Annotated in this window: 50 protein-coding genes and 1 tRNA gene (1 of these 51 running past the window's edge); 25 read left to right on the top strand and 26 right to left on the bottom strand. The window is 67.8% G+C overall.

The features are described 5' to 3' along the window. Both J0J10_RS19715 and J0J10_RS19710 read left to right on the top strand, forming a co-directional pair. Positions 1-313 carry the 3' portion of an ABC transporter ATP-binding protein gene (locus J0J10_RS19715; protein ID WP_291648480.1) on the top strand. The gene continues 434 nt to the left of window position 1, outside the view, so only the last 313 of its 747 coding nucleotides appear in the window; its start codon lies beyond the left edge, outside the window; its stop codon occupies positions 311-313. Positions 314-606: 293 nt separating this feature from the next. Next, positions 607-864 (top strand): hypothetical protein, encoded by a 258-nt coding sequence (locus J0J10_RS19710; RefSeq protein WP_465247229.1) that lies wholly within the window; start codon positions 607-609, stop codon positions 862-864. Positions 865-939: 75 nt separating this feature from the next. Here the strand turns inward: J0J10_RS19710 and maiA are convergent, their stop codons facing one another. The 15 genes from maiA to J0J10_RS19635 all read right to left on the bottom strand — a co-directional run bounded on the left by maiA (position 940) and on the right by J0J10_RS19635 (position 17251). Continuing rightward, complete coding sequence (gene maiA, locus J0J10_RS19705) at positions 940-1572, bottom strand: maleylacetoacetate isomerase (protein ID WP_291648476.1); 633 nt, start codon at positions 1570-1572, stop codon at positions 940-942. A 123-nt stretch (positions 1573-1695) separates the two neighbouring features. Beyond that, positions 1696-2301: an acyloxyacyl hydrolase gene (locus tag J0J10_RS19700; protein ID WP_291638574.1), complete on the bottom strand. Its 606-nt coding sequence runs from the start codon at positions 2299-2301 to the stop codon at positions 1696-1698. 94 nt (positions 2302-2395) lie between these two features. Further along, on the bottom strand, positions 2396-2584 hold the full coding sequence (locus J0J10_RS19695; protein WP_291638592.1) for a twin transmembrane helix small protein: 189 nt from the start codon (positions 2582-2584) through the stop codon (positions 2396-2398). A gap of 64 nt (positions 2585-2648) precedes the next feature. Then, a complete protein-coding gene (locus tag J0J10_RS19690; RefSeq protein WP_365877858.1) occupies positions 2649-3521 on the bottom strand; it encodes an ABC transporter permease in 873 nt (290 codons plus the stop codon). A gap of 7 nt (positions 3522-3528) precedes the next feature. Then, positions 3529-4575 (bottom strand): ABC transporter substrate-binding protein, encoded by a 1047-nt coding sequence (locus J0J10_RS19685; protein WP_291648474.1) that lies wholly within the window; start codon positions 4573-4575, stop codon positions 3529-3531. An 87-nt stretch (positions 4576-4662) separates the two neighbouring features. Next, positions 4663-5718, bottom strand: a complete 1056-nt coding sequence (locus tag J0J10_RS19680) for an ABC transporter ATP-binding protein (RefSeq protein WP_291648472.1) — start codon at positions 5716-5718, stop codon at positions 4663-4665. After that, a complete protein-coding gene (locus J0J10_RS19675) occupies positions 5718-6533 on the bottom strand; it encodes an ABC transporter permease (protein WP_291648470.1) in 816 nt (271 codons plus the stop codon). The genes J0J10_RS19680 and J0J10_RS19675 overlap by 1 nt, the downstream gene beginning before the upstream one ends. 33 nt (positions 6534-6566) lie before the next feature. After that, the gene (locus tag J0J10_RS19670; protein ID WP_291648467.1) at positions 6567-7802 is read right to left on the bottom strand and encodes a metal-dependent hydrolase family protein; all 1236 of its coding nucleotides are present in this window, start codon (positions 7800-7802) and stop codon (positions 6567-6569) included. 102 nt (positions 7803-7904) lie between these two features. Beyond that, positions 7905-9188, bottom strand: coding sequence for a glycosyltransferase family protein (locus tag J0J10_RS19665; RefSeq protein ID WP_291648465.1), 1284 nt, complete (start codon positions 9186-9188; stop codon positions 7905-7907). Between the two features lie 91 nt (positions 9189-9279). Further along, positions 9280-10059, bottom strand: a complete 780-nt coding sequence (locus J0J10_RS19660) for a polysaccharide deacetylase family protein (RefSeq protein WP_291648463.1) — start codon at positions 10057-10059, stop codon at positions 9280-9282. Next, positions 10056-11204 (bottom strand): glycosyltransferase family 4 protein, encoded by a 1149-nt coding sequence (locus J0J10_RS19655; RefSeq protein WP_291648461.1) that lies wholly within the window; start codon positions 11202-11204, stop codon positions 10056-10058. Before J0J10_RS19655 ends, J0J10_RS19660 begins: the two co-directional genes overlap by 4 nt. 27 nt (positions 11205-11231) lie before the next feature. After that, positions 11232-12323: an ABC transporter permease gene (locus J0J10_RS19650; RefSeq protein WP_291638590.1), complete on the bottom strand. Its 1092-nt coding sequence runs from the start codon at positions 12321-12323 to the stop codon at positions 11232-11234. Positions 12324-12421: 98 nt separating this feature from the next. After that, the gene (locus tag J0J10_RS19645) at positions 12422-13420 is read right to left on the bottom strand and encodes an ABC transporter permease (RefSeq protein ID WP_291638589.1); all 999 of its coding nucleotides are present in this window, start codon (positions 13418-13420) and stop codon (positions 12422-12424) included. 7 nt (positions 13421-13427) lie between these two features. Beyond that, a complete protein-coding gene (locus J0J10_RS19640; protein ID WP_291648459.1) occupies positions 13428-15365 on the bottom strand; it encodes an ABC transporter substrate-binding protein in 1938 nt (645 codons plus the stop codon). Next, a complete protein-coding gene (locus J0J10_RS19635; protein WP_291648457.1) occupies positions 15365-17251 on the bottom strand; it encodes an ABC transporter ATP-binding protein in 1887 nt (628 codons plus the stop codon). Before J0J10_RS19635 ends, J0J10_RS19640 begins: the two co-directional genes overlap by 1 nt. A gap of 338 nt (positions 17252-17589) precedes the next feature. On the opposite strand from J0J10_RS19635, the gene J0J10_RS19630 reads away from it, so the two are divergent. Genes J0J10_RS19630 through J0J10_RS19620 form a run of 3 tightly spaced genes read left to right on the top strand, consistent with a single transcriptional unit; the run spans position 17590 to position 22557 of the window. Then, positions 17590-20322: an ABC transporter transmembrane domain-containing protein gene (locus J0J10_RS19630; protein ID WP_291648454.1), complete on the top strand. Its 2733-nt coding sequence runs from the start codon at positions 17590-17592 to the stop codon at positions 20320-20322. Beyond that, on the top strand, positions 20319-20768 hold the full coding sequence (locus J0J10_RS19625; protein ID WP_291648434.1) for a Crp/Fnr family transcriptional regulator: 450 nt from the start codon (positions 20319-20321) through the stop codon (positions 20766-20768). Before J0J10_RS19630 ends, J0J10_RS19625 begins: the two co-directional genes overlap by 4 nt. Positions 20769-20784: 16 nt before the next feature. Continuing rightward, positions 20785-22557 (top strand): adenylate/guanylate cyclase domain-containing protein, encoded by a 1773-nt coding sequence (locus J0J10_RS19620; protein WP_291648432.1) that lies wholly within the window; start codon positions 20785-20787, stop codon positions 22555-22557. Positions 22558-22576: 19 nt separating this feature from the next. Here J0J10_RS19620 and J0J10_RS19615 read toward each other — a convergent pair whose 3' ends face one another. Then, positions 22577-23188, bottom strand: coding sequence for a hypothetical protein (locus J0J10_RS19615; protein WP_291648429.1), 612 nt, complete (start codon positions 23186-23188; stop codon positions 22577-22579). Positions 23189-23219: 31 nt separating this feature from the next. Here J0J10_RS19615 and J0J10_RS19610 point away from each other — a divergent pair, with 31 nt between their 5' ends. The 7 genes from J0J10_RS19610 (at position 23220) to J0J10_RS19580 (ending at position 30900) form a co-directional block, all read left to right on the top strand. Next, positions 23220-23885: a class I SAM-dependent methyltransferase gene (locus tag J0J10_RS19610; RefSeq protein ID WP_291648427.1), complete on the top strand. Its 666-nt coding sequence runs from the start codon at positions 23220-23222 to the stop codon at positions 23883-23885. Beyond that, a complete protein-coding gene (locus tag J0J10_RS19605; protein WP_291648425.1) occupies positions 23882-25144 on the top strand; it encodes a glycosyltransferase in 1263 nt (420 codons plus the stop codon). Before J0J10_RS19610 ends, J0J10_RS19605 begins: the two co-directional genes overlap by 4 nt. After that, on the top strand, positions 25141-26277 hold the full coding sequence (locus J0J10_RS19600) for a glycosyltransferase family protein (protein WP_291648423.1): 1137 nt from the start codon (positions 25141-25143) through the stop codon (positions 26275-26277). Before J0J10_RS19605 ends, J0J10_RS19600 begins: the two co-directional genes overlap by 4 nt. A gap of 284 nt (positions 26278-26561) precedes the next feature. Then, positions 26562-27551: a cobaltochelatase subunit CobS gene (cobS, locus tag J0J10_RS19595; RefSeq protein ID WP_291638557.1), complete on the top strand. Its 990-nt coding sequence runs from the start codon at positions 26562-26564 to the stop codon at positions 27549-27551. A 67-nt stretch (positions 27552-27618) separates the two neighbouring features. Then, positions 27619-27969 (top strand): GFA family protein, encoded by a 351-nt coding sequence (locus J0J10_RS19590; protein WP_291648421.1) that lies wholly within the window; start codon positions 27619-27621, stop codon positions 27967-27969. A 25-nt stretch (positions 27970-27994) separates the two neighbouring features. Then, positions 27995-29893, top strand: a complete 1899-nt coding sequence (cobT, locus tag J0J10_RS19585) for a cobaltochelatase subunit CobT (RefSeq protein ID WP_291648419.1) — start codon at positions 27995-27997, stop codon at positions 29891-29893. After that, the gene (locus tag J0J10_RS19580; RefSeq protein ID WP_291648417.1) at positions 29890-30900 is read left to right on the top strand and encodes an esterase-like activity of phytase family protein; all 1011 of its coding nucleotides are present in this window, start codon (positions 29890-29892) and stop codon (positions 30898-30900) included. The genes cobT and J0J10_RS19580 overlap by 4 nt, the downstream gene beginning before the upstream one ends. Positions 30901-31081: 181 nt before the next feature. Here J0J10_RS19580 and rpmB read toward each other — a convergent pair whose 3' ends face one another. Beyond that, positions 31082-31369: a 50S ribosomal protein L28 gene (gene rpmB, locus J0J10_RS19575; RefSeq protein ID WP_291648415.1), complete on the bottom strand. Its 288-nt coding sequence runs from the start codon at positions 31367-31369 to the stop codon at positions 31082-31084. 257 nt (positions 31370-31626) lie between these two features. On the opposite strand from rpmB, the gene J0J10_RS19570 reads away from it, so the two are divergent. From J0J10_RS19570 to J0J10_RS19545, 6 genes are all read left to right on the top strand, one after another. Continuing rightward, positions 31627-32454: a DUF3108 domain-containing protein gene (locus J0J10_RS19570; protein WP_291642367.1), complete on the top strand. Its 828-nt coding sequence runs from the start codon at positions 31627-31629 to the stop codon at positions 32452-32454. A 128-nt stretch (positions 32455-32582) separates the two neighbouring features. Then, positions 32583-33473, top strand: coding sequence for an alpha/beta fold hydrolase (locus J0J10_RS19565; protein ID WP_291648413.1), 891 nt, complete (start codon positions 32583-32585; stop codon positions 33471-33473). Positions 33474-33791: 318 nt separating this feature from the next. Then, positions 33792-37136 carry a helicase-related protein gene (locus J0J10_RS19560; protein WP_291648586.1) on the top strand — a complete coding sequence of 1115 codons (3345 nt, stop codon included), beginning with the start codon at positions 33792-33794 and terminating at the stop codon, positions 37134-37136. A 22-nt stretch (positions 37137-37158) separates the two neighbouring features. After that, a complete protein-coding gene (locus tag J0J10_RS19555) occupies positions 37159-37470 on the top strand; it encodes an RNA-binding S4 domain-containing protein (RefSeq protein ID WP_291648411.1) in 312 nt (103 codons plus the stop codon). 160 nt (positions 37471-37630) lie between these two features. Then, positions 37631-37969 (top strand): ferredoxin FdxA, encoded by a 339-nt coding sequence (gene fdxA, locus J0J10_RS19550; RefSeq protein WP_291642373.1) that lies wholly within the window; start codon positions 37631-37633, stop codon positions 37967-37969. A 391-nt stretch (positions 37970-38360) separates the two neighbouring features. After that, positions 38361-38948: a CarD family transcriptional regulator gene (locus J0J10_RS19545; protein ID WP_291642375.1), complete on the top strand. Its 588-nt coding sequence runs from the start codon at positions 38361-38363 to the stop codon at positions 38946-38948. A 90-nt stretch (positions 38949-39038) separates the two neighbouring features. Here the strand turns inward: J0J10_RS19545 and J0J10_RS19540 are convergent, their stop codons facing one another. The 3 genes from J0J10_RS19540 to J0J10_RS19530 all read right to left on the bottom strand — a co-directional run bounded on the left by J0J10_RS19540 (position 39039) and on the right by J0J10_RS19530 (position 42352). Then, on the bottom strand, positions 39039-39908 hold the full coding sequence (locus tag J0J10_RS19540; protein WP_291648408.1) for a dienelactone hydrolase family protein: 870 nt from the start codon (positions 39906-39908) through the stop codon (positions 39039-39041). Between the two features lie 142 nt (positions 39909-40050). After that, complete coding sequence (locus J0J10_RS19535; RefSeq protein ID WP_291648406.1) at positions 40051-41517, bottom strand: M48 family metalloprotease; 1467 nt, start codon at positions 41515-41517, stop codon at positions 40051-40053. A 13-nt stretch (positions 41518-41530) separates the two neighbouring features. After that, positions 41531-42352, bottom strand: coding sequence for a hypothetical protein (locus tag J0J10_RS19530; protein WP_291648404.1), 822 nt, complete (start codon positions 42350-42352; stop codon positions 41531-41533). Between the two features lie 28 nt (positions 42353-42380). Here J0J10_RS19530 and J0J10_RS19525 point away from each other — a divergent pair. Continuing rightward, positions 42381-42457, top strand: a tRNA-Arg gene (locus J0J10_RS19525). Between the two features lie 295 nt (positions 42458-42752). Continuing rightward, positions 42753-42998: a hypothetical protein gene (locus J0J10_RS19520; RefSeq protein WP_291648402.1), complete on the top strand. Its 246-nt coding sequence runs from the start codon at positions 42753-42755 to the stop codon at positions 42996-42998. Positions 42999-43152: 154 nt separating this feature from the next. Here J0J10_RS19520 and J0J10_RS19515 read toward each other — a convergent pair whose 3' ends face one another. The 4 genes from J0J10_RS19515 to J0J10_RS19500 form a co-directional block, all read right to left on the bottom strand. After that, positions 43153-43935 (bottom strand): helix-turn-helix domain-containing protein, encoded by a 783-nt coding sequence (locus J0J10_RS19515; RefSeq protein WP_291642385.1) that lies wholly within the window; start codon positions 43933-43935, stop codon positions 43153-43155. Positions 43936-44024: 89 nt separating this feature from the next. Then, positions 44025-46721, bottom strand: coding sequence for a 2-oxoglutarate dehydrogenase E1 component (locus J0J10_RS19510; RefSeq protein WP_291648401.1), 2697 nt, complete (start codon positions 46719-46721; stop codon positions 44025-44027). 54 nt (positions 46722-46775) lie between these two features. Further along, positions 46776-47714, bottom strand: a complete 939-nt coding sequence (locus J0J10_RS19505; protein WP_291648584.1) for an NAD(P)-dependent oxidoreductase — start codon at positions 47712-47714, stop codon at positions 46776-46778. Continuing rightward, the gene (locus tag J0J10_RS19500; protein WP_291648399.1) at positions 47711-49138 is read right to left on the bottom strand and encodes an aldehyde dehydrogenase family protein; all 1428 of its coding nucleotides are present in this window, start codon (positions 49136-49138) and stop codon (positions 47711-47713) included. The genes J0J10_RS19505 and J0J10_RS19500 overlap by 4 nt, the downstream gene beginning before the upstream one ends. 161 nt (positions 49139-49299) lie before the next feature. Here J0J10_RS19500 and J0J10_RS19495 point away from each other — a divergent pair, with 161 nt between their 5' ends. Further along, positions 49300-50388 carry a TRAP transporter substrate-binding protein gene (locus J0J10_RS19495; protein WP_291642215.1) on the top strand — a complete coding sequence of 363 codons (1089 nt, stop codon included), beginning with the start codon at positions 49300-49302 and terminating at the stop codon, positions 50386-50388. Between the two features lie 106 nt (positions 50389-50494). On the opposite strand, the gene J0J10_RS19490 is transcribed toward J0J10_RS19495, so the two are convergent. Together J0J10_RS19490 and J0J10_RS19485 are read right to left on the bottom strand one after the other, a co-directional pair. Further along, on the bottom strand, positions 50495-52156 hold the full coding sequence (locus J0J10_RS19490) for an acyl-CoA dehydrogenase family protein (RefSeq protein WP_291648398.1): 1662 nt from the start codon (positions 52154-52156) through the stop codon (positions 50495-50497). 14 nt (positions 52157-52170) lie between these two features. Further along, positions 52171-53388: a CoA transferase gene (locus J0J10_RS19485; protein WP_291648396.1), complete on the bottom strand. Its 1218-nt coding sequence runs from the start codon at positions 53386-53388 to the stop codon at positions 52171-52173. A gap of 236 nt (positions 53389-53624) precedes the next feature. Here J0J10_RS19485 and J0J10_RS19480 point away from each other — a divergent pair, with 236 nt between their 5' ends. The 4 genes from J0J10_RS19480 to J0J10_RS19465 all read left to right on the top strand — a co-directional run. Then, entirely contained in the window at positions 53625-54611 is a 987-nt protein-coding gene (locus tag J0J10_RS19480; protein WP_291642205.1) for a LysR family transcriptional regulator, read from the top strand. A 180-nt stretch (positions 54612-54791) separates the two neighbouring features. Further along, positions 54792-55538, top strand: coding sequence for a glucose 1-dehydrogenase (locus J0J10_RS19475; RefSeq protein WP_291648393.1), 747 nt, complete (start codon positions 54792-54794; stop codon positions 55536-55538). A gap of 101 nt (positions 55539-55639) precedes the next feature. Further along, positions 55640-57142, top strand: coding sequence for an FAD-binding oxidoreductase (locus J0J10_RS19470; protein WP_291648391.1), 1503 nt, complete (start codon positions 55640-55642; stop codon positions 57140-57142). Then, a partial coding sequence (locus J0J10_RS19465; protein ID WP_291648388.1) for a TRAP transporter small permease subunit occupies positions 57139-57671 on the top strand: 533 nt, incomplete at its 3' end. The genes J0J10_RS19470 and J0J10_RS19465, both read left to right, overlap by 4 nt.

Below are 57671 nucleotides of genomic sequence, written 5' to 3'. Positions count from 1 at the left end.
CGAGCCGACGCTGCTGCTGCTCGACGAGCCGATCAGTGCGCTCGACATCCGTCACCAGCTGGAGGTCATGGAGACGATGCTCCGCGTGACGCGCGAACGCGACCTCACCACGCTGGTGGTCCTGCACGACCTCAATATCGCCGCTCGTTTCGCCGACAGCGTCGTTGCGATGCGGGGCGGCCGCGCCGTCTGCCACGGGCGGCCGGAGCGGGTGATCGAGCCGGCCATGGTCGCGAAAGTCTTCGACGTGCAAGCGGGCATGTCGATCGGAGCTGACGGCCGGCGCATCGTGACGCCGCTCAAGGCTCTCTAGGCGTGCCGATCGTCGGGGAACTGCCATCGTCCGCCAGGGCGCCAAGCGGTGTCCCGAGATCCATCATGGATTCGATGCCCTTTAGTGGCTTCCGGGGCTGCGCGGCTTCGTCCCTTGTTCAGGGATGACGGCGTGATTCCGCGCGAAATCCACATGTTTCAGGCGCGGGGTCGGTGCGAGAAGAAACCGTTGTATTGGCGAAAATGTCGGTGCAACTGGGAGGTGCGCGTCGTGGCCGATCTGATATCGTCGTGTTCGGGTCTCATTCCTGCGCATTTTGCCGAGGCGGAGAACTGACCATGCGAACGAAATGGTATGTCGCCGTGATTCTCGCCGCTGCGCTCGGTGGCTGCGTCACGCCGGCGGAGCAGCGCGCCGCCGATGAGGGACGCTGCCGGTCCTATGGTTTCCGCCAGGGCTCGGACCCGTTCGCCAATTGTCTGATGGCGCTTGATCTCGATCGTTCGGCGGCGCAGCGGGCCCGGCTCGAAACCAGCTTCTACGGGCCGGGCTTCTACGGGCCGGGCTGGTATCCATATCGGCGCTGGTGACAGCGCTGCGCGATCCTCGGGCTCCGTGAGACCGTCGCTTCTACCGTGCTGATTCGCCCTGCCCGCCGTTGCGCTTCATTCGGCGTCGGCCTGCCTTTCGGGAACCGCGTCGCGGAAGGCGGGCAAGGCGAGCGCCGCGGCTTCCGCTGCGAGCAGGCGCGGGAATTGCGCGACGTCGACCTTGAAGCGGCGCGCATTGCCGAGCTGCGGCACCAGACAGAGATCGGCGAGGCCCGGTGCGGCGCCGAAGCAGAAGGGGCCCGCCGTCCTGGACGCCAGGCGCTCGCAGACCGAAAGCCCGTCGATATTCACCGCCGCGGCCCAGGCCAGCACCTCGTCGCCGGCATGGCCCAGCTCGCGCAGCCGGTTGAGCACCTTGAGATTCTGCACCGGGTGGGTATCGCAGGCGATGACCTGGGCGAAGGCACGCACCCGTGCCCGTTCCTGCGCCGTCGCCGGCAGCAGCTGCGGCTCCGGGTAGGTCTCGTCGAGCCATTCGATGATGGCGAGCGACTGGGTCAGGACCGTGCCGTCGTCGAGCTCGAGCGCCGGCACCAGCCCCTGGGGATTGAGCGCGAGATAGGCGGGGGCGTGCTGCTCGCCATGGCGCAGATGATGCGAACGATGCTCGACGGCGATGCCCTTGAGGTTCAGGGCGATGCGCACCCGCCAAGCCGCCGAGCTGCGGAAATAGCCGTGCAGTATCATGCTCGCCTCGTCCCTCGCCGCCGGTCGCCCCGGCATCCTGTTGTCGGGCATTCCGGGGCGGATTGACAGGCGGGCTCGCCGAAATTTCTCAGCCGGCGACCGGGCGCGGGCTCGTGAAGGCGATCAGAAGGTGTAGCCGAGCCTGGCACCGAAATTGGACGGGCCGCGCGGGCTGCCGGTGCCGGCGGCGAGATTGTCGGAGCAGTTCGATGTGCTGAAATGCTCCATCGTCGCAATCAGGCTCCAGCGGTCGTTGAGGCGGTAGCCGAGCGAGGCGGCGCCGCGTGCTCCGGTATTGCAGCCGAGGTTCAGCCGGTTCTCGGGGACGACGGCGCCGGTCTTGCCGTTGTTCAGCGCGGCGCCGAGGCTGGCTTCGACGAAGAAGGCCTGCGAGATGTCGATCGTCCAGGTGGCGCCGGCATAGGCGTATTGCGTGCCGTTGAGATTGAGGCTCGAGCCGAGATGGAAGCGCGGGACGAAGGCGTTGGCGATGCGATCGCTCAGCGTTGCGATGCGCGGGGTCAGAAACTCGCCGCCGAAATTCAGCAGGCCGCTTTCGCGCCCGCCGGGATTGGCGGCGCCGGCGCCGAAGCGCGCTTCCCAGGAGGCGGCGGGCGATTGGCCGGCCGGCGCATAGCCCAAGGCGCGGGAGACGTTGCTTTCGCTCTGCGCCAGGGCTGGCGCGGCCAGGAGGGAGAAGGCAACGGCTATCGACGCGACGCGAACCATGGCGGGCAGATGTTCTCTTAATCAGATGGTAAGCTAGTGAAGCACAGAGAGTGGTGGCCGCAATGTGACGGCGCGGCGCTGTCCACCGGATGCGTCAGCCGCTGCGCCACCATGCCACGCCCAGGATCACCAGAATAGCGATGAACTGCAGCACGACGCGCAGGCGCATCAATTTCTGCGAGGTGCCGGCGCTGCCGCCGCGCAGCATGTTGATCAGGCCAAGCAGCAGCACGACCGCAACGGCGCCGACCGCGACCGGAGTGAGGATGGACGAGAAGCTCATCGTCAGGGTGTAGTCCTGTCGGCTCGCCTTGGCCAGCGTCGCCACGGCGGCGAAGCGCCACAGTTCAGCGATAGCGGCGCTGCACGATCAGATTGGCGGCGAGGGTGAGCAGCAAGGTGGCCGTCATCAGGATGAAGGAGATGGCACCGCCAAAGGGCCAGTTGTTCTGCTGGGCGAACTGGCCATAGACCAGCGGCCCCATCATCTGGAATTTCGGACCGCCGAGCAGAACCGGCGTCGCATAGGCGTTCATCGCCAGGATGAAGGTCAGGATCGTGCCGGCGAGAATGCCGGGCAGAGCGAGCGGCCAGAGCACGCGCCGGAACATCGCCACCGGGCCGGCGCCGAGGCTGAAGGCGGCTTCCTCGACATTGCGGTCGATGCCCTCGATCACGCTCTGCAAGGTCAGCACCATGAAGGGCAGGTTGACCGCGACGATGCCGATCAGCACGGCATTCTCGGTGAACATGATCTCAATCGGCTGGTCGATCAGGCCGAGGCCGAGCAGCGAGGCGTTGAAGGCGCCCTTGTTGCCGAAGGCGGTCATCCAGCCGGCGGCGCGCACGGCATTGCCGACGAAGAGCGGCAGCACCACCAGCATGACCATGAGGTTCTTGAAGCGGCTCTGGGTGCGGGCCAGCACATAGGCCAGCGGAAAGCCCATGATCAGGCAGGCGAGGGTGCAGATCACCGCGACGCGGACGGTGCGCAGCAGCACGTTGAGATAATAGGCGTCGGTGAAGAACTTGACATAGTTCTCGAGCGTCAGCCCGTCGACCATGAACTGGCCGGGAACGAACTGGTTCAGCGAATAGCGGAACAGGATCGCGACCGGGCCGATCAGCCCGATCGCGACCAGGATCGTCGCCGGCAGGACGAGCATGCCGGCGAGGCTGGTGCGGGCGCCCGCGACGGGTTCGGGGGCGGTCATGCTCATTGCGGCCTCACGCCTTGAAGACCTTGTCCCACCACTCCTTCATCGCCGCGTCGTTCTTGGCGAGGTAGCCGTAGTCGAGATCCTTGAGGCGCTTCTCCTCCTCGGACGTGAAGCCGATGCGCTTCTGCAGGTCGGGGGCGATGGAGAGGCCGGTGACGGTGCCGTTATAGCCCATGTCGACGGCGAAGGCCTCCTGCGCGCTCTTCTCCAGCATGGCGTTCATGTAGAGATAGGCGTTCTCCTTGTTGGGCGCGTTCTTGGGGATCGAGAAGCCGGAGATGTAGAGCGGGATGCCCTCGCTCGGCGCGGCGGATTCGACGGGGATGCCGGCGTTCTGCCACTGCACGGCGCGCGCCTTCCACATCACGCCGATGCCGATCTCCTCGGTCTTCATCGCCTGGGCGAAGGCCTCGTTGGTCGGGTAGATGCGGGCGCCGGCCTTCTTGGCCTCGAGCAGAACCTTCTTGGCGCCTTCGAAGTCGATCATGCTGGCGCCGCCGGTCGCGGCCATGGAGGCCGCCATGATCACATAGAGATACTGGATGTCGATGATGCCGATCTTGTTGCCGTGCCTGGGGTCGAAGGCGTCCTTGAAGCTGGTCGGGGCGGGGCTGATCAGCTTGGGATTGTAGACCACCACCTTGCCGGAATAGATCTGCCCGATGCCGTAAGGGTATTTCATCGTCGGCATCAGGTTCTTGGCATTGGGGATCTTGGCATAGTCGAGCTGCTCGACGACGCCGGCCTCGTTCATCTCGAACATGTTGGCGGAGGAGAGGCCCTGAATGTCGGTGGTGCCGCGCGGCAGGCGCCGTTCGGCCACCATCTTGGCGCGCCGCGGCGAATCCGCGGCCTGGTCCTGCAGGATCTCGATGCCCTTCGGCTTGAGCAGCGGCTCCTCGATGTTCTTGGTCAGCAGGCGGGCATAGTCGCCGCCCCAGGTGCCGACCACGACCTTGCCGCCGGATTGCGCCAAGGCAGGGCTGCCGAGGGCGGAGGCGGCGGTGCCGGCGGCCAGGCCCTTCAGGACGTCGCGTCTGTCGATCGACTTCATGACTGTTCTCCCCTGTTGGACGCCTGCTCGGAAGCGCTGAGACATGGTCTGATCCGGAGAGCGGTCGCCGCCTTCCGGAGCCAGGTTTCAGCTCTCGCGCGGATAGACGAGCCCGGCGTCTTCGGCCCAGCCTATCGTGATCCTGTCTCCCGGTTTCGGCTCGACCGTGCCCTGCCGGTTCGGCAATTGCAGCAGCATGCGGTCATGCTCGGTCAGCCGGACATCGATGTCGAGCAGGGCACCGAGATAGGAAACATGCTCGACCCGGGCCTGGAATCGGTTGGTGCAGCTTTCCGCCTGCGCACCGATGGCGAGCCGTTCGGGTCGCAGCGCCAATGTCGCCGGGCCGAGCGCCGGGGCGCTGCAGTCGATCTCGAGTCCGCCCTGGCTGCGGAAGCGGCCGGGCGCCGCGATCTCGCCGTCGAGGAAGGCGCTGCGTCCGATGAAGCCGGCGACGAAGCGATCGGCCGGCTTCTCGTAGAGCTCGCGCTGGGTGCCGATCTGGCGCACCTTGCCCTTCTCCATCACCACCAGCCGGTCGGCCATGGTGAGAGCCTCTTCCTGATCATGGGTGACCATGATCGTGGTCAGGCCGAGCTTGCGCTGGAGGTCGCGGATCTCGACGCGGACCTCCTGGCGCAGCTTGGCGTCGAGATTGGAGAGCGGCTCGTCGAGCAGCAGCACGTCGGGCTGCATGGCCAGCGCCCGGGCGAGCGCGACGCGCTGCTGCTGGCCGCCGGAGAGCTGGCGCGGATAGCGCTGGTCGAAACCGCTGAGCTGGACGAGGCGCAGGGCCTCGGCGACGCGCGGGGCGCGCTCAGCCGGCGCCATCCTGCGCATCTCGAGGCCGAAGGCGACGTTGTCGGCGACGCTCATATGCGGGAACAGGGCGTAGCTCTGGAAGACCAGCCCGCAATTGCGCTTCCAGGGCGGGAGATTGGTGACGTCACGCTCGCCGATGGTGATCCGCCCGGCGGTCGGCTGGATGAAGCCGGCGACCATGCGCAGGGTCGTGGTCTTGCCGCAGCCGGAAGGGCCCAGCAGCACCAGGAACTCGCCATCGGCGATGTCGATGCTGAAATCGTCGACGGCGTGGAACTCGCCATAGGTCTTGCGCAGATGCTCGATCGACAGACGCGCCATCAGACGACCCGGCTCAGCTTGACGTAACGGTCGGTGACGATCATCGCCGCTCCGATCAGGACGATCTGGATGACGGAGGCGGCGGCGACCGCCGGATCGATCTTCCATTCGAGATATTGCAGGATCGCGATCGGCAGGGTGATCCTCCCCGGTCCGACCAGGAAGAGGCTCATCTCCAGATTGCCGAAGGAGGTGACGAAGCTGAACAGGCCGGCGGCGACGAGGCCGGGCCGAATGCTCGGCAAGGTGATGCGCCAGAAGGTCGTCCAGGGATTGGCGCCGAGATTCTGCGCGGCCTCCTCGATGGTGCGGTCGAAGCCGACCAGGCTCGCGGTGACGAGCTTCACCACCCAGGGGATGACGATGAGGGTGTGGGCGGCGACGAGGCCGCCAGCCGAGCCCAGCACCGGCAGGCCGGTGGCGATCTCGGTCTCGATCTGGAAGACATAGGTCGCGGTGCCGAGCACGATGCCGGGCATCACCAGCGGCAGCAGCAGGAAGGTGTTGAGGGCCGGCCCGAGCACGATGCGATGCCGGACCAGAGCGAGGCTGGCGGGCACGCCGAGCATGAGGCCGATCAGGGTCGAGAGCACGCCGACCTGCAGGCTGAGCAGGAAGCCGTCGACGAAGGCCTTGTTGCCGGCGGCCGCCGAGAACCAGCGCAGCGAATAGCCTTCCGGCGGGAAAGAGGGGATTTCCTGGCGGAAGAAGGCGAGCCAGGTGACGAAGATCAGCGGCAGGAGGATGAAACCGAGCGAGAGCATGGCCGCGCCGTTGAGCGCGATGCGGCCGAGGCTCAGGCGGGCGGCAGTCAAGCGGGCTTCCCTATCATCGGCCGGCCGTTTCCCTCACTGCAGCGTGTTCTTGTGGAAGGCGCCGCCCTTCATGATCACCGGCAGCTTCGCACCCTGATCCTGGAACAGGCCGAAATCCTTCAGCGGGTCGCCGTCGACCAGGATGATGTCGGCGAAGGCGCCCGCACGCAACGTGCCGAGCTTGCCTTCCATGCGCAGCAATTGCGCGCCGACCGTCGTCGCCGAGCGGATGATCTCGATCGGCGACAGCACCTCCCGGCGCAGCAGGAACTCGCGCGACTGGTCGACCTGGAGCTGGCCGAGCAGATCCGAGCCATAGGCGACGGGAACGCCGGCGCGCTTGCAAATCTCGAGCGATTTCAGGCCGCCCTCGATGACGAGATCGTTCTTGGCCAGCATGTCGCCGGTCATGCCGAATTCGGCGGCGCGCTCCTTCATCGCGTAATAGGCGACGAGATTGGCGGTGAGGAACATGTTGTTCTCAGCCATCAGTTCGGCCGAAGCCTCGTCGATCAGATTGCCGTGCTCGATGGCACGCACGCCGCATTGCGCGGCGCGGGTGATCGCTTCGGGCGTATAGGCGTGGGCGCAGACATAGCGCCCGAAGGCCTTGGCCTCGGTGACCGCGGCCGTGACCTCCTCGACGGTGAACTGCATGGAATCGAGCGGGTCGTAAGGGCTGGCGACGCCGCCCGACATCATGATCTTGATGTGGTCGGCGCCGAGCCGCATCTGCTCGCGCGTCGACTTGATTACCGACGAGACGCCATCGGAAATGTTCATCGTATAGGCCATGGCGTTGCAGCAATGGCAGCGGGCGCCGAAATCGGTGCGTCGGCGCGGATCGCTATGGCCGCCGGTCGGGCCGATCGCGGCGCCGGCGATGAACAGGCGGGGACCCGGGATGTCGCCCTTCTCGACCGCCTCCTTGATGCCCCAGTCGGCGCCGCCGGTGTCGCGCACCGAGGTGAAGCCGCGGTCGATCATGCCGCGCATCAGGCGGGCGGCGCGGGCGGTCGCGAGCGTCAGCGGCACGCTCTCCAGGATGCGGATATAGACCTCGGAGAGCATGACATGGACATGGCTGTCGATCAGCCCGGGCATCAGGGTGCGCCCGCCGCAGTCGATCACCTGCGCCTCGGCGGCCTTGATCGGCTTGTCGGAGACCTCGCGGATCAGCTCGCCCTCGACCAGGATCTCATGGCCGCCTTGCAATTCCCCGAGCGCGGGCTCTAGCATCGCGAAGTTGCGGAACAGGATCTGCGTCATGGCGGGCGGCCTCCGAGCGATCAGTCCTGATATATTATGGGCGGAAATTCACTTGTCCATCACGCCATGCGCGAGAACCGCAAGCTCTGCCTCCCGGCGGGCTCAGCCGGCCGCCATCGCGTTCTGGGCTAGGGTGCGCCCGCGGACCGGGCTCGCAAGATTGTCGGCCAGCGCCCGGCTGATGGCCGGCAGCCCGTCGAGCAGGTTCGGCAGGAAGGCCTGAGACGGTGGCTGGCGCGTCGGCAGCGCGCACAGGGCGCGCGCCATCTGCAGCGGGTCGCGCTGGCTTTCGCCGTTCTGGACGGGGTCGTGCAGCACGTCGATCAGGCGCAGGCTGTCGGCGCGCTCGGCCCTTATCGCCTGCTCCAGCCGTGGCTTGACGCGCGGCACGATCAGCGCCGGCTTGTCGAAGGAGAGGATCTCACAGAAGGTGTTGTAGCCGCCCATGGCGACGACGCAGTGGGCCCGGTTCATCAGCAGTTCGAGCCGGGGCTCGAAGCCGATGCTTTCCAGCTTCGGCAGACGGGCGATGCGGTCGGTGAATTCCTTGCGCTTCTCGCGCGACATGAAGGGGCCGAAGACGATGAGGGCCGGCAGCTCGATCGTCTGGTCGCTCTCATAGGCGGAGATCACCCAGTCGATCACGCCGGCGCCGTCGCCGCCGCCGCCCGGCGTCACCAGGATGAACGGGCCCTTGGTGATGCGCGGATGCCGGTAAGGCGGCATCGGCGAGGGTACGGCGCGCTTGAGATAGCCGGTATAACGAATCTTGTCGGCGAAGAGTTGCTGGTTGGGCAGGCCGATGAGCGGGTTGTAGATGCCTTCGAGCCCGTAGACGAAGATGTCGTCATAGACATTGGCGAGCGCATCGAGCGCCCCGCTCTGGCGCCATTCGTCATGCACGATGGCCGGTTCGTCGAGCACGTCGCGCAGGCCGAGAACGATGCGGGCGCCGCGCCGCCGCAAGATCTCCAACGAAGGCAGCAGTTCGCCGCGCAGCCCGAGTGGCTCCTTGTCGACGATCACCACATCCGGATCGAAGGAGAGTGCGACCTGCTTGATGATCTCGGCGCGCAGCCGAAGCGTGTCGCCGAGATCGAGATTGAGGTGATGCGGCGAATAGCGGCCATCGCCGTGCTTCTCGACGCCGGGGATGCGGACATAGTCGACGCCGTCGCCGAACTGGAAGCTCGAGATCACCGACGAGCCCGAGACGATGATCACTGATATATGAGGATAGCTCGCGACCAGCGAGTTGGCGATCGCCCGGCAGCGGCGGATATGGCCCAGCCCGAAGGTGTCGTGGCTGTAGATCAGGACCCGCGGTGCGTGCGGACTGCCGGGCGCGCGGCGCGCCCCGCTTTCATCGATGAGGCTGAGGGACATGCCGCGTCGCGTCCTCTGCTGGAAGGTCAGACGGCCTCCTGGGGACGGAGAACGCACCGATACTGGCTGAAACCATAGCGCCGCCCGCCGCTCACTCCAAGTCCGCCGGCCGCGCAAAAAGCGTCGCAGGGCATACAAACTCGACGGCGGGATGGCTAGCGATTCTCCCGAGCAGGGTGTCGAGAAAGGCCCAGCAGGTCGCGTCATGGTCGCGGTGGTGGAGCAGCAGGCCGAACGTCGTCCGGGTTTTCGCCTGGTTGCGGCGCTGAATGAGCAAAGCGAGCATTTCCGCCAGCAGCTCCTCGGGATTGCGGCCGATCCGGCCGCCATGCCAGTCGATCAGGTCGAGATCGCTGTTGACCAGCACCGGACCGCTCGGCGTGCCGAGGCTGAACTTGCGGAAGCAGGACAGGCCGGCCAGCCCGATTTCGGGCAGAGCCCGGGCAATGGCGGGGTCGATGCGGTTCCAGGGCGGCACGAAGACCGGGAGCGCGCGGGGGCCGAACAGCTCATGCAGGCGCTGCCAGCCCTGCGCGATGTCGGCGAGCACGACCTCTGCCGGTCGGTGGTCGCCGACCTCGGACTTCTTTTGCGATGCCGGTGCGTGGTTCTCGTGGCGGATGCCGTGCTGGCAGGGGAAAAGCAGCGGCGCGCCTTCGAGGCGCCGCGCCAGCGCCTGCTCGGCGAGGAGCGGGATGGTTGCGAGCAGCACCGGCACGGCATGGCGCTCGGTCAAATCGATCAGGCGCTCGAACTGGTCGCTCGGGGCGACGGCATCGTCGTCGCGCAGCCACAGCGCGATGCGTCGGCCGGCGAGAGCCCAGCGATCGAGTTCGGCGATGAGGTCATGCCAGTCGGCCGGCGCGTTCATCGGCGTGCTCCGCCATGGCGGGTGCGGTGGCGCTGCAGCGCGTTTTCCAGGGCCGTGCCGAGTATGGCGCAGGCCGCCTCGCCATTGCGCTCCTCGCAGGCGAATATCTGGGCGGCGGCGCCGAGGCGCTCGCGCAAACCGGGCTGGTCGATCAGGGTCGCGATGGTGCTCGCCAGGGCGTCCTCGTCATGATCCGCGACGAGAAGGCCGGTCCGGCCGGGCTCGACAACCGCCGGGACGCCGCCGCTGTGAAGCGCCGCGACCGGCAGGCCGGCGGCCTGCGCCTCCAGATAGACCAGGCCATAGGCCTCGTTGAGGCCGGGCCAGACGAAGAGATCATGGGCGGCGAGCTCGGCCCGGGTCTCGGCATTGCCGATTCGTCCGAGCCAGCGCAGCCGCTCCGACGGAAGGTCAGCGAAGGCGGCCTCGATGGCGGCGCGCTGGGGCCCGTCGCCGACCAGAGTCAGCGTCCAGGGCCGATCGGCGATCTGGGCGAGGGTCCGGGCCAGGGCGAAATAGCTGTTCTCCTTGGTGCCCTTGCGCATCATGGCGACGACGATGAGGCGAACCGGTTCGCCCGCAGGCCGCGCGGCGCCGGTTCGAGCCGGCCTCTCGCCATCGGCGAGCAGGAAGGGCGGCAGGTCGATCAGCGGGACGTCCACCGGGAGCAGCTTGGCGAGGCCTTCGCGGTCGCGCGGGGTCATGCAGAAATGCAGGTCGGCCTGCCGGATGGCGGCGCGCGCCAAGCCCGCTGCCGGCGTCCATCCGGCTGCAAAGCGCTTGGGCGCGTCGCTGGCCTCGGCCAGGAGATAGGGCAGGGCGAAGCGTTCGACGAGGACGGGGCCGATCAGGTCCGGGGCGCGGTAATGGCAATGATAGGTGAAGAACAGGTCGGGCCGGACGGCGGGCTCCTGCCAAGCGCGGGCAAGCTGTTCGATCACCTCCTGCGCCGCCGCCTGGTTGGCGACGAGCTCGGCCTCGCTCGGCTCACGCATGAAGCTGCGCTCGGCCGGCACGATCGCGACGCGATGGCCGAGGCGCTCCAGCAGCGTGACGAGCTGCCGGGCCATGCGCCGGTCGCCGGAGACGGCGCCGTCGCCATAACGGTTGAGCGGCGTGTGGAAGGCGATCTTCAAGGCAGGCATAAAGGGCAGTCCGGCCGAGGCACGCGCTCAGCGATAGGGATCGGCTGCGTCGCGCAGGCCGTCACCGAGGAAATTGAAGGCGAGGATGATCAGGATGACCGGGACGCACGGATAAAGCAGCCAGGGATAGAGCGCCACCACGTTGATGTTCTGCGCTTCGTTGAGCAGCACGCCCCAGCTGGTGATCGGCGGCCTGAGGCCGAGGCCGAGGAAGGAGAGGGCGGTCTCGCCGAGGATGGTCTTTGGCACGGTGATCGTCGCGGCGGCGATCAGATGGCTCATGAAGCCAGGCACGAGATGCAGGCCGATGATGCGGGCGGGCTTTGCTCCCATCAGCTGGGCGGCGACGACATAATCCTCCTCGCGCAATGAGAGCAGCTTCGAGCGAACGGCCCGCGCCAGCCCGGTCCAGTCCATCAGGCCGAGGATCACGGTGATGCCGAAATAGACCAGGAGCGGGCTCCAGGAGGCCGGCATGATCGCGCTCAGGGCGAGCCAGAGCGGGATATGCGGCAGCGACTGCACGATCTCGATCAGCCGCTGGACGAAGAGATCGACCTTGCCGCCGTAATAGCCGGCGATGCCGCCGATGATCACGCCCAGCACGAAGGAGACCATGACGCCGAGCAGGCCGATGGTCAGCGAGATGCGCCCGCCATAGAGGATGCGCGAGAACATGTCGCGGCCGAGCCGGTCGGTGCCGAGCAGGAAGAGCGTGCCGCCCTCCGGCGGACAGAACAGCCGCAGATTGCCGGGGAAAAGGCCCCAGAAATAATAGTCCTCGCCGCGACAGAAGAAGCGGATCTGCTGCGGGCGCGAGGTGTCGACGTCGTATTCGCGCTTCAGATTCTCCATGTTGAGGCGCTGGGTATAGGGGTAGACGAAGGGGCCGAGGAAGCTGCCTTCGTGGAAGAGGTGCACGCGCTGCGGCGGGGCGCGGATGAAGTCGGTGTCGCGGGTCGTATAGTGATAGGGTGCGAGGAACTCGCAGATCGCCACCGAGAAATACATCACCAGGATGACGACGCCGGAGATCACCGCGAGCTTGTGCCGGCGGAATTTCCACCACATCAGCTGGAGCTGCGAGGCGAGATAGACGCGCTCCTGCTCCGGCGACATCTTCTCGACGGCATAGGGCTCGAACGGCGCCGTCGACCAGCGATGCGGCAAGGGGGCAGGGCCGGCGGCGGGCTCGTTGGCGGGGGGCGGCGAGGTCGTCACTTGGTCGCCGTTCCCTGCAGGCGGATGCGCGGGTCGAGGATCGCGAGCGCAATATCCGAGATGAGCACGCCGATCACCGTCAGGAAAGACAGGAACATCAGGAAGGAGCCGGCGAGATACATGTCCTGGCTCTGCAGGGCGCGGATCAGCAGCGGGCCGGTGGTCTGCAGCGAGAGCACGATGGCAACGATCTCGGCGCCGGAGACGATCGAGGGCAGGATGTCGCCGATATCCGAGATGAAGAAGTTCAGCGACATGCGTAAGGGGTATTTGCGCAGTGCCTTGCCGGGCGGCAGGCCCTTGGCGCGGGCGGTGACGTAATACTGCTTCTGGAGTTCGTCGAGCAGGTTGGCGCGCACCGAGCGGATCATCCCGGCGGTGCCGCCGGCGCCGATGATGATCACCGGTATCCAGAGATGCTCGAGCACCGATTTGAACTTCGCCCAGCTCATCGGCTGGTTGAGATATTGCGGGTCGACGAGCCCGCCGATCGAGGTGCCGAACCAGACATTGGCGAAATAGAGAAAGATCAGCGCCAGCAGGAAATGCGGCACGGCGAGGCCGATCAGGCCGATGAAGGAGAGCCCGTAATCGCCCCAGCTGTACTGATGCGTCGCCGAATAGATGCCGATCGGGAAGGCGACGATCCAGGTGAAGATGATGGTGAAGAAGGAGACCACCATGGTCAGGAAGAGCCGGTCGCCGACGATGTCGCGGACCGGCAGCTGGTATTCGAAGGAATAGCCCATGTCGCCGCGCAGGAGGCCGGTGACCCACCAGAAATAGCGCTCCAGTGGCGGCTTGTCGAAACCGTATTCCTTCTTCAGGAACTCGACGCGGCTCATGTCCGCCTTCTCGCCCTGGGCCTGCATCTCGGCGACCATGGTCTCGAAATAGTCGCCTTCCGGCAGGTTGATGACCGTGAAGATCAGGGCGCTGGTGATCAGCAGCGTCGGGATCATCACCAGGATACGCTTGAAGATGTAGCTCAGCAGCACGGCGTCACGGCTCCCGCTTTGCCGCCGGCGCGTCGGCGAACCAGAAGGTGTCCGGCAGATAGCGGCCGAAGAAGGCGCCGGGCTCGAAGCTGTAGAGCCCTTTCTCGGGGACGTTGCGCAGGTCCCTGGAAACCACGACCGGCTGAAGCGTGGCGTTGATCACGCCGATCGAGAAGAGCTGCTCGGCATTGATCCGCAGCATCTTCTGCCAGATCAGCCGGCGCTCCTCATGGGTCGTCGAGCGGCGCCAGGCGATGTAGAGCTCGCTCAGCTCCCGGGCCTCCGGCAGATCGGGCGCCTCGCCCTCGCGCCCGCCGGATTCGAAGAACTGGCCCCAGCGCGGCCAGTTGAACTGGCTGGACGAGGTCGGCGCCAGCGCGTCGGGCTCCATCTCGGCGGCGACCAGCGCATTGTCCATGCCGGTCCAGACCGACATCACCGTCTGGCCGGCGAGGATGCGGCGGCGGAAGACGTCGAGCTGCGAGGAGCGCGGGTGCATCTTCAGGCCGATGGCGCGGAAATCCTCCTTCAGCAGATCGAGGATGTCGGTCTCCTCGGTCGAGGCGCCGGCGGTCTCGATGGTGAATTCCAGGCGCCTGCCGTCGGGAAACAGCCTGATGCCTTCCGAATCGCGCTTGTCGAGCCCGATCTCGTCGAGCAGGCGGTTCGCCTCCGCCCGGTCCTGCTTCATCCACATATGGGCGAGCGAGCGGTCGTGGAGCGGGCTTTCGGGCAGGGCGGTGTTGCCACTTTCCTTGGCCAGGCCGAAGAAGATGACCCGGTTGACGTCCTTGCGGTTGATCGAGAGCGAGAGCGCCCGGCGCCAGCGCTGGTCGCGGTTGAGCGTGCGCCAGGCCGGATCGACGGCATTGAGATTGGGCATCAGCGCGAAATAAGCGCCTTCCGCGCGCTTCCAGAGCCGGACGTCGAAATTCATCCGCTTCGAGGCTTCCTTGAGGAAGGTGTAGTTGTCGAAGCGCAGATAGCGGGCCTGCAAATCGGCCTCGCCGGCCGCAGTCTTGGCCGGGATCAGCGATGCTGTGCCGATATTGATCTTGACCTCGTCGACATAGGGCAATTGCCGGCCATTCTCGTCGACGCGATGGAAATAGGGGTTGCGGACGAAGATGAACTGCTCGGCCGGGATCGGCGTGGTGTTGCGCCAGGCATCGAGCGTCGGCAGGTCGGGGTTCTCCGGGCGGTACTGGCGCGAGAAGCGCTCGTGCAGCGCGCCCCAGTCCTTGACGCGGATCTCCCGGACCTTTTTCGCCAGCGCCTCCTTGTCGGCATAACGCTCATGGAATTGCCGCAGATAATGGGCGGGCATGGCGATATAGAGCGGCTGGGCACCGGCCAGCGCCGGCAGGAAGACCGGGTTCGGCCTGGCCCAGGAATAGCGCAGCGTGCGCTGGTCGAGGATTTCGAGTGTTGCCTTCTCGTCGGCGATGACCAGGGCCTGAGGCGGCCCGCCCGGCGAGAGCCGCCTGTTGTTGGCGACATCCTCCCACCAGTAGCGAAAATCCTCGGCGGTGAAGGGATGTCCGTCGGACCAGCGGTGCCCGGCCCGCAGCCGCAGGGTGAAGATGCGCCCCTGCTCGACCTCGACGGATTCCAGCAGGTCCGGCACAAGGTCGAGCTTGTCGTCATAGCCGACGAGACGGGCATAGCCGTAGATCGTCATCATGCGGATGTCGCGCTGGTCGCCCATCAGCATGCGTACCGTGCCGCCATGCCGGCCGGGCTCGCGCCCCATCGCGCCGACATCGATGACGCGTGGATTTTGGGGCAGGCGCTGGGCGAGCGGCGGCAGCTGCCCGGCCGCGACCTGGGCGGCGAGGGCAGGGCTGTCGATATAGTCCCGGGCCCGGGCGGCGCCTGCGAAGGGAACCGTCTGTGCGGCCAGCGCGGCGAGCATCGCCAAGGTTTCGCGCCGCGTCGTCATCAGGCAAGCTCCCTGACGTCTGCGCCCTGGCGGGCGAGCACGAGATGGCCGGCGCCGAGATCGAGATGGGCGAGCCGCTCGCCATCGCCCTCCGGCTTGAAGCAGGCCGGCCAGTGCCGCATGTCGGAGGCGCCGCTGGGCGCCGCCAGCTTGAAGTCGAGCTTGCGGTCGAGATCGGCGAAGGGGACCGATTTCAGCAGCGCCTTGGTGTAGGGGTGGACCGGCGCGCTGAACAGGGTGTGGCGCGGCGCGAGCTCGACGATGCGGCCATTGGCCATCACCGCGATCCGATCGGCCATGTAGTTCACCACGGCGAGATTGTGCGAGATGAACAGGAAGGTCAGCCCGCGCTCGGCCTGGAGATCCTTGAGCAGGTTGAGGACCTGGGCCTGGACCGATACGTCGAGCGCCGACACCGGCTCGTCGCAGATGATCAGGTCAGGATCGAGCGCAAGCGCGCGGGCGATGCCGATGCGCTGGCGCTGGCCGCCGGAGAAGGAATGCGGATAGCGGTTGAGGAAGCGCGGATCGAGCCCGACATCCTCCATCAGCGCCCTGACGCGAGCCTTCTGCTCGGCGCCGTCACCGCGCTCATGGATGGAGAGCGGCTCGCGCAGGATGTTCATCACCGTCATGCGCGGCGAGAGTGACGAGACCGGATCCTGGAAGATCATCTGGACGCGGGTGCGGAAGCGGCGCAGTTCCTCGCCCTTCAGCCCGAGGACATCAGTGCGCCGCTGGCCGTCGTCGAACCAGACCTCGCCGGAATCGGCGGTGACCGCCCGCATGATCAGCTTGCTGACCGTGGTCTTGCCACAGCCGCTCTCGCCGACCAGGCCGAGGCACTCGCCGCGCCTGATGTCGAAGCCGACATCGTCGACCGCCAGCACGGTCGCTTTCGTGGACTTGCCGAAGAAGCGGCTGGAACCGGTGGTGTAGGTCTTGCGCAGATGGCGTACTGCGAGCAATGGCGCGTCCGGGCTGCCGGCAGGGCGCGGGGCCGGCTGCGCCTTGGTGGTGGCCGGCGGGCGCGGACGCGCCTCGCGCAGCGCCACCAGCCTTTCGCCCTCCTGCATGTCGAAATGCGGCGAGGCGTTGAGCAGAGCCTTGAGATAGGGATGCTGCGGGCGGCGGAAGATATCCTCGGCGGTGCCGCTTTCCATGATCTCGCCATGGTAGATCACCACGACCTCGTCGGCCATGTTGGCGACGACGCCGAGATCATGGGTGATGAGCAGGATCGCCATGCCCATCTCGGCCTGGAGCTCGCGCATCAGGTCGAGGACCTGGGCCTGGATGGTGACGTCGAGCGCGGTGGTCGGCTCGTCGGCGATCAGCAGAGCCGGCTTGCAGATCAGCGCCATGGCGAGCATGGCGCGCTGGCGCAGGCCGCCGGAGAGCTCGAACGGGTAGAAGCCATAGGCTCGCACCGGGTCCTTGAAGCCGACGCGCTTCAGCATCGCGGCGATCAGCTCCCTGGCCTGCGGCTTCGGCATCGGCCGGTGCAGGAGCAGCGCCTCTTCGATCTGGTTGCCGATGGTATGGACCGGCGAGAGCGAGGACATCGGCTCCTGGAAGATCATGCCGATGCGCCCGCCGCGCAGCGCTCTGATCTCCTTGCCCTCCGCCGGCAGCGCGGCGATGTCGATCGCCATCGCCTGATCCTGTGGATCGCGGAACAGGATCTGCCCGCCGGTGACGGCGCCGGCCCGCGGCAGCAAGCCCATGATCGCCTGCGAGATCACCGATTTGCCCGAGCCGGATTCCCCGACGAGCGCCACGGTTTTGCCGGCGGGGATCCGGAAAGAAACGCCCTTCACGACATCGCGAGCGAGGCCGTGGACGGTGAAGCCGATACGCAGGTCCCTGATCTCAAGAATATCCATGAGCGGCGAACGCCGTAGCCTCTGTTCGGTTGCCGCCGGCAGGCGCGGCCCGCCGGCATTCTGGTACCATCTCCGGCGCCGATCCCCGATCCGTCAATCCCGCGCAGATTGTCCTGCCTCGATGACGTCCGCGCAACATGTCGGCGGCCGGAACGGGCGCAATTCCCGTCCCGGTCGGCGGGTTCGGCTTCCCCCCTGCGACGGAACTTGAAATAGTGGTTCTTGTCGAGTCCCCGCGCCTGCCTGCCGCGCATTGCACGAGGACGAGAACTGACCACATATGAGCCCTGCGCCGGGCCGGCTTACCGGCGCTTGCGGCCTGAGGACGGGATTACCCCTTGGAGAGAAGCCTCTTCCGGTATGTCTGGCAGAAGAGCCGCGCCGAGCAGATCGTCGTTCTGCTGATCATCCTCGTCTCGATCCCGTTCAACTGGGCCTCGTTCGACGTGCCCAAGCGCATCGTCAACGATGCGATCCAGGGGGGCGCCTTCAGAAACGGCAGGACCTCGGTGACGGTCTTCGACTGGACCCTGCATCTGCCCGATCTCCTCGGCGGCGGCAGCCTGCCGATCTTCGAGGGCTTCCAGGTCGGGCAGCTCGGCCTGCTGCTGTCGCTGAGCTTCTATTTCCTCGGCCTCGTGCTGATCAATGGCGGCTTCAAATACGCCATCAATGTGCGCAAGGGCATTCTCGGCGAGCGCATGTTGCGGCGCATGCGCTACGATCTTTTCGCTCAGCTGATGCGTTTCCGTCCGGAGGATATCCGCGCGGTCAAGCCGGCCGAGGTGGCGAGCATGATCAAGGACGAGGTCGAGCCGATCGGCAGCTTCGTCGGCGACGCCTTCATCCAGCCGGCCTTCCTGCTCAGCCAGGCGCTGACGGCGCTGGTCTTCATCATGATGCAGAGCGTCTGGCTCGGCTCGATCGCGCTTTTGATCGTGCTGATGCAGGCCGTGATCATCCCGATCCTGCGCCGTGAGCAATTGCGCCTCGGTCGCGAGCGCCAGATCGCCTCGCGCCAGCTCGCCGGCAGGATCGGCGAGATTGTCGATGCCGGCCCGACCATCCAGGGCCATGGCGCGACCTCCTATATCCAGTCCGACATTGCCGGCCGGCTCGGCACGCTGTTCGATATCCGCTTCGCGCTCTACAAGCGCAAATTCGCGGTCAAGTTCCTGAACAACCTCCTGGCGCAGATCACGCCCTTCTTCTTCTACGCGATCGGCGGCTTCTTCGCGTTGCAAGGCCGGCTCGACATCGGCCAGCTCGTCGCCGTGATCGGCGCCTATCGCGACTTGCCGCCGCCGGTGAAGGAGCTGATCGACTGGGACCAGCAGCGCAACGACGTCATGATCAAATACGAGCAGGTGATCGCGCAGTTCAATCCGCGCGAGACGCTGGAGCTCGAGGAGAAGGACGGGGTTGCGAGTCTGCCGAAGCAGGGCGAAATCCGGCTCGACAAGGTCGAGATGTCGGATCATCGCGGCCAGCCGCTGCTGCTGCCGCTTTCCTTTTCGGTGAAGCGCCCCGGCTGCATCGCCCTGATCGGGCCCGCTGGCAGCGGGCGCGACACGCTAGGACGCATTCTCGGCCGGCAGAGCATGGGCTATGAAGGACGGGTGCTCATCGATGGTCGGCCGCTGAGCTCGTTCAGCGTCGAGAGCGCCAGCCATATGATCGGCTATGCCGGCCCGGATGCCGAGATCATCAATGGCCGGCTGCGCGACAATCTGCTGCTGCCGCTGAAGCGGCGGCGACCGACGATCCGGCCGGGTCGTTCGGTCGATCAGACCGAGCATCGTCGCTTCATCGAGGCGCTGCGCGCCGGCAATACGCCGCTGCCCTTCACCGCCGACTGGAACGACTATGAAGGCGTCGGGCTGGAGGGGGCCGATGCCCTGGAGGCGCATGTGCTCGCCGTGCTCGACATGCTCGGCTGCTCCGACGAAATCTACGAGCTCGGCCTGGACGCCAAGGTGATCGCGCCGCTGCCGGAAGGGGCGGCCGAGCGCATCATCGAGGCGCGCCGGGTGGTCACCGCCGAATTGGCGCGGTCGAATCTGGGCGGGCTGATCGAGACCTTCGATCCCGAGCGCTACAACGCCAATGCGACGATTGCCGAGAATCTGATCTTCGGCGCGATCCGCAACGGCCGCAGGCCGGCGGAGGTGCTGCTCGAAGATTCCTACGCCCGATCCGTGCTCCAGGCGGAAGCGCTCGAGGAGCCGCTCACCGAGATCGGGGCGCGCATCGTCAACACCCTGGTCGAAATTTTCGCCGACATGGTCCAGGGCCAGGCGCTGTTCGCGCGCTATGGTTTCGGCGGCGACCTCGATATCGAGAAGCTGAACGAGCTCGCCGAGGCGCTGCGCCGGCACGATATGCGTGGGCCACTCGACCCGGAGACGCAACGCGAGGTCATGGGGCTGGCGCTGCGCTATATCGAGCCCAAACACCGGCTCAACCTGCTCGACGACGCCCTGCAGCGCCGCATCCTGCGCGCGCGCCAGACCTTCAAGACCTATCAGCCGCCGGAGAGCAGCGAAGAGGTCGAGTTCTACGATCCCAACGACGTCATCCACGGTGCCAGCGTGCGCGACAACCTCTTCTTCGGCCGCCTCGGCTTCGGCGCCGATGCCGGGGAGAAGGTGGCGGCGATCGTCCGCAACGCCTTGTCGCGGGCGGGCCTGGACGCGGCCGCCTACCGTCTCGGGCTCGACACCGATGCCGGGCCGCGCGGCCGCCATCTGCCGCTGCGGCTGCGGCTGATGGTGCCGCTCGCCCAGGCGCTGATCAAACGCCCCGACATATTGGTGCTCGATCTCGACGGCTTCCTCGCCGCAGGCAGCGATCCTGCCGGGCTGGTTTCGCGTCTCATCGCCCATTGCCGGGAACAGACGCTGTTCCTGCTCTTGACCGACCCCCACCTCGCTGCCGATATCTCGGACAAGCTGGTTTTCCGCGGTCCGGCCGGCCAAATTCCGGGCGAAGACGAGGCCGAAGGCGAGGCCGATGAGCTCATCGCACCGCCGCCGCAGGACGGCGCCGGGCGGATCGAGGCGAGAACATGACGCTCGAGCGCGATATCAACTGCCTGAAGGAGGTTCCGCTTTTCCGGACCCTGCCGGCATCGCGCCTCAAGCTGCTCGCGCTGATGGGGGAGCGGCGGCATTTCCCGGCCGGAACCCTGATCAGCGAGGAGGGGCAGAGGCCGCAGGAGGTCTACTGCATCCTCCAGGGCGAGATCGAGATCTCACACCCGCTGGCAAGCGGTGAGGCGCATTCCTTCCGGCTGGCGACGGGAAGCCTTCTCGGCGACGTGCCGCTGCTCTCCAACGAGCCCACGGTCGGCCGGATCACCGCCAAGACCGATGTTTCGATGTTGCGGCTGCCGCGCGAATTGTTCTTCGAGCTGCTCGACAGCGTTCCTGAATTTGCGGTGGCGCTGTCGCGCGACCTCGCCACGCGGCTGTACCGGCTCGCCGGTGCCGTCCTGCGCGGCGAGAAGACGCAGTGATCTCGCGAGGGCAACTATGAGCTCGATTCCGAATTCGGGGCCTTCCACTCCGGGCGGCCGGGCCAGCGCCTCCAATTTCGAGCAGGTGAATTCCTGGAGCCGCGACGTGCGCTTCGTCTCGGGCTGCATCCTGATGCTGTTCGCGACCACGCATTTCGTCAATCACGCGGTCGGGATCTTCGGCCTCGCGGCGATGGAGACGGCGCAGCTCTGGCGTCATGGATTCTGGAGCAGCAAGCTCGGGCTCCTTCTGCTCTATGGCTCGCTGATCATCCATCCCGTCTTCGCGCTGCTGCGGGTGGCGCAGCGCCGGACCTTCCGCATGCCGATGCGCGAGGTGCTGCAGATCGCGCTCGGCGTGGTGATCCCGCTGCTGCTGATCGACCATATTGTCGCGACCCGTGTCCAGGGCGCGCTGTTCCTGCAGGACGAGAGCTATCACGCCGTGCTGCGCCGGCTCTGGCCGAATCTCGCGCTGACGCAGAGCCTGCTGCTGCTGCTGGTCTGGACGCATGGCGTGATCGGGCTGCACTTCACCTTCCGCACCCGCGAGAGCTATGCGCGCTGGCGCGACCCTTTCCTGCTGGCGGCGATCCTGGTGCCGCTGCTGGCGCTGATCGGCTTCGTCGTCGCCGGGCGCGAGGCGCGGCTGATGGCGCTGCCGCCGGAACTCTACACCACGCAGCAGGCCGATTCCTTCAACCTGCACGTCACCTGGGCGAAGCGGGCCTTCTTCGGCCTGGTCGGAGGCTTCGTGCTGTTCGTCGCGATCCGCGAGCTGCGGGCCCGGGCGCTGGGCGCGATCACCGTCCGCTTCGTCGGCCATGGCGTGCGCAAGGTCGTGCCGGGCTTCACCCTGCTGGAAATGTTCCGTCGCTTCGGCATTCCGCATGCGGCGCTGTGTGGCGGGCGGGCCCGCTGCGCGACCTGCCGCGTGCTGGTGCTCGACGGCGCCGACGATTTGCCGCCGCCCGGGCCGAACGAGGCACGGCTGCTGCGTCGCATCTCGGCTGGCGAGCGGGTCCGCCTCGCCTGCCAGATCCGGCCGAAGCACGACCTCCAGGTCCAGATCCTGCTTGCCGCCAGGCAGCGCGGTGCCGGTCCGACAGGGGCGCTCGATCCCGCTGCCGGCATCGCCAGGAAGGGGCTGACCGTGATGGTCGCCGATCTGCGCGCCTTCACGGCCCTGGCCGAAAGGCAGCTCCCGCAGGAGCTGATGACCCTGCTCAACCGGTTCTATGACGAGATGTCCCAGGCGATCGCCGCCCATGGCGGCCGGATCGAGTCGATCTATGGCGACGGGCTGATGGCCATCTTCGGCCTCGAGACCACGCCCGCCCGCGCCGGCATGGCCGCGATCGCCGCCGCCGGCGACATGATGCGGGCCGTCGAGGCGCTCAACCGCGAATATGCGACGGCCCTGCCCTTGCCGCTGCGCATCGGCATCGGGATCCATGGCGGGCCGGCGATCATGGGCGCGGTCGAGAATGAGAGCATCGGGCGGCGCGAGATCACGGTCGGTGAAACCGTGATGATCGCCAGCCAGCTCGAGGCGGCGACGCGCCGGCTGCTTTCCGACATCATCGTCTCGGCCGAGACGGTCGCCGCCACCGGCCGCAGCTTTCCGGGGCTGATCTCCTACAAGATTGCGATCAAGGGCCGCGACAAGCCGATGCAGGTCTTTGGTTTCGGTGGCGTGCCGGAGAAAGCGCCGCCCGCCAAGGGCGAGCCGGCGTCGCCTCGCGGCAAGCGCCCGGCCAAGGCCGAGGCGGAAGGCGATCCGGATTGACCGCCGCCGGCGGGGCGGCTCAGCGAGCGCCTTTCCCGCGCCTGTCGAAGACGAGGAAGCGTCGGCGGTCATAGCCCACCTTCACTAATCCGGCGTCGTTGAGCCTGATCTCGGCATCGATCATGGCCGGCGCATCGCGTGCCGCCAGCAGGGGGCCGATCTGCCCAAGCGCGCGTTCCAGCCCGAGGGCATGGTCGATGACCATCACCTCGGCGCGTCGCGCCAGGGCGAGCAGCGCGTCGTCCAGCGCCGGTGCGCCGCCAAAGGGCTTCAGCGAGAGGCCGAGCAGGACCAGGCCGAGGCGGCCGGCTCCCTGATCGAGCTCGACCTGCTGCAGCTTGACGGCGAGATGGCGGACGCGGCAGGGCGCGCCGTTCAGGGTTTCGGCGGCAAAGGCCGGGATCTTCGGGTCGATCACCGTGACCGAGGCGGGGCGGTGGGTCAGGAAGCCGGTGATCGGCAGGCCGGCGCCGCCGATCTCCACCACATGCTCGCAGCCGCGCAGGGCGTGGGCGGCGAGCACCTGGCGCAGCTCGGCCGCGGGACCGGCGAGATGCGGCAGCCTCGTGCCGCTCGCCGCTGCGCTGGTCTTTGGCGGCGACTGTGAATATGGTCCGGCGCGTTCCGTCACCTTCCGCTCCCTTGCCCTGCCGATCGCCCGCATGACCAGCGCGCTGCCCGCCGACGCTCTTTACGACATTCTGCGCGGCGTCGCCGCTCTGACCGACCAGCCGATCGTCGCCGATCTTGCCCGGCTGGTCGGCAAGGGCGCGCCTTCCGATCTTTCGATCGCCTTCAATCACAAGCAGATCGCCTCGAAGCGTTGGCTGGTCGACAGCCTGGCCGCGGTGATGCCGCGGCCGGATGGCCCGGTCTGGGTGCTCGGCGCCTGGCATGGAGTTCTCGGCGCCATGCTGCTGGCGGATGAGCGGCTTTCGATCCGGCAGGTGGTGAGCGTCGATCTCGACCCGCGCTGTGCCGAGATCGCCGAGGTGCTCAACCATCGGCACGTCGCTTCCGGGCGCTTCCGGGCGGTCACGGCGGATATGATGGCTCTCGACTTCACCGATCCCGCGGGCGGAAGGCCCGGCCTCGTCGTCAACACCAGTTGCGAGCATCTCGACGATGTGCCGGGCTGGCTGGCGAGCCTGCCGGCCGGATTGCCGCTGGTGCTGCAGTCGAATGATTATTTTCGCGAGCCCGACCATCGCAGCTGCGTCGCCTCGCTGGAGGCCTTCCGGGAGCAGGCGGGGTTGTCGGAGCTGAGTTTCGCCGGAGCCCTGCCGGCGAAGAATTATACCCGTTTCATGCTGATCGGCCGCAAATGAGTGCGGACAAGCCGGCCGGGCCGCCGCTCGCCATCGCCATGAAAGGCTATCCGCGCCTTTCCGAAACCTTCATCGCGCAGGAGCTGCTCGCCCTGCAGCGCTGTGGCCTGCCTTTCGCGATCTGGTCGCTGCGCCATCCGACCGATGCTGCCAGACATCTGATGCACAAGGAGATCGCGGCGCCGCTGCATTATCTGCCGGAATATCTGCATCACGACTGGCCGCGCGTCCTGCGCGGCCTCGGTTCGGCCCTGCCGCGGCCGAGCCTGCTGCGGCTGCTCGGCGTCTTCCTGCGCGATCTTGCCCGTGATCCGACGCGCAACCGGCTGCGCCGCTTCGGCCAGGCCCTGGTGATGGCACGCGAACTGCCGCCCGGAACGCGGCATCTGCATGTGCATTTCCTGCACACGCCGGCTTCGGTGATCCGCTATGCCGCGCTCAGCCGCGGGCTGTCCTGGTCGTTCTCGGCCCATGCCAAGGACATCTGGACGACGCCCGATTGGGAAAAGCGCGAGAAGATCGCCGATGCAAGCTGGGGCGTGACCTGCACCCGGGACGGCCATGCCGAGCTCGCCCGGCTGGCCGATGGGCCGGACAAGGTGGCGCTGCTCTATCACGGGCTCGATCTTGCCCGCTTTCCGCCGCCTCCGGTGAGGCAGCCGCGCGATGGCGGGGAGGCCGGCGACCCGGTGCGCCTGCTCAGCATCGGCCGCGCCGTCGAGAAGAAAGGCTTCGACGATCTCCTGAACGCGCTCGCCGCCCTGCCGGCGGGACTCGCCTGGCGCTTCACCCATATCGGCGGCGGCGAAAGGCTCGGCGTGCTGAAGGCACAGGCGGAGGCGCTCGGCCTCGCGGGGCGGATCGAATGGCGCGGCGCGCTCGCCCAGGACGGCGTGGTGGCGGCGCTGCGCGAGGCCGATCTGTTCGTGCTGCCCTCCAAACAGGCTGGCGACGGCGACCGAGACGGGCTGCCCAATGTGGTGATGGAAGCTGCGAGCCAGGGGCTGGCGATCGTCGCGACCGATTTCGCCGGCATCCCGGAATTCGTCCGCCATGACAGCGAAGGGCTGCTGGTCGCGCCGGGCGATGTCGCGGCCCTGTCGGCCGCGCTCGGAGCCCTGGCCGGCGACCCGTCGCGGCGCGAGGCACTGGGCGCCGGGGCCCATGCCCGCCTCCAAGCCGATTTCTCGGCGCAGGCGGGGCTGGCCCGGATCCATGCCGCATTGCTGGCGGAGGTCGAGCGCGGGAAGGGGCCATGAGCGGCCGCGTCCTGATCGCGGTGACGCATCTGCTCGGCATCGGCCATCTGGTGCGGGCGCGTCATCTGGCCGGGGCGCTGGCGCAGGCCGGATACGAGGTCGTGCTCGCCAGCGGCGGCATGCCGGATGGCAGGGCTGCGAATGGCTATCGTTTCGTGCAATTGCCGCCGGTGCGGGTCGTCGGCACTGATTTCCGCAATCTGCTCGACGAGGAAGCGGAGCGGGCGACGCCGCAGCGTCTCGGGGCGCGGGAGGCGGGGCTGGCCGCGCTGGCGCGGGAGCTGCGGCCCGACATCGTCATCACCGAGCATTTTCCCTTCGGTCGGCGTCAATTGGCCGGCGAGTTCCTGGCGCTGATCGAAGCGGCGCGCGCGGCGCGGCCGCAGGTGGTCGTCCTCTCCTCGATCCGCGACGTGCTGGTCGCACCGCTGCGGCCGGAGCGCCTGGCAGAGGCGCATAGGCGCCTCGAAGACCTGTTCGACGGGGTGCTGGTCCATGGCGACCGTGCACTCCTCCCGCTCGAGGCTTCCTGGCCGGTGCCTGCGGCGCTCGCCGAAAGGCTGCACTATACCGGCTATCTCGCCGCTCCGGCGCCGGTGGCCGAGGCGCCCGCCGCGTCCGGCGGGATCCTGGTCTCCGGTGGCGGCTCGGCGGCGGCGCTGCCGCTCTTCCGGCTCGCTCTGGCGGCGGCGGAGCTGCTGCCGGCACAGGATTGGCACCTCCTCGTCGGCCATGGTGTGGCGGAGCCGGACTTCGCCGTTCTCCTGCGGCAGGCGCCGGCGAACGCGATTGTCGAACGGGCCCGGCCGGATTTCCCGGCCCTGCTGCGCAACTGCGCGCTCAGCCTCAGCCTGGCCGGCTACAACACCGTGCTCGACCTGGTGCAGGCAGGGCCGCGGGCGCTGGTCGCGCCCTTCGATGCCGGCAACGAGACCGAGCAGGCGATACGCGCGGCTGCGCTCGAACGCGCCGGGCTGGCGCGCCTGCTGCGGCCCGAAGCCGGCCCCGGGGTGCTCGTCGCGGCGATCGACGAGGCGCTCGCGGGCGGGCGCCCGCAGCGGGTTCCGGTCGATCTCGACGGCGCGGCGGGGGCGGTCGCGGCGGTGCGGAGGCTCGCGACGAAACGACGCTAGGGCAACGGGGTGATGGCCTGCCGCGAGCCGGATGAAACCGGTGCCGCGCAAGGCGAGCCGCGCGGAGGGCCGAGTGGATCGCGATTTCGCGACCGGTCATGGGCCATGTGATCCGCCCTGCGCAGGAATGCGCCCCGGCGAAGTGCCGGCATGCCTCCGGCGAATACCTCATGCGAATTGCCGCTACGGTGCTTTCGCTCTAATGAGATTGCACACGCCTCCCTTTCGGTCGGCTCCAGGACACCGGGTGTTCGCCGGGCCTGTCCTGCGCCCGGAGAAGAATGATGACAGCAGCGACTACCGCCGCCCCCGGCATGCCGGACATGAAACTGTCGGTTCGTCAGGTCTTCGGCATCGACAGCGACCTGGAAGTGCCGGCCTATTCGCAGACCGAGGCGCATGTGCCGGATCTCGATCCGGATTACCGATTCGACCGCGACACCACGATCGCCATCCTCGCCGGCTTTGCCCATAACCGCCGCGTGATGATCTCCGGCTATCACGGCACCGGCAAGTCGACCCATATCGAGCAGGTCGCGGCCCGGCTGAACTGGCCCTGCGTGCGCGTCAATCTCGACAGCCATGTCTCCCGCCTCGATCTCGTCGGCAAGGACGCGATCGTGCTGAAGGAAGGCAAGCAGATCACCGAGTTCCAGGACGGCATCCTGCCCTGGGCGCTGCAGAACAACATCGCGCTGGTCTTCGACGAGTACGATGCCGGCCGCCCGGACGTGATGTTCGTGATCCAGCGCGTGCTCGAGCAGTCGGGCAAGCTCACCCTGCTCGATCAGAAGCGCGTCATCCGCCCGCACCCCGCCTTCCGGCTGTTCGCCACCGCCAACACGGTCGGCCTCGGCGACACTTCGGGCCTCTATCACGGCACCCAGCAGATCAACCAGGGCCAGATGGACCGCTGGTCGATCGTCACCACGCTGAACTATCTGCCGCACGACAACGAGGTTGCGATCGTCCTCGCCAAGTCGAAGCACTACCAGACCTCGCCCGAGGGCAAGGACATCGTCAACAAGATGGTGCGCGTCGCCGACCTCACCCGCAACGCCTTCATGAACGGCGATCTCTCGACGGTGATGAGCCCGCGCACGGTGATCACCTGGGCCGAGAACGCGGCGATCTTCGGCGATATCGGCTTCGCCTTCCGCGTCACCTTCCTCAACAAGTGCGACGAGATGGAGCGGGCGCTTGTGGCCGAGTTCTTCCAGCGTTCCTTCGGCAAGGACTTGCCGGAGAGCGCCGTCAACGTCGTGCTGAGCTAGGCGAGGGGCAGTCCGGACCGCCGCCGCAGGTCCGCGGCGGGGCAGGCCCAAGCGGAGGAGGCAGGTGATGGCGCGCTACGAAGGCAGCTGCCATTGTGGACGGGTCGCCTATGAGGTCGAAGCCGATCTCGGGCAGACGATCACCTGCAACTGCTCCTATTGCCAGCGCCGAGGCTCGGTGCTGGCCTTCACCCCAGCGCAGAACTTCACCCTGACCAAGGGCGAGGACGCGCTGACCGAGTACCGCTTCAACACGCAGACAATCCAGCATCTGTTCTGCGAGAGCTGCGGCATCGAATCCTTCGCGCGCGGCGAGATGCCGGACGGCACGCAGATGGTCGCGGTCAACGCCCGCTGCCTCGCCGGCGTCGAGCCGACCGAGCTCAACAGCACCGCCTATGACGGGCGCTCGCGCTGAACCCAGCCAGGGAGACCGCAAGGCCTTGTCCATCTCCAACCGCAAGCCCGGCACGCCCAAGGAAGCGCCAGCCGAACCGTTGAAGCGTGCCGTCTCCGGCGCGATGAAGGCGATTGCGCGCAAGCCGGAGATGGAGATCGTCTTCGCTGCTGACAAACCCTCCCTGGTCGGCGAGCGCGCCCGCCTGCCCGAGCCTCCGCGCAAGCTCACCGCCCAGGACGTCGCGATCCTGCGCGGCCATGCCGATTCGATGGCGCTCAGGCTCGCCTGCCATGATGCCTCGATCCATCGCCGCGCCGCGCCCGAGGGCGACGCCGCCCGCGCCGTGTTCGACGCCGTCGAGCAGGCGCGCGTCGAATCGCTCGGCTCGCGCCGGATGGCCGGCATGGCCGGCAATATCGGTGCCATGCTCGAGGACCGCTATCACCGCGGCGGACGCTATGAGGAGATCACCGACCGCGCCGACGCGCCGCTCGAGGACGCGCTCGCCCTGATGGTGCGCGAGCGCCTGACCGGGTTGAAGCCGCCCAAGGCGGCGCAGAAGCTGGTCGAGCTCTGGCGCGAGGAGGTCGAGGGCAAGGCCGGCGCCGATCTCGACCGGCTCGCCAGATCGGTCGAGGACCAGCGCGGCTTCGCCCGTACCGTCCGCGACATGCTGGCCTCGCTCGACATGGCCGAGCAGACCAGCCAGGGCCAGGACGACGAGGAGGACGAGGACGAGAACGACCAGTCCTCGGAGGACCAGGAGCAGCAGGAAGGCGAGGCCGAGCAGGAGAGCCAGGGCGAGCGTTCCGAGACCGAGGTCAGCGAGGACGCCGCAGAGGAGATGCAGGAGGGGGCCTCCGAGGCCGCCGACGCACCGGCCGGCGACTGGGACGAGGAGGATGACAGCTCCGAGGCCGAGGAAGCCGGCGAGGCGCCGCGCCCGCGCGACAGCCGCGCCAATGAGCGGCCGCAGACCGACTACAAGGCCTATTCGACCAAGTTCGACGAGATCGTCACCGCCGAGGAACTCTGCGATGCCGAGGAGCTGACGCGACTGCGCGCCTATCTCGACAAGCAGTTGGCGCATCTTCAGGGCGTCGTGGCGCGCCTCGCCAACCGGTTGCAGCGGCGCCTGATGGCGCAGCAGAACCGCTCCTGGCAGTTCGATCTGGAGGAAGGCGCGCTCGATCCCTCGCGCCTGCCGCGCATCATCATCGACCCGTTCCAGCCGCTCTCCTTCCGGCAGGAATCGGACACGAATTTCCGCGATACGGTGGTGACGCTGCTGATCGACAATTCCGGCTCGATGCGCGGCCGGCCGATCACGGTCGCGGCGACCTGCGCCGACATCCTGGCGCGCACGCTGGAGCGCTGCGGCGTCAAGGTCGAGCTGCTCGGCTTCACCACGCGCGCCTGGAAGGGCGGGCTCTCGCGCGAATCCTGGCTGCAATCGGGCAAGCCGGCGAATCCCGGCCGTCTCAACGATCTCCGCCATATCATCTACAAGGCGGCGGATGCCCCCTGGCGCCGGGCGCGCAAGAATCTCGGGCTGATGATGCGCGAGGGGTTGCTCAAGGAGAATATCGACGGCGAGGCGCTGGACTGGGCGCATAAGCGCCTGCTGGCGCGGCCGGAGCAGCGCAAGATCCTGATGGTGATCTCGGACGGCGCGCCGGTCGACGATTCCACGCTCTCGGTCAATGCCGGTAGCTATCTCGAGCGGCATCTGCGCCATGTCATCGCCGAGATCGAGACCCGCTCACCGGTCGAGCTGATCGCGATCGGCATCGGCCATGACGTCACCCGCTATTATCGCCGCGCCGTCACCATCGTCGATGCCGAGGAGCTCGGCGGGGTGATGACCGAGAAGCTGGCGGAGCTGTTCGAAGAGGATGCCGGCGCCGCCACGGGCGGGCGCGTCTCCCGCCGTCTGCAATGAGCCTCAGCCGGCGCGGCCTGCTGGCCGGTCTCGGCGCGGCTGCGCTGGCGCCGGCCGCGCGCGCCCAGGCGATCGAGCCTGGCCGCTCCTCGCTCAGCGTCTCGGCCCGCCCGCTCTCGGTCTTCGAGCCGGGCAATCCGACGAAGACCCGCTTCGGCCAGCTCGTCTTCCGCAGCGGGCTCGTGCTCAGCGCCGGCCATCCGCGCTTCGGCGGCTTCTCCGGGCTCTGGCGCTCGCCCGACGGCACGCAACTGGTGGCGGTGAGCGACAAGGCCTCCTGGCTGACGGGACGGCTCGTGCGGCGTGACGGCCGCCTCGTCGGGTTGGAGCAGGCGGAGATCGCCCCGGTGCTCGGTGTCTCCGGGCGGCCGCTCGCTCGCTCGCGCTATTACGATACCGAAGCGCTGGCGATCCAGGACGGCATCGCCTATCTCGCTGTCGAGCGCACCCATGACATCCTGCGCTTCGACTGGGCGAAATATGGCGTCGAGGCGCGGGCGCGGATCGTGCAGGTACCGCCGGCGGCGAAGCGCCTGCCGAGCAATCGCGGCATGGAGGCGCTCGGCGTCGTGCCCGCGGGGCATCCGCTCGCCGGCGCCCTGGTGGCGATCTCCGAACGCTCGGGCAAGGAAGACGAGCCGACCAGCGGCTTCATCATCGGCGGGCGCCAACCGGGGACCTTCCAGGTCATTCGCCGCGACGGCTACGACATCACCGATCTCGCCTTCCTGCCGGGCGGCGACATGCTGCTGCTGGAGCGCTGGTACCGGCCGCTACGGGGCGTCGGCATGCGTATCCGCCGAATCGCCGGAGCCTCGCTGCGGCCGGGTGCCCGGCTCGACGGGCAGATTCTGATCGCGGCCGACCTCGGCCAGGAAATCGATAACATGGAGGGCATGGCGGTCCATCTGGAGAATGGACGGACCATCATCACCCTGATCTCGGACGATAATTTCTCGACCTTCCTGCAGCGGACGGTGCTGCTGGAGTTCGAACTGGCGCACTAGCAGCGCCTCGTCATGCCCGGACCCTGACCCGGGCATCTCAGCCCGAACGAAGCGCCGACCTGCGCCCTTGCGTCAGGAGATCCTCGGGGCTGCGCTGCGTTCCGCCCGAGAATGACGTGCACGGCGCAAACGAAAAAAGCGGCCTTGCGGCCGCTTCATTCGATCGGGAAGGAGAGTCCGCTCAGTTGGCGGCGAGCTTCTTCTCGATGTCGCGCTTCAGCGCGAGCGCGCCGGTCGACAGCTCGCCGGCCGGAGCCTTGACGAGGAAGGCGTCGAGGCCGCCGCGGTGATCGACGGTGCGCAGGGCGTTGGCCGAGACGCGCAGACGCACCGAGCGGCCGAGCGTGTCGGACTGCAGGGTGACGTTGACGAGGTTCGGCCGGAAGACCGTCTTGGTCTTACGGTTCGAGTGGCTGACGAGCTGGCCCGTCAGGGTGGCTTTCCCGGTCAGTTCGCAACGGCGAGCCATGATCTCATTCCCAAGCTTTCCAGGACGCCAACGCAAAACGCCGACACACGACGTGCCGGCAGGCGAGCACCGGAAGTCAAATTGAAGTGGCGGGTCTATAGCCAAGCCCCGAGCGCCCGTCAAGGCGAACTGCACGATAGGGCGCCGGAAACATCTCGGTAACCTCCTCCCGTCAGACTCCGTTAATCAGGTCACGATTCGGACCGATTCGCAGTGCAAGCGAGCTGTCGAACGGTCGCGCCGCCCGGAGCATCGAGATGAAGCCCGCCCTCACGCCGTCCCTGTCCGGGCTCGCCCTCGCGGCAGCCCTGCTCGCGGGCGCGTTTCCTGCCGGCGCCGCCTCGCTCGATGCCGCCTATGACGTTTCCCTGCTCGGCATGACCTTCGGCAAGGCCAGCCTGAGCGGCGACATCGAGGGCAGCCGCTACAAGCTCGATGTCCAGGCCAAGCTGACCGGGCTCGTCGGCGGTTTCACCGGCGGGCGCGGCTCCGGCGCCGCCACCGGCAATCTCAATGCCGGCAAGCTCTCGCCGGCGACCTTCGCGATCTCGTCCGCGAGCACGAGCGAGAGCCGCACCGTGCGCATGGCGCTCGAGCGCAATGCCGTGCAGGCGGTCGAGATCGAGCCGCCGATCGATGCCAAGCCCGACCGGGTACCGATCAGCGACGCGCATCGGCGCAATGTCATGGACCCGATCAGCGCTTTCCTGATGCCGGTGGAAGGCGGGCGCAACTCCGGCGCCGCCGCCTGCAACCGCACTCTGCCGATCTTCGACGGCGCGGCGCGCTACGACATCAAGCTGAGCTATGCCGGCACGCGCGAGGTCACGCTCGACGGCTACAGTGGCCCGGTTTCGGTCTGCCAGGCGCGCTATGTGCCGATCTCCGGCCACCGGGCGCTGCGGCCGAGCACCAAGTTCATGGCCGAGAACAAGGAAATCTCGACCTGGCTCGCGCCGATCGCCGGCACGACGATGATGCTGCCGGTGCGGATCTCGGTGAAGACGATGATCGGTACTGCGGTGATCGAGGCCTCGCGCTTCAAGGTCGATCCCGGCGTGACGGCGGCGACTTCGCGCAACTGAGCCCGACGCGGCCGGCCGCTAACAGGCGCGGGCCCGTCCTTACCGCGATGCGCGGCCCTGGCGGCGGCATTGCCGCTGAGGCTGCCGCGGGGCTAGCCTTCCCGCCGCGATTCGACCTTGGAGCCGATATGCCCGGCGATTTTGCCTTGCCACCCGGATTGCGGCGACGCGACGTGATGGTGCGCGACACCGTGCTTCATGTCGCCGAGGTCGGCGACGGGCCGACCGTGCTGCTGCTGCATGGCTGGCCGGAGTTCTGGATGACCTGGCTGCCCTTGATGAACCGCCTGCATGGCGAGTTCCGGCTGGTCGCGCCCGATCTGCGCGGCTTCGGCGACAGCGCCAAATCGCCCGCGCCACGCAGCGATGTCGGGGCCAACAGCCATGCCGACGATATCGCAGCCTTGCTCGAGGGGCTCGGGCTCGGACCGGTCGGGGTCGTCGGCCATGATGTCGGTGCCTATGTCGCCCAGGGCCTGGCGCGGCGCCACCCGCAGCGGGTCGAGAAGCTCCTGTTCTTCAACTGCCCGACGCCGAGCGTCGGCTCGGCCTGGGTGCGGGAGGGCCATGTCAACGAGATCTGGTACCAGTCCTTCCAGCAATTGCCGCTGGCCGAGCAACTGATCGGCTCCAGCCGCGAGGCCTGCGCGCTCTATCTCGGGCACTTCCTGACGCATTGGTGCCATCGCAAGGACGCCTTCGCACCGGTCTTCGACCGCTGGGTCGAGAACTTCCTGAAGCCCGGCAATCTGCGTGGCGGCTTCGACTGGTACCGCAGCCAGAACGCGGCCCGGATCGCCGCCATCGACGGCCATCCGCCGCCATCGGTGCCGATCCATCAGCCGACGCGCGTGCATTGGGGCCGCCACGACCCGATCCTGAAAGCCGAATGGAGCGCGTTCCTGCCCTATTATTTCGACGATGTCGAAGTGACCTATTGCGAGAATGCCGGTCATTTCGTCCATGTCGAGGCGCCGGACGAGGCGGCCGAGGTGTTCACCGAAGTCTTCGCCGACTGAACTGACGGGGTGCGCGACTATTTTCGCCTTTGCCTCTCGCCTTCCCGTGCAGGAGGCCTACATGAGCGAAAGCGGCCCTCGCGCGCGCAAGTCGGCGAAGGACGGACATCAAGGGCGATTCAAAATCTTGTGGTTATTGAATCGCTTGCCGCAACATCTCGCCGTGAACGAAACCTGATTCTGCGGGAGTCAGCGATTCGGCCTCGCTTCGTTCCGGACTCGTTCTGTTCACGGCGCGGGTTGCCCTTGGGGCGCCCGACCCGGTAGGGCTGGCTCGGTATTTCGCCGCGCAGGCTGCAGGAAAGCTCCAGCGTCTTGATCCAACCCCGCTCTCTTCCGCCTTCGCTCCGCGCACGCGGTGTCACTGCGGTGCTCGGCCCGACCAATACGGGCAAGACCCATCTCGCCATCGAGCGGATGATCGCCCATCCCACGGGGATGATCGGCCTGCCGCTGCGTCTGCTGGCGCGCGAGGTCTACCAGCGCGTCGTCGAGAGGGTCGGCCCGGAGGCGGTGGCGCTCGTCACCGGTGAGGAGAAGATCAAGCCGGAGCGGCCGCGCTTCTGGGTCTGCACGGTCGAGGCGATGCCGCGTGACCTTGCCGTCGATTTCGTCGCCGTCGACGAGATCCAGCTCGCCGCCGATCTCGACCGCGGCCATGTCTTCTCCGACCGGCTGCTGAATCACCGCGGCCGGGCCGAGACCATGCTGATCGGCGCCGGCACGATGCGGCCGCTCGTCGAGCACCTGATCCCCGGCGCGAATGTGGTGACGCGGCCGCGGCTCTCGAACCTGACCTTCGCCGGCGACCGCAAGATCACCCGTCTGCCGCGGCGCTCGGCGATCGTCGCCTTCTCGGCCGAGGAAGTCTACGCCATCGCCGAGCTGATCCGCCGGCAGAAGGGCGGGGCGGCCGTGGTGCTCGGCGCGCTCTCGCCACGTACGCGCAATGCCCAGGTCGAGATCTACCAGTCCGGCGATGTCGACTATCTCGTCGCCACCGACGCGATCGGCATGGGCCTCAATCTCGATGTCGACCACATCGCCTTCGCCGGCGACAGCAAGTTCGACGGCCATCATTTCCGCAAGCTGCATCCGGCCGAGTTCGGCCAGATCGCCGGCCGGGCCGGCCGGCATCTGCGCGACGGCACTTTCGGCACCACCGGGCGGGCGCCACCCTTCGATGCCGAACTGGTCGAAGCGATCGAGAATCACCGTTTCGAGCCGATTCGCCAGCTGCAATGGCGCAATTCCGATCTAGACCTGCGCTCGGTCCAAGGGCTGCTCGACAGCCTGAACCGGCAGCCGCAGGAGCAGGGCCTGACCCGTGCCCTGATCGCCGAGGACATGACCACGCTGGAAATCCTGGCGCGCGACCATGATGTCGCGAGGCTGGCGCAGGGCAGGCCGGCGGTCGAACGGCTCTGGGAGGTCTGCGGCCTGCCAGATTATCGCAAGATCGCGCCCATGCAGCATGCCGACCTCGCGACGATGCTGTATCTTCGGCTGATGCGGCATGGCCGTCTCGATCCGGACTGGTATCGGCGCCAGCTCGATGCGCTCGACCGCACCGATGGCGAGATCGACACGCTGTCGGCGCGCATCGCGCAGGTCCGAACCTGGACCTTCGTGGCGAACCGTCCCGACTGGTTGCCTGATCCAGAGCATTGGCAGGGGGTGGCGCGTCTTGTAGAGGACAAGCTGTCGGACGCTTTGCACGAAAGGCTCGCCAGCCGTTTCGTCGATCGGCGCACGAGCGTGTTGATGCGTCGCCTGCGGGAGAATGCGATGTTGGAAGCTGAGGTCACTGCGGCGGGCGACGTGCTCGTCGAGGGCCAGCATGTCGGGTTGCTGCAGGGGTTCCGCTTTACGGCGGATCCCAAGGCCGGCGGCCCCGAAGCCAAGGCGCTGAACGCCGCCGCGATGAAGGCGCTCGCCAGCGAGATGGAGGCGCGCGCCTCGCGCGTCGTGCTCGCCGGCGACGAGGCCTTCGTCCTGTCGCATGACGGTTTCATCCGCTGGGTCGGCGAGCCGGTGGCGCGCCTCGTCGCCGGCGATAAGGTGCTGGAGCCGCGCCTGCGTCTGCTGGTCGAGGAGCATCTGACCGGGCCGGCGCGCGAGCAGGTCGAGAATCGGCTGACGCTCTGGCTGAAGAATCACATCACCAAGCTGCTCGGGCCGCTGCAGGTGCTCGAGGAGGCCACGAGCCTGACCGGCATCGCGCGCGGCATCGCCTTCCAGGCGGCCGAGGCGCTGGGCGTGCTCGAGCGCGCCAAGGTCGGCGAGGAGATGAAGACCCTCGACCAGGAGGGGCGGGCGGGCCTGCGCCAGCTCGGCATGCGCTTCGGCGCCTTCCATCTCTATGTGCCGGCCCTGCTGAAGCCGGCACCGCGGGCGCTCGCAGCCCAGCTCTGGGCGCTGAAGCATGATGGACCGGAGCAGGGCGGGCTGGACGACATCGCCCATCTCGCCTCGTCCGGCCGGACCTCCTTCCCGGCCAACAAGGACGTGCCGAAGGGGCTCTATCGCGCCGCCGGCTATCGCGTCTGCGGCGAACGGGCGGTGCGCGTCGACATTCTCGAGCGCTTGGCCGATCTGATTCGCCCGGCTATCGCCTATCGCCCCGGCGTCACGCTCGGCCAGCCGCCGGCGGGCGCCGCCGATCAGGACGGCTTCGTCGCCACCGGCGCGATGACCTCGCTCGTCGGCTGCGCCGGCGAAGACTTCGCCTCGATCCTGCGCTCGCTCGGCTATGTCTCGGTGAAGCGGGCGGGGCCGGCGATCACCGTGCCGCTCGCGGCGACGCCGGAGCCTATCGTGGCGGCCCCGGCCACTGAGGTCGAGGCTGCGCCGGAGGGTGAGGGCGAGGTCGCAGCCGAGACGGTTGTGGCCGAGAGCCCCGACGCCCTGGATGCAGAGGCCCCGTCCGAAGCTTCGGCTTCCGAGGGCGAGGCGCCGGAAGCCACGCTGAGCGAAACGCCGGATGCGCCTGTGCTCACCGAGGCCGAGATCGCGGCCGCGCCTGGTGAGGCCATCGCGGCCACCGCCGAGGGCGAGCAGTCCGACATGTCCGAACCGGCCCCGGCCGAGGCGGCTGCTTCGGAAGCGCCGGCGAGCGCAGCTCCCGCCGAGGAACCTGCCAAGCCGGCCGAACCGGAGCTGATCGAGGTCTGGCGCCCGCATCGGCACCAGGGCGGAAGGCGGCCGGAGCAGGGCGCCCGCGGGCGTCGCCAGGACCGTCGCCCCGGCCAGCAGGGCGCAGCGGCGCCGGCTGGCGAAGCCGGAGGCGGACCGCGTCCCGAAGGTGGCCAGCGGCCGAATCGCAATCGCTGGCGCGAAGGCGGCTGGAACGGCCAACGCCCGACGGCCGGCGGGCAGGCTCCCGCTGCGGAGGCGGCGGGCGGTGCGCCGGAGCGGCAGGGGCGCGGCGGCCGGCCGGAAGGCAGCAACCGACCCGAGCGCGGTCCGCGGCCGGAGTTCAGGCGCAATGAGGGGCGGCCGGGCGGTGGTCCGCGTCGCGACGAGCGCGGCGGCAAGGAGCAGCGTTTCCAGGCGCCGGCCAAGCCGCGTGCCGCCGAGCGCCAGCCGGATCCGGATTCGCCTTTCGCCAAGCTGCTCGCCCTGAAGGCGCAGCTCGAAGGTGGCGACGGGCGTAAGGGCTGAGGCATCAGGACGAGGGCCGCGATTGCGCGAGGACCGGCAACGTCTCGACAAATGGCTCTGGTTCGCGCGCTTCGCCCGCAACCGCTCCGCCGCCGTGCGTCTGGTGGAGGACGGCCATGTCCGGGTTGCAGGCAAGCGTATCGAGAATCCGGCGCTCGGGCTCAAGCTCGGGGATGTCCTGACGCTGGCTCTCCCGCATGCGACGCTGGTCGTGGCGTTGCGTGCGCTCGGCGAGCGCCGCGGCTCCTACGAGCAGGCGCGGACGCTTTACGAGGTGCTCGGCGGCGACCAGCGCGGCGATGCGTCGCTTGCGCCGGGAGAACCGAAGGGATAGATCGCGAGAATTGTGCGGCCGGCGTTGGCGCGGCCCGCCAGAATGTTTCCGGAACGCCCGTTCCGGCAGAATTTCTATCCCGTTTCCGGCCGAATTCCGGCCTTGAAACACTCTCTCGCCCGGTTCTAAGGATGCGCCGGTCGATCGGAAGGACAGCGCCATGACCTATGTGGTCACCGAGAACTGCATCAAGTGCAAGTACATGGATTGCGTCGAGGTCTGTCCGGTAGACTGTTTCTACGAAGGCGAGAACATGCTCGTCATCCATCCCGACGAGTGCATCGATTGCGGCGTCTGCGAGCCGGAATGCCCGGCCGAGGCGATCAAGCCTGATACCGAGCCGGGCCTCGACAGCTGGCTGCAGCTCAACTCGAAATATGCTTCGAGTTGGCCGAACATCACGCAGAAAAAAGAGCCGCCTGCCGACGCCAAAGAGTTCGACGGCGTACCCGGCAAGCTCGACGCGCATTTCTCGCCCAACCCCGGCGAAGGCGACTGAACCTGCCGTTTGGGCAGGTCGATGGCAAGGCTGCGGATGGCGGGTCGATCAGGCCCGCTGACGCGGCCATAAACCGTTTACCTTTGATTCGGCGCGTTTTTTGTGGTATCCATTTGCCACAGTCGAGTTCGTTCCGCTTGCCCCTGCGAGAATTCATGATCGGGGCGCCCCCTTAAACGCAGCGAGCAAAGCTACCGGTACCAGGTCCGGGGCTGTGCGAACTTCGTGTCTGGTGGCCATCAAGAAACAATCGGCTGAGGGAGCGTGTCGCGCCGGGAGATGACTGTCAAAGTCGCATCCGTCGCGTCCGGCAGAGTGTCGCTGGTTATTCCGACCAGCGACTGAAAGTCGCGTCTCCGCTTATAGCGGACCGATGAGGAGTTGAAACGGCATGACCACTGCGAAGAAAGCTGCTGTGCGCCTGGGTTTCAAGACTGGCGAGTTCGTCGTCTATCCGTCCCATGGTGTCGGTCAGATCACGGCGATCGAGGAGCAGGAGGTTGCCGGCTTCAAGCTCGAGCTGTTCGTCGTCAGCTTCGCCAAGGACAAGATGACTCTGCGCGTGCCCACCGCCAAGGCCGCCAGCGTCGGTCTGCGTAAGCTCGCCGATGGCGAGGTCGTCGCCAAGGCGCTGGCGACGCTGACCGGCCGCGCCCGCGTCAAGCGTACCATGTGGTCGCGCCGCGCCCAGGAATACGAAGCGAAGATCAATTCCGGCGATCTCGTCGCCATCGCCGAGGTGGTGCGTGATCTCTACCGTTCCGAGGCGCAGCCCGAGCAGTCCTATTCCGAGCGCCAGCTCTATGAGGCGGCGATCGACCGGATGACGCGCGAGATCGCCGCCGTCGACGAGATCACCGAGACCGAGGCGCTGAAGAAGATCGAGACCCAGCTCGCCAAGTCGCCGCGCCGCGCCAGCAAGGCCGAGGCCGTTGAGGCCGAGGACGGCGACGAGGATCTGCAGGAGGAGGCCGCCTGAGGCGGTTTGCATGACCGGATATCGAGGCCCGGCGGAGCGATCCGCCGGGCCTTTTTCTTGGATCGCTCGGCGGAGCGCGGCGCCGGGCCGTCAGGCCGCCCCGGTCTCGGCGGCGAGGAAGGCGACGGTTCGCTCCCAGGCGAGCCTGGCGGCGGCGGCATTGTAGCGCTCGGCGCTGGTGTCGTTATGGAAGGCGTGGTCGACATCCGGATAGACGATCGCCTGGTAGCGGATATGGGCGGCCTTCAGCGCGGCCTCATAGGCCGGCAATGCCTCGACCAGGCGGGTGTCGCGCGCCGCGTGCTGGATCAGCAGCCGGGCCTTGATCTGCGGAACCTTGGCGAGGTCCGGCGAGCGGCCGTAGAAGACCACGCCGGCGCTGAGCTCCGGCGCCGCCACGGCGAGGTCGTTGACTGCGCCGCCGCCCCAGCAGAAGCCGACTGCTCCAGTCTTGCCGGTGGCGTCCGGGCGGGCGGCGAGCAGGGCGAGGGCGGCACGGCCCTGGGCGACGACGTCCTGCGGCTTGAGCTGTGGGAAGAGGGCGCGGGCGGCGTCCGGATCTGCCGGCGTGCCGCCGAGCGGGGTCAGGAAGTCGAGTCCGAGCGCGGTGAAGCCGGCCAGCGCCATGCGGCGGGTGACGTCCTCGATATGCGGGTTGAGGCCGCGGTTCTCATGGATGACGAGCACGCCGCCGCGCCTGGCCGGCGTCTTGGGCGCGACGAGATAGCCCTTCAGCGCGACGCCGCCTACGGTCTCGGCGATGTGCCGGGCCTCGAGCCGGGCATCATCGGGAGCGACCTGCCGGGCCTGCGCATAGTTTGGCTCGAGCAGGGCGAGCGCGGCTTCCGCAGCCGTGGCCGAACCGGCGAGCCCGACGAGCCGGTTCATGAAGCTGCGGCGGTCGAGCGGCTTGTGGGTGTACTCGTCGTAGAGTTCGACGATGCGGCGGTCGAGTGCCATGGTCGCCCCTCTGGTCGGGCGGCGCTCGGCCGCCATGTTCCACCCCCCGGGCATTCCATTCGGGTGATGGGCAGCCCATGGCGCGGGACGCTAGCACGAGGCGGGATGGCCGGTCAGCGGCGCAAGGCCGCGCGGCGCCGGGCTATTCGGTCACGATCTTGTAACGCTGGCCCGGCGTCAGCCGGCCGGAGCGGTCGAGTCCGTTCAGGATCTGGAAGAGTTCGAGCGGCCGGTCATGCGTCGCCATTCGGCCGGAAAGGCTTGCCGGTGTGTCGCCTTCCGCCGCGGCGACCAGTCTGATCTGCATGGGCCTGACCGACTGGGCCTCGGAGGGGGAGAGGCTGCGGAAGCCGTCGAGCACGGCGCGCATGCCGCGCTCGGGGTCGGTTCCGCCCTTGGCGGCCAGGATGAAGCGATAGACGCGCTGGCCGGCCTGGATGGCGGCGAGCCGGAAGCGCCAGTCCGTGCCCTTGCCGGTGGTCACCGCCGCCGGGAGGCCGCCGATCGTCACGGATTCGACCTCGCCGGTGGTGACGCCGTCGATCCAGCCGGAGGCGACATAGGATTCGAGCGTCTGCCCCGGCTTCAGCGCGACGGAATCGAAACGCAGGGCCTGGGCGCCGTCGCGGCTGACGCCGACCACCATTTCGCGGGCCGCCTCGAGCTCGAAGCCATCGGGCGCGGTGAAGGCGATGCGCAGGGCGCTGTTGAGATAGCGTCGGCCGCGGACGACGCCGTCGGCCGGGTCGTCGCCGAAGGCGATGCCGTCGATCGCAGTCAACCAGCGTCCCGCCTCGCGCTCGCCGATGCCGGGCGCGCCGATCTGCCGCGCGGCGGAGGTGACCGCCGCGATGCGCTCCGGGGTCGAGGGGTGGCTGGAGAGAATGTCGAGCTTCTTGTCGCCACCGCCCTCGCCGCCGGCGCGGAAAGTCGTGTTGCGGCCGAGCGAGACGAGGAAGCGGCCGGCGCCGTAGGGGTCGTAGCCGGCGCGGGCGATGTTGCGCACGCTGATCTGGTCGGCGAGCAGTTCCTGCTGCCGCGAGAACTTGGCGAGCGTCAGCTTCGAGCTGGCCTGGACTGCTGCCCCGGTCGTCGGGTCGTTCAGGACTTGAGCCACGACCTGGCTGACCAGGGCCGATTCGAGCTCCAACTCGGCCCTTTCGGTGGCGTGGCGCGCGGTGACATGGGCGATCTCATGCGCCATCACCGAGGCGATCTCGGAGGTGTCGTTGGCGAGGGCGAGCAGGCCGCGGGTGACATAGAGGCGCCCGGTCGGCAAGGCGAAGGCATTGACGATCGGCGAGTTCAGGATGGTGATCTCGTAATTGCCGATCTGGCCGTCGCTGGCTTTGGCGAGGCGCGTGACGATCTCGTCGAGCACGCTGCGGACATTGGAGGCGCGATACTCGCCCCCAAAGGCCTGGAGCAGGCGCAGATGCTCGCGGTCGGTGCCGCGCTGCAGGCTGGCGACGCGCGGCGCCGACTCGCCGCCGGGCTGATCGAGCGGCGGCAGGAGGGAACTCTGGTCGCCGAAGCATGCGGCCAGCAGCAAGGCCGGCAGCGCCATGGCGACGAGGCGCCCCCGGGCGGGCTGTCGATATCGCTGCATTGCCTGAAACAACCTAATCGACCATCTCTAGGGCGGCGCGCGTCTCGATCGTAACGAGGAGGCCGTCTCGCCCCTCGATCACGCCGCGTACGCGCACGCGTTTACCGGTCAGCGTGGACGCGGTCCAGCCGACGCTTTGCAATTCCCGCCAAAGTGCGCGCGACAGCACGATGCTGCCGCCCGCTCCGCGGCGGCGCGTGAAGTTGAGATAGGTTCGCCGAGCCCGTTCGCCAACTGCCGCGATGCGCCCCTCAACCAGCACGATCCGGCCCGCCTGCGCCCGCATCGCGGCGGGATCGTGACCGTCGATGACCGGCAGGCCCGCAAGGGCGCGGTTCGTCGCGGGCGTTGCCGAAACGGCACGTTCGGCGACCGTCTTCGCAGACCGGCCGGCTTCGGCGGCGCGCCAGACAGCGTTGCAGCCGGCGAGGCCTGGCTCCGGAAGGTGAAGCGCCGCTCCGGCCGCGAGCAGCAGTGCGGCAAGGTCATGCCCGGCGATGTCGCCTGCAGGACCGTCGGGGAGCAGGAGCCGCGCGGGGACCCGGCCCCAGCGATCGGTGCCACCGAGTGCGACCAGTTCAAAGCCCTGGCCGAGCCAGGGACGGAGGGCGGCGGCAAAGCGTTCCCGCTCGGCTTCGTCCTGTCGCGGCGCGAGCCCGGCGAGGCGGAGCAGGCTGCCGTCTTCCAGAACGAGGTCGCCATGGCGCTCGAGGCTGGCGAGCCGGACCTTGCGGGGTTCCTCGGGCGCAGCACAGTCTTCGGCAGCAGCGGGCCGCGCCGTCGCCGAAATCGCAGCGAGCCCCGCAAACACGATAAAGGAAGGCTTCACCCGCATGCGCTTTATGCTAAACGCATTCCTGTGCGTCCCGGTAGCTCAGCAGGATAGAGCAACGGTTTCCTAAACCGTAGGTCAGGGGTTCGAATCCCTTCCGGGACGCCAGATCTTCCAGCAAGATACCGAAGCCGGGCGATATTCTGGTTTTCCGGGCCCGAGATGTCCGGCCCGGCCTCTTCAGCGAAAACAGCGCAGGCCGTGTGGCGGCTATGCTCGACGCATTCGCTTGCTTCCCGAGGCGATTGCCGCGGTCCATGCGATGCTCAGGGCGTCGGCGGCGCGCCGCTTCCGGCAGCGCCCGTCAGTAGCCCTGCCAAAGCACCTTCACCGAAACGATTCGTCAGCCGGTCGATTGGTCGCTAGCGTATCAGCCAGAGTTGCGTAGCGATGAGGTGGTGTCATGCCTGAGATCGCCGCTATGACGATCACGTCCTATGAAGAGCGCAAGGCCGCCGTGTTGCGGGCCGCGCAGTTGATCTCATCCCCGGACGGTTCCGAAGGCGCGCGTGAATTCGCGCTGCTGACCGAGGCTATCGCGGATTTCGACATCCGCCAGGACGCCGAACCCGTCATCGAGATCCCGCCCGGGTTCATGCAGTTCCTTGCCGGTGGGCATCGCGGTCAAGCTCTGACCAAGCGTCGCTGATTGCAGGCGGCCGCGGCGACCTTGCCGGCAGATCAGCGATGATCGGGGCCATGCGTGCGTGAGGATCGCGACCCGCGAGGGCGGCGCGATCGCCTGCAAGGGCGCCGGTCTGCATGGTCGGGACGATGAGAGAGCGACGGCGCCGCGATGCAGCTCAGGATTCGGCGGCGAGCTGCGAGGAGATCGTCGCGGAGGTGCGACGCAGAGCCGGTAGGATGCGGTCCAGCAGGCGCTGACGCGGCCCGGCCCCGCGCAGGACGAGGCTGCTCAGGGCCGCCACCGTCTCGCCGTCCACGATGATCGGTACGGCCACGGCCCAGATCTGCGACTGGTAGACCGCATCGAGATAGCGCTCATGCGCGAAGGCGAAGCCATTCTGCCGGGCCGTGGCGAGCCGTTCCTCGAGCCCCTCCCATAATTCGGGCGAGGCGTCCCAGATCTCCTTGGACTGCCGGAGACGCTCGAGCTGGGCTTGCAGCGCATCCGGGGCCAGCCCGGCCAGCTGCATGATGCCGACGCCGGTGGCGAGCAGCGGAATGCGCGCGCCGAGCCGGCCGGGAATGGAAAGGCCCTTGGCGTTGCGGTTGGTGTAGACGATCACCATCGCATCGTCCTCCAGCGTCGCCAGATTGGATGGCCAGCCGATCTCGGCCCGCAGGCTCTCGATCAGCGGCTCGGCGAGCTGGAGCAGGCGCGAGGTGCCGTCATAGCCATTGCTCAGCAGCTTGGTCCGCGCGGTCACGCCGAAGGTCACGCCATCCGCGCGGCGATAGACATAGCCTGCCTCGATCAGCGTCTCCAGGATCCGCACCACCGTCGGCTGCGGCAGCTTGGCGGCCCGCGCCAGATCGGTCGCCGTGATCGGGCTCTGTTCGCTGACGAGACGAAGGACCGTCAGGCCGCGCGTAATGGCGCGAACGGGCTCAAAGGAGGCCATGGAAGCGTTGTCGGGCCCTGTGATGCATCGGGGTGGCCCCCGGCTGGCGGCGGAAGGGAGAAAGGGGCGCCTGCGCGCTGCGCCCCACTTCAGGCATTGCCTCTCGTGAGGTCAAGCGCTTGCCCGATCAGGGCGGCCTGCTCGCCTTCATGCCGCTCGATCGAGCCACCGGCCGCGACCGGCAAAGGCGGGCGGGCGACATGCGCCAGTGCGCGGCCGCCGAAGCGCGGATCGCAGCGGAGCTGATGTGCGACATGGGCGAGCGCGCCCTGGTTCTCCGGCTCCTCCTGGCACCAGACCAGGTCGGCGTCGCCATGCTGGGACAGGGCCTCGGCGAGCTCCTCGGCAGGGAAGGGGTAGAGCTGGTCGAGTCTCACGATCGCGATCTCGTCCTCCAGCCCGAGCCCGTCGCGGGCGGCGGCGAGCTCATAGCCGATCTTGCCGGAGCAGAGCACGACGCGCCGTGCCGGCCTAACCGGCTTCTCGGAAACGACCGGGCGGAAGGCGGTGCCGGCCGCCATCTCCTCCAGCGCCGAGACACAGGCCTTCTGCCGGAGCAGCGCCTTCGGCGCGATCACGAAGAGCGGCTTGCGCCAGGGCGCCTTCACCTGCCGCCGCAGCAGATGGAACAGATTGGCCGGCGTCGAGGGATTGGCAACGATCATGTTGCCGCCGGCGCAGAGCTGGAGCAGGCGCTCGATCCGGGCCGAGGAATGGTCCGGGCCCTGGCCTTCCAGCCCATGCGGCAGCAGGACGACGAGGCCCGACATCAGCTCCCATTTGGCTTCCGCCGAGACGATGAACTGGTCGACCATGATCTGGGCGCCGTTCAGGAAGTCGCCGAACTGCGCCTCCCAGAGGACCAGCCGGTTCGGGGCGGCGAGGCTGTAGCCATATTCGAAGCCGAGCACGCCATATTCGGAGAGCGGACTGTTCACCGCCTCGAAACGGGCCGCGCCTGCGGCAAGGCCAGCCACCGGCATGAGATGCTGGCCGGTCTCGACATCGTGCACGCCGAGATGGCGCTGGGTGAAGGTGCCGCGGGCGCAATCCTGACCGGAGAGCCGCACCGGCACGCCTTCCGCCAGCAGCGAGGCGAAGGCGAGCGCTTCGGCGGTCGCGAAGTTGATGTCGTTCCCGCTCTCGATCGTCTCGAGGCGCGTCCGATAGAACTGGGCGACCTTGGCGTGGGGCTTGAGCTCCGGCGGAAGCAGGCTGGCCTCGCGGCCGATCGCGCGCAATTGCTCGATCGGCAGGCCCGTCTCGATGCGGTCCAGCATCTCGGCCGCGCCCGCTCGCGCGATTCCGGCCCAGCCCTCTGGCCGCGCCGAGGCGGCGTTCGGGCGCAGGCTCTCAATGGCGGCATAGCCCTCCTGCATCTCGGCCTTGAAGGCTTCCGCCAGCTGCGCCACCCGCTCCGGCGCTGCAGCGTCGAGGCCGGCGACCACCGCGGTGAAGCTGTCGCGCAGCGAGGGGCGGGCGTCGATGGCGGCCCAGATCTTCGGCTGGGTGAAGCGCGGCTCGTCGAGTTCGTTATGGCCGTTGCGGCGATAGCAGACGAGATCGATCAGCACGTCGCGGCGGTAGCGCCGGCGCCAGGCCAGAGCGAGCGCGGCGACCCTCGCGACCGCGACCGGATCATCGCCGTTCACATGCAGCACCGGCGCGCCGACCATCTTGCCGATATCGGTGCAATAGCGCGACGTCCGGCCTTCAGAGGCGTTGGTGGTGAAGCCGATCTGGTTGTTGACGACGAGATGGACCGTGCCGCCGACTTCATAGCCGGCGAGGCCGCCGAGCTGCAGCACTTCGCCGACCAGCCCCTGTCCGGAGAAGGCGGCGTCGGTATGGAGCAGCAGGCACAGCACATCGTCGCCGGCCGTGCCGCGCTTGCCGCGCGCCAGCCCGGTGACGACGGGCGCGACGGTCATCAGATGCGAGGGATGCGGCGAGATCGACAGCTTCATCCGCCGTTCGCCATGGCTGACCTCGCCGGCATAGCCGAGATGATAGGGCACGTCGCCGGTGAAGTCGGGGCCGCCATCGGTCAGGTCCCGGCCCTTGATTTCGGCCAGCAAGGTGCCGACCGGCTTGCCGAGGACGGTGGCGAGCGTCGCGAGGCGGCCGCGATGCATGCCGCCGATCACGGTTTCATCGAAGCCGGAAAGGCAGGCCTCGCGCAGCAATTCGCGCAGGAAGACGATGGCGCCCTCGGCGCCCTCGACGCCGAAGCGCTTCTTGGACGGGAATTTGACCTTGATGAAGGTCTCGAACGTATCGGCGAGCACGATCGCGTCCAGCGCGCGGTTCGCGAGATCGACCGGAGCCTGCGCCGCGAACAGCGCTTCGAAGGCGCCGTAGAGCCAGTCGCGGGCCTCGTCATCCTCGACCTGCTGCGCCTCGAGCCCGACCTTGCCGGCATAGAGGCGTTGCAATTCGGCGGCGAGGCTTGCGAGGGGAGTCTCGCAGGTCTCGCCGGAGAGGGTGACACGGGTCATCAGGCCCGGCTGCGCCGCCACCTCGGCGCGCAGGCGCTCGAGCGGCACGGCAGGCATGCGCGCCGCGAGATCGAGCGGATCGAGCGCCGCTTCGCGGTGCCCGAAGCGGCGATAGGCTTCGACCAGCCGCAGGCCGAGCGCTTCGCCATTGCCGCGCCCGCCCGCCCGTTCCGGCTCCATCTCCTCGAAATGGATGCGCCAGTCCGCCGGGACCGAAAGCGGGTCGCGCCGGTAGCGCGCATAGATGTCGAGGAGATACGCGCTTTCGGTCGCGACGGGCACGGTCATGGTGGCAGCTTTCGGGAAGCGCTATCGCTTCGGCTACGGAAGATCGGGTCTTGATCAGGTCTTGGACGGCAGGCGCGGAGCCTCGACGCCGGCAAGGTCGCACCAGGCGTCGAGCAGCGCCGAGAAGTCCTTGCCGCCGAAGCCGCGCGAGCGGGCGAGCTGCAGGCATTCGCGCGCTGCCGCGCCCATGGCGAGCGGTACCTTCATCGACGAAGCCGAGGTCAAGGCGAGGCCGAGATCCTTGTGGGCGAGGTCGATCTGGAAGCCGGGCTCGATATCGCCGGCCAGCACCTTGACCGGGAAATTGGTCTTGAGATGGCCGTTGGTTGCGGTGGTGCCGTTGAGGATGTCGATGGTGCGCTCGATATCGAGGCCGAAGCGCGCCGCGAGGGTCAGGGTCTCGGCGTTGAGCTGGCAGGCCGCGATCGCCAGATAGTTGTTCACCACCTTCATGCGGATGCCGGCGCCGGCCGGGCCGCAATGATGGATCGTCGTGCCCATCGCCTCGAGCATCGGCTTAACGCGCTCGAAATGCTCCTGGGAGGCGCCGACCATGAACAGGCATTCGCCGCGATCGGCATGGATCGCGAGCCGGCCGACCGGTGCGTCGACGAAGCCGAGGCCGGCGGCCTCGACCGCCGCCGCGACCTCGTCGGTCGCGAGCGGGTCGATCGTGCTCATGTCGACGACGAGCGTGCCGGGCTTGGCATTGGGCACGATCCCGTCGAGCACGACGGCGCGCACTTCGGGATGAGCCGGCAGCATGGTGAAGACGATGTCGGATTCGCGCGCGACCTCGGCGATCGAGCCGGCGGCGCGGCCGCCGAGCTCGACCAGGGCCGCGATGCCCTGCGGATTGACGTCATAGGACAGTGTCGCGAAGCCTTTGCGCTGCAGGTTGGACGCCATCGGGCGTCCCATCCTGCCAAGGCCGATGAAGCCGATTTTCGGGTTGCTCATGAGCGTTTCCTCCGGATTGGTCTTGTCGCTCAGGCCAGCAGGTAGCTGGTCTTGATCTGGGTGTAGAACTCGACGGCGTAGCGGCCCTGCTCGCGCGGCCCGTAGCTCGAGGCTTTCCGGCCGCCGAACGGCGTGTGGTAGTCGACGCCGGCCGTCGGCAGGTTGAGCATGGTCATGCCGGCCTCGACATTGCGCTGGAAATGCCGGGCATATTTCATCGAGGTCGTGCAAATGCCGGCCGACAGCCCGTAATCGGTGTCGTTGGCGACAGCGAGCGCCTCGTCATAGTCGGCGACGCGGATGACGGTCGCGACCGGGCCGAACACTTCCTCGCGGTTGATGCGCATGGCGTTCGTCGTGTCTGCGAACAGGGTCGGGGCGATGTAGTAGCCCTTGGTGTCGAGCTCGAGTGCTTCGCCGCCGGCGGCCAGGCGCGCATTCTCGCCCTTGGCGATGTCGATATAGCCGAGATTCTTCTGGAACTGGCTGTCGTCGATCACCGGGCCGATCTGGGTCTCGGCCTTGAGCGCATGGCCGACGCGGAGCTTGGCGACGCGCTCGGCGCAGGCCTTGACGAAGGCGTCATGGATGCCGCTCGTCACGATCAGGCGGCTCGAGGCGGTGCAGCGCTGGCCCTGCTGGAAGAAGGCGCCGTTGACGGCGAGGTCGGCGGCGAGCTCGAGATCGGCGTCGTCGAGCACGACCAGCGGGTTCTTGCCGCCCATCTCCATCTGGCAGCGGATCAGCCGCTCGGCGCAGGCGACGGCGATGCGCCGGCCGGTCGTCGAGGAGCCGGTGAAGGAAATCGCGTCGGCATTGGCGATGACGGCGGCGCCGACATCCGGCCCGGCGCCGATCAGCAGGTTGAAGACGCCGGCCGGAATTCCGGACGCGGCGACGATCTCGGCGATCGCGACGGAGATGCCCGGCGTCTTCTCGGACGGCTTCCAGACCACGCCGTTGCCGAAGGCGAGCGCCGGCGCGATCTTCCACATCGGCGTCGCGACGGGGAAGTTCCACGGCGTGATCAGGCCGACGACGCCGACCGGGTCACGGGTGATCTCGACATCGACGTTCGGCCGCACCGAACCGAGCTTCTCGCCCGGCATGCGCAGGGCCTCGCCGGCAAAGAAGCGCGCGATATGGGCCGCGCGCGTCACCTCGCCGAGCGCGTCAGGAACGGTCTTGCCGCCCTCGCGGGCGAGGATCTGGGCGAGCTTGTCCTTGTTGTCGAAGATGCCGCGGGCGATCGCCTCGAGCACCAGCGAGCGCTGCTCCAGCGTCGCGCGGCCCCAGGCCGGCTGCGCCTTGCGGGCGGCGACGAAGGCCGCCTCGACCTCGCTCTTGCCGGCGAGGCCATAGGTCGCGATCACGTCGCTGAGATCGGACGGGTTGCGGATTTCGAGAGCCTGCGCGCCGCCGACCCAGTTTCCGCCAATCAGATTCTTCTCGAGCATCGCAGCAGCACTCCATCGATCGTTTCATCGTCCGCCCGCACCTCGCGCGGCCGGTAATGAATTTCGACTAGCACCATCCGAGGCGCCATGCTAGATTTGAATTATAAATTCATACAATGAATTAAACCTGCTCGACCATCGAGAGGTATCCGGAGGAAGCAATGAGGAAACGCGACTTTCTGAAAACGGCTGCGGCCGGTGCGATCGGCAGTGCAGCGATCGCGGCGCCGGCCATCGCGCAGAGCGCACCCACGATCCGCTGGCGGCTGGTTTCCAGCTTCCCGAAGAATATCGACGTGCTCTATGGCTCGGCCGAGGTGATGGCGAAGAACCTCGCCGAAGCGACCGACGGCAAGTTCCAGATCCAGGTCTTCGCGGCCGGCGAGGTGGTCCCGGCGCTCCAGGCGCTCGATGCGGTGAGCAACGGTACGGTCGAGATCTGCCACACCGCGGCCTATTACTATGTCGGCAAGGACCCGACCTTCGCGATCGGCACCCATATTCCCTTCGGCCTGAATACGCGCCAGCAGAACGCCTGGGCCTATCATGGCGAAGGCAAGGTGCTGCTCGACGAGTTCTTCCGCAAACACAATGTCGTCGGCCTGCCGGGCGGCAACACCGGCTGCCAGATGGGTGGCTGGTTCCGCAAGGAGATCAAGAGCGTCGACGACCTCAAGGGTCTGAAGTTCCGCATTTCCGGCCTCGGCGGCAGCATTCTGGCCAAGCTCGGCGCGGTGCCGCAGCAGGTCGGTGGCGGCGACATCTACCCGGCGCTCGAGCGCGGCACGATCGACGCGGCCGAGTTCAACGGCCCCTATGACGACGAGAAGCTCGGCCTCTATCGCGTCGCGCCGTACTACTACTACCCCGGCTTCTGGGACGGCACCTCGCTGGAGCACTTCTTCATCAATGTCGAACAGTGGGAGAAGCTGCCGAAGCACTACCAGGCAGCGCTGACCGCCTCGGCTGCGCTTGCAAACGTCGACACCGTGGCGCGCTACGACGTGCTGAACCCGCCGGCCCTGCGCCGCGTCGTCGCCAGCGGCGCCAAGCTGCGTCCGTTCCCGGCCGAGGTCATCGACGCCGCTCACAAGGCGGCGATGGAGCTCTATGACGAGCTCTCGGCCAAGAACGCCGATTTCAAGAAGCTCTATGACAGCATGCGCCGCTTCCAGACGGAATCGGCGACCTGGAACCAGGTCTCCGAATACTCCTACGACACGGTCGCCCTGCGGGCGATCCGGCGCTGAAAAAGCCCCGGCCCGGGCAGCGCAGGCTGCCCGGGCCGGGTGCGGATGTCGGAACGAAGATGGAGCAGGCTGCGGTGCAGCCTGCTTTTCTTTTGCCCGCGGCGCTTCAGTTGGCGCGGCTGAGCAGGCCGCGCGCGATGACCTGGGCCTGGATCTCGGCCGCGCCCTCGAAGATCGACAGGATGCGGGCGTCGCAGAGCACGCGGCTGATCGGGTACTCGAGCGCATAGCCGTTGCCGCCATGGATCTGCAAAGCGCAATCGGCATTGGCGAAGGCGACGCGGGCGGCGAGCAGCTTGGCCATGCCGGCCTCGATGTCGCAGCGCCGGTCGGCATCCTTCTGCCGCGCGGCGAAATAGGACAGCTGCCTTGCCATCATCGTCTCGGTCGCCATGAAGGCGAGCTTGGCATGGACGCGTGGGAATGCGAGCAGCGCCTTGCCGAACTGGACCCGGCTCTGCGCATAGGCGAGGCCGAGCTCGAGCGCATTCTGGGCGACGCCGAGCGCGCGGGCCGCCGTCTGAATCCGGGCGCTCTCGAAGGTCTCCATCAACTGCTTGAAGCCCTGGCCCTCGACACCGCCGAGCAGGCTCGAGGCCGGCACCTCGAAACCGTCGAAGGAGATCTCGTATTCCTTCATGCCGCGATAGCCGAGCACGGGAATCTCGGTGCCGCTCATGCCCGGTGCCGGGAACGGGTCGGCCTCGCTGCCGCGCGGCTTCTCCGCCAGCAGCATCGACAGGCCGCGATAATCCGTGCTCTGCGGGTCGGTGCGCACGAGCAGGGTCATCAGGTCGGAGCGGGCGCCATGGGTGATCCAGGTCTTGGCGCCGTAGACGCGATAGACATCGCCCTCGCGTGCCGCCCGCGTCCGCAGGCTGCCGAGATCGGAGCCGGTGTTCGGCTCGGTGAACACCGCGGTCGGCAGGATTTCGCCCGATGCGAGGCTGGGGAGCCAGCGCGCCTTCTGCTCCTCGGTGCCGCCGAGCCTGATCAGCTCGCCGGCGATCTCGGAGCGGGTGCCGAGCGAGCCGACGCCGATATAGCCGCCGCTCAGCGCCTCGGAGACCAGGCACATCGCCACCTTGCCGAGGCCGGTGCCGCCATAATCCTCCGGGATCGTCAGACCGAACACGCCCATATCGGCCAGCTTCTGTACGAGCTCCAGCGGGATCAGCTCGTCACGGGCGTGCCAGCCCGGCGCATGGGGTGTGACCTCGCTCGCAGCGAAGCGCAGGAACTGCTCGCGGGTCGCCTCGAGGATCTCGTCGTCGAGGCCGAGCGTCCCGAACCTGCCTTCGGCCAGCTCGCCGGAAAGCGTCCGCCTCGCCGCTTCGAGCGTCGGGGCGTGCGCGAGCCGCGTCAGCGCCGGCTCGGCGGCGAAGGCTGCGACGACATCCGCCGCCACGCCCATATCCGAGGGTCGCACGGTTTCGGTCTGGCTCATGGCGATGCCGCCGGCGAGCTGGGCGCCGTATTCGGCGAAGCCCAGATGCAGCATGGCCGCGTCGGCCGGGCTGAGACGGCCGTCGGCGGCGAGGCGCTCGGCCCAGGCGAGGGTCTGGCGCAGCGCCTCGACATAGGTGCCCTGCCAGGCGAAGCCATGGGCGGCGAACTGATGCGCCTCGACGAGGCCGGCATCGACCCGCCCGCTCGGCGCCAGCGATTGTGCGACCGCGGCACGCGTCGCCGCGTGCAGGGTTTCGGCGTCGGAAAGCAGGGAGGCGCAGCTCGCGAGCAACGCGTCGTGGTCGGTCGTCTTGGGCATGATCGATCCCGAAATCAGGCGGTACGGGGACCGGCGACGATGCCGGTCTGGAGAAGCTTGCCGATGGCGGCGGTCGAGAGCCCCAGCCTGTCGGCGAGCACGGCCTCGGTGTCCTGGCCGAGTTGCGGCGCGGGCAAGGGCGGGCGGCGCGCTGCGGCCGAAAAGGCTAGAGGCGAGCCGGGCGCCAGGATCGGGCCGGCGCCGGGCTGCTCGATCGTGCCGAACATCGGGTTCGCTACCGAGCAGCGTGCATCCTCGCGGACCAGCTGTCCGAAGTCCCGATAGGGGCCCCAGAGCACGCCGGTGCCGTCGAAGGCGGCTTCGATCTCGGCGAGGCTGCGCGCGGCGCACCAGCGTTCGAGCACGGCGAAGATCGCGGCGCGCGCGGTGAAGCGGCCGCCTTCGGTGTTGAGATCGGCATCCATCATCGGGCCGATCATGGCGAGCTTCTCGGCCAGGCCGGTGGCGCGGCCGATCGCATGCCATTGCCGGTTGGAGATCGCGACGATCATGACATGCCGCCCATCGGCGGTGGCGAAGTCGCGGCCGAGCGCGCCATAGAGATCATTGCCGAGCGGCTGGCGCACCGCGCCATTGACCTGATAGTCGGCGATGTAGCCGAGATTGCCGACGCTCGCGAGCATCACGTCCGAGAGCGCGAGCGAAACCTGCCGGCCCTTGCCGTCGAGGCGCCGCGCCCGCTCCGCCGCGAGCAGCCCGGTCGCGAGATAGAGCCCGGCCGCGATGTCCCAGGCCGGCAGGACATGGTTGACCGGCTCGGCGCCGACGCCGGTCGCCAGCGGAAAGCCCGAGGCGCAGTTCACCGTGTAGTCGACGGCGCCGCTGCCGTCGTGATTGCCCGTCAGCCGCAGGCTGATCAGGTCGTCGCGGCGCTGCGACAGGACATCGTGACCCATCCAGCCGCTGGCCGGCAGATTGGTCAGCAGGATGCCGGCATCCTCTCCGGGCTGGGCGATCAGGGCGCTTGCCAGCTCCTGGCCCTCCGGCTTGTCGAGGGCGATTGCGACCGAGCGCTTGCCCTTGTTGAGACTGGCCCAATAGAGGCTGGCGCCGGAGGGAGCGAGCGGCCAGCGGCGATAGTCGATATTGCCGCCGATCGGGTCGATGCGGATCACCTCGGCGCCGAGCTGCGCCAGTGTCATGCCGCCCAGCGGGGCTGCGATGAAGGCGGAGACCTCGACGACGCGAAGCCCGTTCAGGATCGTGCTCATCGCGTTAGAGACCCGGCGAAGAGCAGGGGCTCTTGGCCCTTGGAGAGGCAATCTGCCGGCAGGTGGGGCGACATCCCAGGTCTTCCTCCTCTTTCGCCGCTCCCTTGCGCTCAGGTCGACGGGCAGGTGCGGTCACTTCGGCCCGCAACCTAGCGATCCCGGCCGGATCGGCCATGCAGTCTGGTAGATAAGAGCTATAACCGCTACCAGAGAGGCGGCACGAAGAGACCGCAGCGATGGACCTCCAGCAGATCCGCTATTTTCTCGAAACGGTCGCGGCAGGCAGCCTGTCGCGGGCCGCGGTCCGGCTCGGCATCAGCCAGCCGGCGCTCAGCCGCCAGATCGGCAATCTCGAGGCCTCGCTGCAGCAGAACCTGCTTTATCGCCATGGCCGCGGCGTCTCGCTCACCGATGCCGGGCGCCGTTTCGAGGAGGTGGCGCAGGACGTGATGCGGCGCCTGGCCGATGTCCGCACCGAACTCGCCGCAGGAGCGATCGACAACACCGGCAGCGTCTCGCTCGGCATGCCGCCCTCGCTCTCGGCCAGCATGGGGGCGGATCTTGCGCTGCGCTTCGCCGCCGAGTTCCCGCGCGCACAGCTGCGACTGCGCGAGGCCTTCAGCGCCGTGCTGCTCGAATGGACCGAGGCCGCGCGGGTCGACATCGCCGTGCTCTATGATGCGCGCAGCAGCCGCAGCCTGATCGCGACGCCTCTGATGCTCGAGGACCTGTTCATGGTCGAGCCGCCATCGACGCGTGCCGACGCCACGCTCGAACCGGTGTCGCTGCCCGAACTGGCGAGCCGCGCCTGCGTCCTGCCAGGACCGGAGAACGGACTGCGCCGGGTGGTCGATGCCGCCTGCGCCGCCGAAGGCGTGCGTCCGCGCGTGCTGACGGAGGTCGATTGCGTCGCGGCACTGAAGCAATTGGTCGAGCGCGGCGTCGGCCCGACGGTGCTACCTTTTGGCGCAGTGCACCGGGAGGTCCGGGACGGAAGGCTCCGCGTGCGTCCGTTCCGCTCCTCCGCGATGCGCGCGCTGCTCGTGCTCGCGACGCCGGCGAACCAGCCGATCACGCCGCTGACGCGCGCGGTGATGCGGATCGTGCAGGATGAGGTGGCGCGCCTGGTGCCGCTCGACATTCTGCGTGGCGTCACCCGCAATCTCGAAGGCCCTCGCCCGCGGCCGCGTCCCGATCGGGAGAGCCCCGAAGCGGTCGGCTGAAAGAACCCCTGCCTTTTTGCTTATAGCTGCTATGCGCCAGGCTCGGCTGGCCCGAGGGTGGTGACGTCCGCCAGATGGAACAAACGCGGGTGCGACGATCAGGCGAGCCTGGTCGTCGAGGCCCCTCCAACGGCCCGGACAAGCCGGGAACCGCCTGCAGGCGGAAGGAAGGAAACGTCGATGCGTCTGAAGGATCGCGTCGCGCTCGTGACGGGTGCGGCATCCGGGCTCGGCCTGGCCATGGTCGAGCGTTTCGTGGCGGAAGGCGCCAGGGTCGCCGTCGTCGACTGGAACGGGGATGCTGCGGCCGGGACCGCCGCCCGCTTCGGCGCTGCCGCCATCGCGATCCGGGCTGACGTGACCAAGGCGGACGAGGTGCAGGCTTCCGTGGCCCGGACCGTCGAGGCCTTCGGCCGGCTGGACATCCTGATCAACAATGCCGGTTCCAGTCACGCCAAGGGGCCGTTCGAGGCCGTTTCCGAAGCCGAGTTCGATCGCGTCTTCGCCGTCAATCTGAAATCGATCTTCCACTACTGCAACGCGACCGTCCCAGTGATGCGCGGCCAGGGCGGCGGCGTCATCCTCAATGTCGGCTCGACGGCGGGGAACCGGCCGCGCCCCGGGCTCGCCTGGTACAATGCCAGCAAGGGCGCGGTGCATAACGTCACCAAGACGCTGGCGCTCGAACTGGCGCCCGATCGCATCCGTGTCTGCGCGCTGGCGCCGGTCGCGACGGAAACGCCGCTGCTCGCGACCTTCCTCGGCACGGATTCCCCTGAAATGCGCGACCAGATGCGCGGGATCGTGCCGCTCGGCCGTCTCGGCCAGCCCGAGGACGTGGCCAATGCCGCGCTCTATCTCGCCTCCGACGAAGCCTCGTTCCTGACCGGGGTGGTCCTCGACATCGATGGCGGCCGCAGCGTCTGAAGCCGCTTCGGGCCTGAAGCACTGCAACGCTTCCGCCCTTCATCTGGGGCTGGTCGGCCATGCCGACCAGTGCCTGCGTTTCCCTGCGAAGGAGGACGAATATGGCTGAGAACTCGAGCGGCGCCGGCGCCGGCGGCTTGCTGCGCGATCCCGCCTGCTTCGCCAGGGAACTTCTCGAGCCGATCCGCGCGATTGTCGGCGAGCGCGGTATGATCACCGATCGCGACCAGATGCAGCCACTGATGGTGGCCTGGCGCGACGGCTGGCAGGGCCGCGTACCGCTCGTCGTGCAGCCGGCGAACACCGCCGAGCTCGCCGCGGTCGTGGCGATCTGCCACCGCACCCGCACGCCGATCGTCCCGCAGGGCGGCAATACCGGCCTGACCGGCGCGAGCCAGCCGCATGGCGACGATTCCGAGATCGTGATCTCGACGACGCGGATGAACCGCATCCGGGCCCTCGATCTCGACAACGATACGATCACCGTCGATGCCGGCTGCGTGCTGGCGAGCATCCAGGACGCGGCGCGCGATGCCGGCCGGCTCTTCCCGCTCAGCCTCGGAGCCGAAGGCAGCTGCCAGATCGGCGGCAATCTCTCGACCAATGCCGGCGGCGTCCAGGCGGTCCGTTATGGCACGGCCCGCAATCTCGTGGCGGGCCTCGAAGTCGTGCTGCCGGATGGACGCATCTGGGACGGGCTGCGCGGCTTGCGCAAGGACAATGCCGGCTACGATCTGAAGCAGATCTTCATCGGCGCCGAAGGCACGCTCGGCATCATCACCGGAGCCACGCTGAAACTCCTGCCCTTGCCGGAAGCGACGGCCACCGCCTTTCTCGCGACGAACTCGCCGGCGCAGGCCGTCGCCTGGCTGCGCCGTGCCAAGGCCGCGCTCGGCGAGTCCATCACCTCCTGCGAACTGATGGAGCGCGCCTGCGTCGAGATCGCGCGCAAGCACAACAGCCAGATCCAGGATCCGTTGGCGCAAGCCTATCCCTGGTATCTGCTGCTCGAACTCGCCGGCCAAGGCGCCGCCGAAGCGCTGGAAGCGCGGCTGCTCCCGGTTTTCGAGGCGGGGCTCGAGGCCGAAGAGCTGCTCGACGGCGTCATCGCCTCCTCGGCCGCCCAGGCCGCCGCGCTCTGGCGCATCCGCGAAGGCGCTCCGGAGGGGCAGCGGCTGGAGGGATCGTCGTTCAAGCACGACGTCTCGGTGCCAATCTCCCAGGTCGACCGCTTCATCGCGGAAGCGAATGCCGCGCTGTCGCAGCGCTTTCCCGGCATCCGTTCCTTCGCCTTCGGCCATCTCGGCGACGGCAACATCCATTTCAACCCGATCCAGGCCGAGGGCGAGCCCGCCGATCTCTGGCAGGCCCGGCTGCCGGAAGTGAACCGGATCGTCCATGACATCGTCTCGCGGCTCGGCGGCTCGATTACTGCCGAGCATGGCGTTGGACGCCTGCGGATCACCGAACTGCAGCACTACAAGAGTCCGATCGAGCTCGAAATGATGGTGCGGCTGAAGCGCTGCTTCGATCCGCTGAACCTGATGAACCCCCAGAAAGTGCTGAGGAGCGATCTCCTCGACAACCTGTCGGAGACGGTATGAAACAGCTCCTCGCGATCAGCCGGTTCATCGAAACGGTCAACGGCCAGATCGGCAAGAAGATCGCCTGGCTGATCCTCGTTGCGGTTCTCGTGGCGACGATGAATGCCATCGTCCGAAAGGTCTTCAGCGTCTCGTCGAACGCCTGGCTCGAGCTGCAATGGATGCTGTTCGGCGCGGTCTTCCTGCTCTGCGCCTCCTGGACGCTGCAGGTGAAGGAGCATATCCGCATCGACATCGTGAACAGCATGCTCCCGAAGCGGGTCCGGCAATGGATCGAGCTGCTCGGCCATGTGCTCTTCCTGATGCCGTTCGCCCTGCTCATCGTCTACCATTCGGTGCCGTTCTTCCTGCGCTCCTATGCGATCAACGAGCAGTCGCTCTCGGCCGGCGGCCTGCCGCAATGGCCGGCCAAGGGCCTGGTCGTGATCGGCTTCGTGATGCTCGTCTTCCAGGGCATCTCGGAGATCATCAAGCAGATCGCGATCATGCGCGGAAAGCTCGACGACGACGACAGCTCGCGCGGCCATGC

The organism is Allobosea sp. (assembly GCF_017308075.1).
In the GTDB taxonomy this organism is placed as follows: Bacteria; Pseudomonadota; Alphaproteobacteria; order Rhizobiales; family Beijerinckiaceae; genus Allobosea.
Note: the sequence above shows the minus strand (reverse complement) of the source record. Positions and strands in the feature narration are given on the sequence as shown.

Coding starts and splice junctions, on each gene's coding strand:
- J0J10_RS19635 (WP_291648457.1), bottom strand. CDS start 17,251: ATGGATATTCTTGAGATCAGGGACCTGCGTATCGGCTTCACCGTCCAC.
- maiA (WP_291648476.1), bottom strand. CDS start 1,572: ATGATACTGCACGGCTATTTCCGCAGCTCGGCGGCTTGGCGGGTGCGC.
- J0J10_RS19650 (WP_291638590.1), bottom strand. CDS start 12,323: ATGTCGCCGGAGCAGGAGCGCGTCTATCTCGCCTCGCAGCTCCAGCTG.
- J0J10_RS19605 (WP_291648425.1), top strand. CDS start 23,882: ATGAGTGCGGACAAGCCGGCCGGGCCGCCGCTCGCCATCGCCATGAAA.
- J0J10_RS19620 (WP_291648432.1), top strand. CDS start 20,785: ATGAGCTCGATTCCGAATTCGGGGCCTTCCACTCCGGGCGGCCGGGCC.
- rpmB (WP_291648415.1), bottom strand. CDS start 31,369: ATGGCTCGCCGTTGCGAACTGACCGGGAAAGCCACCCTGACGGGCCAG.
- J0J10_RS19520 (WP_291648402.1), top strand. CDS start 42,753: ATGCCTGAGATCGCCGCTATGACGATCACGTCCTATGAAGAGCGCAAG.
- J0J10_RS19475 (WP_291648393.1), top strand. CDS start 54,792: ATGCGTCTGAAGGATCGCGTCGCGCTCGTGACGGGTGCGGCATCCGGG.
- J0J10_RS19470 (WP_291648391.1), top strand. CDS start 55,640: ATGGCTGAGAACTCGAGCGGCGCCGGCGCCGGCGGCTTGCTGCGCGAT.
- J0J10_RS19665 (WP_291648465.1), bottom strand. CDS start 9,188: ATGTCCCTCAGCCTCATCGATGAAAGCGGGGCGCGCCGCGCGCCCGGC.
- J0J10_RS19695 (WP_291638592.1), bottom strand. CDS start 2,584: ATGAGCTTCTCGTCCATCCTCACTCCGGTCGCGGTCGGCGCCGTTGCG.
- J0J10_RS19660 (WP_291648463.1), bottom strand. CDS start 10,059: ATGAACGCGCCGGCCGACTGGCATGACCTCATCGCCGAACTCGATCGC.
- J0J10_RS19690 (WP_365877858.1), bottom strand. CDS start 3,521: ATGAGCATGACCGCCCCCGAACCCGTCGCGGGCGCCCGCACCAGCCTC.
- J0J10_RS19640 (WP_291648459.1), bottom strand. CDS start 15,365: ATGACGACGCGGCGCGAAACCTTGGCGATGCTCGCCGCGCTGGCCGCA.
- J0J10_RS19510 (WP_291648401.1), bottom strand. CDS start 46,721: ATGACCGTGCCCGTCGCGACCGAAAGCGCGTATCTCCTCGACATCTAT.
- J0J10_RS19540 (WP_291648408.1), bottom strand. CDS start 39,908: ATGGCACTCGACCGCCGCATCGTCGAACTCTACGACGAGTACACCCAC.
- J0J10_RS19655 (WP_291648461.1), bottom strand. CDS start 11,204: ATGCCTGCCTTGAAGATCGCCTTCCACACGCCGCTCAACCGTTATGGC.
- J0J10_RS19530 (WP_291648404.1), bottom strand. CDS start 42,352: ATGCGGGTGAAGCCTTCCTTTATCGTGTTTGCGGGGCTCGCTGCGATT.
- J0J10_RS19480 (WP_291642205.1), top strand. CDS start 53,625: ATGGACCTCCAGCAGATCCGCTATTTTCTCGAAACGGTCGCGGCAGGC.
- J0J10_RS19500 (WP_291648399.1), bottom strand. CDS start 49,138: ATGCTCGAGAAGAATCTGATTGGCGGAAACTGGGTCGGCGGCGCGCAG.
- J0J10_RS19600 (WP_291648423.1), top strand. CDS start 25,141: ATGAGCGGCCGCGTCCTGATCGCGGTGACGCATCTGCTCGGCATCGGC.
- cobS (WP_291638557.1), top strand. CDS start 26,562: ATGACAGCAGCGACTACCGCCGCCCCCGGCATGCCGGACATGAAACTG.
- J0J10_RS19535 (WP_291648406.1), bottom strand. CDS start 41,517: ATGCAGCGATATCGACAGCCCGCCCGGGGGCGCCTCGTCGCCATGGCG.
- J0J10_RS19565 (WP_291648413.1), top strand. CDS start 32,583: ATGCCCGGCGATTTTGCCTTGCCACCCGGATTGCGGCGACGCGACGTG.
- J0J10_RS19515 (WP_291642385.1), bottom strand. CDS start 43,935: ATGGCCTCCTTTGAGCCCGTTCGCGCCATTACGCGCGGCCTGACGGTC.
- J0J10_RS19610 (WP_291648427.1), top strand. CDS start 23,220: ATGACCAGCGCGCTGCCCGCCGACGCTCTTTACGACATTCTGCGCGGC.
- J0J10_RS19590 (WP_291648421.1), top strand. CDS start 27,619: ATGGCGCGCTACGAAGGCAGCTGCCATTGTGGACGGGTCGCCTATGAG.
- fdxA (WP_291642373.1), top strand. CDS start 37,631: ATGACCTATGTGGTCACCGAGAACTGCATCAAGTGCAAGTACATGGAT.
- J0J10_RS19570 (WP_291642367.1), top strand. CDS start 31,627: ATGAAGCCCGCCCTCACGCCGTCCCTGTCCGGGCTCGCCCTCGCGGCA.
- J0J10_RS19625 (WP_291648434.1), top strand. CDS start 20,319: ATGACGCTCGAGCGCGATATCAACTGCCTGAAGGAGGTTCCGCTTTTC.
- J0J10_RS19495 (WP_291642215.1), top strand. CDS start 49,300: ATGAGGAAACGCGACTTTCTGAAAACGGCTGCGGCCGGTGCGATCGGC.
- J0J10_RS19670 (WP_291648467.1), bottom strand. CDS start 7,802: ATGACGCAGATCCTGTTCCGCAACTTCGCGATGCTAGAGCCCGCGCTC.
- J0J10_RS19580 (WP_291648417.1), top strand. CDS start 29,890: ATGAGCCTCAGCCGGCGCGGCCTGCTGGCCGGTCTCGGCGCGGCTGCG.
- J0J10_RS19685 (WP_291648474.1), bottom strand. CDS start 4,575: ATGAAGTCGATCGACAGACGCGACGTCCTGAAGGGCCTGGCCGCCGGC.
- J0J10_RS19485 (WP_291648396.1), bottom strand. CDS start 53,388: ATGAGCACGATCCTGAACGGGCTTCGCGTCGTCGAGGTCTCCGCCTTC.
- J0J10_RS19545 (WP_291642375.1), top strand. CDS start 38,361: ATGACCACTGCGAAGAAAGCTGCTGTGCGCCTGGGTTTCAAGACTGGC.
- J0J10_RS19700 (WP_291638574.1), bottom strand. CDS start 2,301: ATGGTTCGCGTCGCGTCGATAGCCGTTGCCTTCTCCCTCCTGGCCGCG.
- J0J10_RS19490 (WP_291648398.1), bottom strand. CDS start 52,156: ATGCCCAAGACGACCGACCACGACGCGTTGCTCGCGAGCTGCGCCTCC.
- J0J10_RS19680 (WP_291648472.1), bottom strand. CDS start 5,718: ATGGCGCGTCTGTCGATCGAGCATCTGCGCAAGACCTATGGCGAGTTC.